44 protein-coding genes and 3 pseudogenes (1 of these 47 running past the window's edge) are annotated in these 57,671 nt (G+C 50.2%); 6 read left to right on the forward strand and 41 right to left on the reverse strand.

Annotation, left to right across the window (positions count from 1 at the left end; all coding sequences use genetic code 11):
* Positions 1 to 240: pseudogene (locus DWX91_RS16930) on the forward strand (hypothetical protein); the annotation flags it as partial.
* Positions 241 to 531: 291 nt separating this feature from the next.
* On the opposite strand, the gene tuf reads toward DWX91_RS16930, so the two are convergent.
* From tuf to DWX91_RS09475, 14 genes are all read right to left on the reverse strand, one after another.
* Entirely contained in the window at positions 532 to 1,725 is a 1,194-nt protein-coding gene (gene tuf, locus DWX91_RS09410) for an elongation factor Tu (protein ID WP_107000672.1), read from the reverse strand.
* A gap of 155 nt (positions 1,726 to 1,880) precedes the next feature.
* Positions 1,881 to 4,001 carry an elongation factor G gene (gene fusA, locus DWX91_RS09415; RefSeq protein ID WP_118471396.1) on the reverse strand — a complete coding sequence of 707 codons (2,121 nt, stop codon included), beginning with the start codon at positions 3,999 to 4,001 and terminating at the stop codon, positions 1,881 to 1,883.
* A gap of 15 nt (positions 4,002 to 4,016) precedes the next feature.
* The gene (gene rpsG, locus DWX91_RS09420; protein WP_022358473.1) at positions 4,017 to 4,487 is read right to left on the reverse strand and encodes a 30S ribosomal protein S7; all 471 of its coding nucleotides are present in this window, start codon (positions 4,485 to 4,487) and stop codon (positions 4,017 to 4,019) included.
* A 305-nt stretch (positions 4,488 to 4,792) separates the two neighbouring features.
* Positions 4,793 to 5,212: a 30S ribosomal protein S12 gene (gene rpsL, locus DWX91_RS09425; RefSeq protein WP_022358472.1), complete on the reverse strand. Its 420-nt coding sequence runs from the start codon at positions 5,210 to 5,212 to the stop codon at positions 4,793 to 4,795.
* 393 nt (positions 5,213 to 5,605) lie between these two features.
* On the reverse strand, positions 5,606 to 6,022 hold the full coding sequence (locus tag DWX91_RS09430) for a DUF5684 domain-containing protein (RefSeq protein WP_022358471.1): 417 nt from the start codon (positions 6,020 to 6,022) through the stop codon (positions 5,606 to 5,608).
* Between the two features lie 21 nt (positions 6,023 to 6,043).
* Positions 6,044 to 7,141, reverse strand: a complete 1,098-nt coding sequence (locus DWX91_RS09435; RefSeq protein ID WP_118471398.1) for an N-acetylmuramoyl-L-alanine amidase — start codon at positions 7,139 to 7,141, stop codon at positions 6,044 to 6,046.
* A 360-nt stretch (positions 7,142 to 7,501) separates the two neighbouring features.
* On the reverse strand, positions 7,502 to 11,152 hold the full coding sequence (gene rpoC, locus DWX91_RS09440) for a DNA-directed RNA polymerase subunit beta' (protein WP_107000676.1): 3,651 nt from the start codon (positions 11,150 to 11,152) through the stop codon (positions 7,502 to 7,504).
* A 22-nt stretch (positions 11,153 to 11,174) separates the two neighbouring features.
* Positions 11,175 to 15,053 carry a DNA-directed RNA polymerase subunit beta gene (locus DWX91_RS09445; RefSeq protein WP_107000677.1) on the reverse strand — a complete coding sequence of 1,293 codons (3,879 nt, stop codon included), beginning with the start codon at positions 15,051 to 15,053 and terminating at the stop codon, positions 11,175 to 11,177.
* Between the two features lie 309 nt (positions 15,054 to 15,362).
* Positions 15,363 to 16,631: a TRAP transporter large permease gene (locus DWX91_RS09450; protein WP_118469150.1), complete on the reverse strand. Its 1,269-nt coding sequence runs from the start codon at positions 16,629 to 16,631 to the stop codon at positions 15,363 to 15,365.
* Between the two features lie 11 nt (positions 16,632 to 16,642).
* Positions 16,643 to 17,101: a TRAP transporter small permease gene (locus DWX91_RS09455; RefSeq protein WP_118469151.1), complete on the reverse strand. Its 459-nt coding sequence runs from the start codon at positions 17,099 to 17,101 to the stop codon at positions 16,643 to 16,645.
* Positions 17,102 to 17,112: 11 nt separating this feature from the next.
* Positions 17,113 to 18,144, reverse strand: a complete 1,032-nt coding sequence (gene dctP / locus DWX91_RS09460; protein WP_118469153.1) for a TRAP transporter substrate-binding protein DctP — start codon at positions 18,142 to 18,144, stop codon at positions 17,113 to 17,115.
* Positions 18,144 to 18,836, reverse strand: coding sequence for a DUF2848 family protein (locus DWX91_RS09465; RefSeq protein WP_118469155.1), 693 nt, complete (start codon positions 18,834 to 18,836; stop codon positions 18,144 to 18,146). The genes dctP and DWX91_RS09465 overlap by 1 nt, the downstream gene beginning before the upstream one ends.
* Positions 18,837 to 18,865: 29 nt before the next feature.
* The gene (locus DWX91_RS09470) at positions 18,866 to 19,651 is read right to left on the reverse strand and encodes a carbon-nitrogen family hydrolase (RefSeq protein ID WP_118469156.1); all 786 of its coding nucleotides are present in this window, start codon (positions 19,649 to 19,651) and stop codon (positions 18,866 to 18,868) included.
* 136 nt (positions 19,652 to 19,787) lie between these two features.
* Positions 19,788 to 20,498: a GntR family transcriptional regulator gene (locus tag DWX91_RS09475; protein ID WP_243027674.1), complete on the reverse strand. Its 711-nt coding sequence runs from the start codon at positions 20,496 to 20,498 to the stop codon at positions 19,788 to 19,790.
* 389 nt (positions 20,499 to 20,887) lie between these two features.
* On the opposite strand from DWX91_RS09475, the gene DWX91_RS09480 reads away from it, so the two are divergent.
* Positions 20,888 to 21,373 carry a hypothetical protein gene (locus DWX91_RS09480; protein WP_022360091.1) on the forward strand — a complete coding sequence of 162 codons (486 nt, stop codon included), beginning with the start codon at positions 20,888 to 20,890 and terminating at the stop codon, positions 21,371 to 21,373.
* A gap of 93 nt (positions 21,374 to 21,466) precedes the next feature.
* On the opposite strand, the gene DWX91_RS09485 is transcribed toward DWX91_RS09480, so the two are convergent.
* From DWX91_RS09485 to DWX91_RS09495, 3 genes are all read right to left on the reverse strand, one after another.
* On the reverse strand, positions 21,467 to 21,916 hold the full coding sequence (locus DWX91_RS09485; RefSeq protein WP_107000678.1) for a DUF1934 domain-containing protein: 450 nt from the start codon (positions 21,914 to 21,916) through the stop codon (positions 21,467 to 21,469).
* Between the two features lie 3 nt (positions 21,917 to 21,919).
* Positions 21,920 to 22,783, reverse strand: coding sequence for a glutamate racemase (murI, locus tag DWX91_RS09490; RefSeq protein WP_118469160.1), 864 nt, complete (start codon positions 22,781 to 22,783; stop codon positions 21,920 to 21,922).
* A gap of 137 nt (positions 22,784 to 22,920) precedes the next feature.
* Positions 22,921 to 23,982 carry a D-alanine--D-alanine ligase family protein gene (locus DWX91_RS09495; protein WP_182431243.1) on the reverse strand — a complete coding sequence of 354 codons (1,062 nt, stop codon included), beginning with the start codon at positions 23,980 to 23,982 and terminating at the stop codon, positions 22,921 to 22,923.
* A gap of 138 nt (positions 23,983 to 24,120) precedes the next feature.
* Here DWX91_RS09495 and DWX91_RS09500 point away from each other — a divergent pair, with 138 nt between their 5' ends.
* Positions 24,121 to 24,816 carry a hypothetical protein gene (locus DWX91_RS09500; protein WP_118471400.1) on the forward strand — a complete coding sequence of 232 codons (696 nt, stop codon included), beginning with the start codon at positions 24,121 to 24,123 and terminating at the stop codon, positions 24,814 to 24,816.
* On the opposite strand, the gene DWX91_RS09505 is transcribed toward DWX91_RS09500, so the two are convergent.
* From DWX91_RS09505 to DWX91_RS09530, 6 genes and pseudogenes are all read right to left on the reverse strand, one after another.
* Positions 24,761 to 25,387 (reverse strand): HD domain-containing protein, encoded by a 627-nt coding sequence (locus tag DWX91_RS09505; protein WP_107000681.1) that lies wholly within the window; start codon positions 25,385 to 25,387, stop codon positions 24,761 to 24,763. The genes DWX91_RS09500 and DWX91_RS09505 overlap by 56 nt on opposite strands.
* Before the next feature lie 97 nt (positions 25,388 to 25,484).
* The gene (locus tag DWX91_RS09510) at positions 25,485 to 26,705 is read right to left on the reverse strand and encodes an aldo/keto reductase (RefSeq protein WP_117796283.1); all 1,221 of its coding nucleotides are present in this window, start codon (positions 26,703 to 26,705) and stop codon (positions 25,485 to 25,487) included.
* A complete protein-coding gene (locus tag DWX91_RS09515) occupies positions 26,702 to 27,382 on the reverse strand; it encodes a GntR family transcriptional regulator (RefSeq protein WP_107000683.1) in 681 nt (226 codons plus the stop codon). The genes DWX91_RS09510 and DWX91_RS09515 overlap by 4 nt, the downstream gene beginning before the upstream one ends.
* Positions 27,366 to 28,277 carry a 4-(cytidine 5'-diphospho)-2-C-methyl-D-erythritol kinase gene (gene ispE / locus DWX91_RS09520; RefSeq protein ID WP_118471402.1) on the reverse strand — a complete coding sequence of 304 codons (912 nt, stop codon included), beginning with the start codon at positions 28,275 to 28,277 and terminating at the stop codon, positions 27,366 to 27,368. The genes DWX91_RS09515 and ispE overlap by 17 nt, the downstream gene beginning before the upstream one ends.
* A 55-nt stretch (positions 28,278 to 28,332) precedes the next feature.
* Complete coding sequence (locus DWX91_RS09525; RefSeq protein ID WP_118471404.1) at positions 28,333 to 29,034, reverse strand: GNAT family N-acetyltransferase; 702 nt, start codon at positions 29,032 to 29,034, stop codon at positions 28,333 to 28,335.
* 3 nt (positions 29,035 to 29,037) lie between these two features.
* Positions 29,038 to 29,564: pseudogene (locus DWX91_RS09530) on the reverse strand (peptidylprolyl isomerase).
* A gap of 283 nt (positions 29,565 to 29,847) precedes the next feature.
* Here DWX91_RS09530 and DWX91_RS09535 point away from each other — a divergent pair.
* Positions 29,848 to 30,192 (forward strand): hypothetical protein, encoded by a 345-nt coding sequence (locus DWX91_RS09535; RefSeq protein WP_118538683.1) that lies wholly within the window; start codon positions 29,848 to 29,850, stop codon positions 30,190 to 30,192.
* 461 nt (positions 30,193 to 30,653) lie between these two features.
* Here DWX91_RS09535 and DWX91_RS09540 read toward each other — a convergent pair whose 3' ends face one another.
* A complete protein-coding gene (locus DWX91_RS09540; RefSeq protein WP_412693872.1) occupies positions 30,654 to 31,607 on the reverse strand; it encodes an alanine:cation symporter family protein in 954 nt (317 codons plus the stop codon).
* Positions 31,493 to 32,011, reverse strand: a complete 519-nt coding sequence (locus DWX91_RS17430; RefSeq protein ID WP_243024527.1) for an alanine:cation symporter family protein — start codon at positions 32,009 to 32,011, stop codon at positions 31,493 to 31,495. Before DWX91_RS17430 ends, DWX91_RS09540 begins: the two co-directional genes overlap by 115 nt.
* A gap of 241 nt (positions 32,012 to 32,252) precedes the next feature.
* Here DWX91_RS17430 and DWX91_RS09545 point away from each other — a divergent pair, with 241 nt between their 5' ends.
* Positions 32,253 to 33,230: a zinc dependent phospholipase C family protein gene (locus tag DWX91_RS09545; RefSeq protein ID WP_117796288.1), complete on the forward strand. Its 978-nt coding sequence runs from the start codon at positions 32,253 to 32,255 to the stop codon at positions 33,228 to 33,230.
* A 136-nt stretch (positions 33,231 to 33,366) separates the two neighbouring features.
* Here the strand turns inward: DWX91_RS09545 and DWX91_RS09550 are convergent, their stop codons facing one another.
* The 15 genes from DWX91_RS09550 to DWX91_RS09620 form a co-directional block, all read right to left on the reverse strand.
* Positions 33,367 to 33,960, reverse strand: a complete 594-nt coding sequence (locus DWX91_RS09550) for a hypothetical protein (RefSeq protein WP_181357194.1) — start codon at positions 33,958 to 33,960, stop codon at positions 33,367 to 33,369.
* Between the two features lie 188 nt (positions 33,961 to 34,148).
* Positions 34,149 to 35,894, reverse strand: coding sequence for a D-alanyl-D-alanine carboxypeptidase family protein (locus DWX91_RS09555; protein ID WP_117796289.1), 1,746 nt, complete (start codon positions 35,892 to 35,894; stop codon positions 34,149 to 34,151).
* Between the two features lie 14 nt (positions 35,895 to 35,908).
* Complete coding sequence (locus DWX91_RS09560) at positions 35,909 to 36,865, reverse strand: glycosyltransferase family 2 protein (RefSeq protein ID WP_118471767.1); 957 nt, start codon at positions 36,863 to 36,865, stop codon at positions 35,909 to 35,911.
* Positions 36,866 to 36,975: 110 nt separating this feature from the next.
* Positions 36,976 to 37,869, reverse strand: a complete 894-nt coding sequence (locus DWX91_RS09565; RefSeq protein WP_118471410.1) for a LicD family protein — start codon at positions 37,867 to 37,869, stop codon at positions 36,976 to 36,978.
* 121 nt (positions 37,870 to 37,990) lie between these two features.
* Entirely contained in the window at positions 37,991 to 39,346 is a 1,356-nt protein-coding gene (rfbH, locus tag DWX91_RS09570; protein ID WP_118471412.1) for a lipopolysaccharide biosynthesis protein RfbH, read from the reverse strand.
* 88 nt (positions 39,347 to 39,434) lie between these two features.
* Positions 39,435 to 40,499, reverse strand: coding sequence for a CDP-glucose 4,6-dehydratase (gene rfbG, locus DWX91_RS09575; protein WP_118538717.1), 1,065 nt, complete (start codon positions 40,497 to 40,499; stop codon positions 39,435 to 39,437).
* Positions 40,500 to 40,794: 295 nt separating this feature from the next.
* Positions 40,795 to 41,568, reverse strand: a complete 774-nt coding sequence (rfbF, locus tag DWX91_RS09580; protein WP_118538685.1) for a glucose-1-phosphate cytidylyltransferase — start codon at positions 41,566 to 41,568, stop codon at positions 40,795 to 40,797.
* 26 nt (positions 41,569 to 41,594) lie between these two features.
* A complete protein-coding gene (locus DWX91_RS09585) occupies positions 41,595 to 43,058 on the reverse strand; it encodes a hypothetical protein (RefSeq protein ID WP_118538687.1) in 1,464 nt (487 codons plus the stop codon).
* Positions 43,055 to 43,990 carry a glycosyltransferase family 2 protein gene (locus tag DWX91_RS09590; RefSeq protein WP_117796293.1) on the reverse strand — a complete coding sequence of 312 codons (936 nt, stop codon included), beginning with the start codon at positions 43,988 to 43,990 and terminating at the stop codon, positions 43,055 to 43,057. Before DWX91_RS09590 ends, DWX91_RS09585 begins: the two co-directional genes overlap by 4 nt.
* A 16-nt stretch (positions 43,991 to 44,006) precedes the next feature.
* Positions 44,007 to 46,196, reverse strand: coding sequence for a hypothetical protein (locus tag DWX91_RS09595; protein WP_118538689.1), 2,190 nt, complete (start codon positions 46,194 to 46,196; stop codon positions 44,007 to 44,009).
* A 78-nt stretch (positions 46,197 to 46,274) separates the two neighbouring features.
* Positions 46,275 to 46,910, reverse strand: a complete 636-nt coding sequence (locus DWX91_RS09600) for an SIS domain-containing protein (RefSeq protein ID WP_117796295.1) — start codon at positions 46,908 to 46,910, stop codon at positions 46,275 to 46,277.
* Between the two features lie 34 nt (positions 46,911 to 46,944).
* Positions 46,945 to 49,335 (reverse strand): potassium transporter KefB, encoded by a 2,391-nt coding sequence (locus DWX91_RS09605; protein WP_118538691.1) that lies wholly within the window; start codon positions 49,333 to 49,335, stop codon positions 46,945 to 46,947.
* 59 nt (positions 49,336 to 49,394) lie between these two features.
* The gene (locus tag DWX91_RS09610; protein ID WP_118538693.1) at positions 49,395 to 50,012 is read right to left on the reverse strand and encodes a D-glycero-alpha-D-manno-heptose-1,7-bisphosphate 7-phosphatase; all 618 of its coding nucleotides are present in this window, start codon (positions 50,010 to 50,012) and stop codon (positions 49,395 to 49,397) included.
* Positions 50,005 to 51,075, reverse strand: a complete 1,071-nt coding sequence (locus DWX91_RS09615; RefSeq protein ID WP_117796297.1) for a GHMP kinase — start codon at positions 51,073 to 51,075, stop codon at positions 50,005 to 50,007. The genes DWX91_RS09610 and DWX91_RS09615 overlap by 8 nt, the downstream gene beginning before the upstream one ends.
* Positions 51,069 to 51,776, reverse strand: a complete 708-nt coding sequence (locus DWX91_RS09620; RefSeq protein WP_107000699.1) for a nucleotidyltransferase family protein — start codon at positions 51,774 to 51,776, stop codon at positions 51,069 to 51,071. Before DWX91_RS09620 ends, DWX91_RS09615 begins: the two co-directional genes overlap by 7 nt.
* A gap of 489 nt (positions 51,777 to 52,265) precedes the next feature.
* Here DWX91_RS09620 and DWX91_RS09630 point away from each other — a divergent pair, with 489 nt between their 5' ends.
* Positions 52,266 to 53,609, forward strand: a complete 1,344-nt coding sequence (locus DWX91_RS09630; protein WP_118538695.1) for an MATE family efflux transporter — start codon at positions 52,266 to 52,268, stop codon at positions 53,607 to 53,609.
* 170 nt (positions 53,610 to 53,779) lie between these two features.
* Here the strand turns inward: DWX91_RS09630 and DWX91_RS09635 are convergent.
* Positions 53,780 to 57,671, reverse strand: a pseudogene (locus DWX91_RS09635) (glycosyltransferase); it runs 100 nt beyond the window's last position.

The following is a 57,671-nucleotide window of genomic DNA, read 5'->3' on the forward strand; positions in this document are numbered from 1 at the left end:
CGGCGCTGCGGGGCCGACTGGCGCAACCGGTCCTACCGGCGCTGCGGGTCCTACCGGCGCTACAGGAGCTACCGCGCACAGGGTCCTACCGGCGCAACGGGTCCTACCGGTCCCGCCGCCATCGTCACCGCCGCTGCTCCCGTCGCAGATGCAACAAGTGCTGAAGATGTCGTTGAACGCTTCAATGAACTTCTTGCCAACCTGCGTGCCGCCGGACTTCTGGCAACCGACAATGCGTAAAAGGCTGAAATTCTGTGAAAAAGAATGTACCTTGACACATTCGGGCGTCTCGCGCGGTCGCTTGCGACATGTTTCTGCTTCGCGCGAGTACGCATCCTCGCGGAGCGTTTGTTGTTTCATAGAACGCAATTTCCTATGAAACAACAGAAAAACCCCGGAAACCTTACGGTTCCGGGGTATCTCTTACGTCTGGACACAATGCGCTTCCTGGAAGCGACTTTATATTATATATATACGGTACATCTTCTTGCCTGCTGCGCATACAAGAAGCACCTTTGTTTAATTCATTGATTACTCAATGATAGTAGCAACTCTACCAGATCCTACTGTACGGCCGCCCTCACGGATAGCGAAACGAAGACCCTGCTCCATAGCTACCGGATGAATCAGCTCTACAGTCATCTCTACGTTGTCGCCCGGCATACACATCTCGGTACCAGCCGGTAACTCACAAACGCCTGTTACGTCAGTGGTTCTGAAGTAGAACTGCGGACGATAGTTGTTGAAGAACGGAGTATGACGACCACCCTCGTCTTTTGTCAGAACGTAAACCTGAGCAGTAAATTTCTTATGGCATTTTACAGAGCCCGGTTTAACCAGACACTGACCACGCTGGATGTCAGTTCTCTGAACACCACGAAGCAGAGCACCGATGTTATCACCAGCCTCAGCCTGATCAAGCAGCTTACGGAACATCTCGATACCAGTTACAACAGTCTTACGAGTCTCCTCGTGAATACCAACGATCTCAACCTCATCGTTCAGTTTCAGAGTACCACGCTCAACACGGCCGGTAGCAACAGTACCACGACCTGTGATGGTGAATACGTCCTCGATTGGCATCAGGAACGGCTTATCAGTAGCACGTACCGGATCCGGAATGTAGGAATCTACAGCGTCCATGAGCTCCATGATCTTGTCGCCCCACTCGCCGTTCGGATCTTCAAGAGCCTTCAGAGCAGAACCCTGGATGATCGGTGTGTCATCGCCCGGGAACTCGTACTCGTTCAGCAGGTCTCTGATCTCCATCTCAACCAGCTCAAGCAGCTCCGGATCGTCTACCATATCGCACTTGTTCATGAATACTACGATGTACGGTACGCCTACCTGACGGGAAAGCAGGATGTGCTCTCTTGTCTGAGCCATAACACCATCGGTAGCAGCTACAACCAGAATAGCGCCATCCATCTGAGCAGCACCAGTGATCATGTTCTTAACGTAGTCAGCATGTCCTGGGCAGTCAACGTGTGCGTAATGTCTCTTCTCTGTCTGATACTCAACGTGTGCAGTAGAGATAGTAATACCACGCTCTCTCTCTTCCGGAGCTTTATCGATATCCTCGAAGTTCTCAGCTGTGTTACCAGCTACTCTTGCAGCCAGAACTTTTGTGATAGCTGCTGTCAGGGTTGTTTTACCATGGTCTACGTGTCCGATAGTACCAATGTTACAATGCGGTTTAGTTCTTTCAAACTTTGCTTTTGCCATTTTAAGACGTCCTCCTTAATTTACACCCAATACGGGTATCTCAATTTATGTTAGGCTGACTCTAATTATATTCGATTAGAGCCGTTTTTTCAAGCCTAATATTGCTTTTCCGGGCAGTTATCTGCCCGGAAAAGGCAATATAGTTACATTTTTAATTATTTCTCAGCTTTTCCAGCAAGAACTTTCTCCTGAACGCTCTTCGGAACCTGCTCATATTTCTCAAAGAACATGGAGTAGTTACCACGTCCCTGAGTTCTGGAACGAAGGTCGGTAGAATAACCGAACATCTCTGCCAGCGGAACATAAGCCTTAACCAGCTTGCCGCCGCCGATGTCTTCCATACCCTCGATACGACCACGACGAGAGTTGATATCACCGATGATATCACCCATATACTCTTCCGGCATGGTTACCTCAACCTTCATGATCGGCTCAAGCAGTACCGGGTTACCTTTACGCATAGCATCCTTGAATGCCATGGAACCTGCGATATGGAAAGCCATCTCAGAAGAGTCGACCTCATGGTAGGAACCATCGTATACGTCAGCGTGAACGCCGAGTACCGGGAATCCGCCAAGGATACCTGCCTTAGCAGCCTCTTCAATACCTTCGCCTACAGCCGGGATGTACTCTTTCGGGATAGCACCGCCGACAACGCTGGACTCAAACTTGAAGGTCTCTTCGCCGTTCGGATCCATCGGAGTGAAGTGTACCTTACAGTGACCGTACTGACCACGACCACCAGACTGTTTTGCATACTTGCTGTCTACATCTACAGCCTTTGTGAAGGTCTCTTTGTAAGCTACCTGCGGAGCACCTACGTTAGCTTCAACGTGGAACTCACGAAGCAGACGGTCTACGATAATCTCCAGATGGAGCTCGCCCATACCAGCGATGATTGTCTGACCAGTCTCTTTGTTTGTATAAGCACGGAAGGTCGGATCCTCCTCTGCCAGTTTTGCAAGAGCCTCGCCCATCTTGTCCTGACCAGCTTTGGTCTTCGGCTCGATAGCGATGTCGATAACCGGCTCCGGGAACTCCATGGACTCCAGGATTACCGGATGCTGCTCATCACAGATAGTATCACCTGTGGTGGAGAACTTAAATCCGATCGCTGCTGCGATATCACCGGAGTAAACCTTTTCCAGCTCGTGACGCTTGTTGGCATGCATCTGAAGGATACGTCCAACACGCTCTTTTTTGTCCTTTGTTGCATTCAGTACGTATGAACCGGAGTTCATAACACCTGAGTACACACGGAAGTAAGCCAGCTTACCTACGAACGGGTCGGTCATGATCTTGAATACAAGAGCAGAGAACGGCTCTTCGTCGGAAGAATGTCTTACAGTCTCGTTGCCATCCAGGTCAACACCCTTGATCGGCGGGATGTCAAGCGGAGACGGCATGAACTCAATGATAGCATCCAGGAGCTTCTGAATACCCTTATTTCTGTATGCGGTACCACAGCATACCGGGATAGCCTGACACTCACAGGTTGCTTTTCTTAATACTTTCTTTAATTCATCTACAGACGGCTCTTCACCCTCAAGGTATGCCATCATCAGATCATCATCCAGCTCGCAGATCTTCTCTACCAGCTCGGTGTGGTAAAGCTCAGCGTCATCCTTCATATCCTCCGGGATATCAAGGATGCTGATGTCCTCACCCTTATCATCATTGTAGATGTATGCTTTCATCTCGAACAGGTCGATAATTCCCTTGAAATCATCTTCCTTGCCGATCGGAAGCTGTAAACAGATAGCATTCTTACCAAGTCTGGTCTTGATCTGCTCTACACAGCCATAGAAGTTTGCACCCAGGATATCCATCTTGTTGATGAATGCCATACGCGGTACATTGTAGGTATCAGCCTGACGCCATACGTTCTCAGACTGCGGCTCTACACCACCCTTAGCACAGAATACACCTACAGCACCGTCCAGTACACGCAGGGAACGCTCAACCTCAACCGTGAAGTCAACGTGTCCTGGAGTATCGATGATGTTGATACGATGCTCCAGAGCGCCTGGTTTCGGTTTGCAGTTTTCCTGCAGAGTCCAGTGACAGGTTGTCGCTGCAGAAGTGATGGTAATACCTCTCTCCTGCTCCTGAGCCATCCAGTCCATGGTAGCAGTACCTTCATGAGTATCACCGATCTTATAGTTAACACCAGTATAATACAGAATACGCTCAGTAGTGGTAGTCTTACCAGCATCGATATGAGCCATAATACCAATATTTCTGGTTCTCTCTAACGGATATTCTCTTCCAGCCAAAGCTTTTTCCTCCTATTAGAATCTGTAATGAGCAAATGCCTTGTTAGCCTCTGCCATCTTATGCATATCTTCTTTCTTCTTCACAGATGCACCAGTGTTGTTAGCTGCATCCAGAATCTCTTTTGCCAGTCTCTCTTCCTGAGTCTTCTCGCCTCTCTTACGGGAGTACAGAGTGATCCAGCGAAGTGCAAGAGCCTGTCTTCTTTCCGGCTTAACCTCGATCGGTACCTGATAGGTAGCACCACCGATACGTTTTGCCTTAACTTCCAGAACCGGCATGATGTTGTTCATTGCCTCTTCGAAAACCTCTACAGCTTCCTTACCGGATTCTGCAGCGACACGATCAAACGCGCCGTATACGATCTTCTGAGCAACGCCCTTTTTGCCGTCCAGCATGATGTTGTTGATTAATTTAGTAACAACCTTGTTGTTGTACAGCGGATCCGCTAATACGTCTCTTTTCTGAGTATGTCCTTTACGTGGCACGTTACTTCCCTCCTTAATATCTGCTCCGGCGGGGAGCCGCGGGAGCCATTCATTAGATCTTAGGTACTCGCATTGAACACTTAGCGAGGTTCCTCACGAGCTTAGTGTGAAAGCGCACCTGCGAAACGAGCGCGTCTTTCAGCGCGACATTGAGCATGGTGCTTCCTCTCTTCCTACTCGGCAGGTTCTCTCTAAGTTCAACCTGCGTCTCGTGCGCGGTTCTATGATTCCCTGCAACCTACAGGATCAATATCAAAGTCCGGCACATTCATTCTAAATCTAATAGAACTTCTACCTAATTAAAATTATTTCTTGTCTTTCGGTCTCTTAGCGCCGTATTTGGAACGCGCCTGTTTTCTGTTGGCTACGCCTGCAGTATCAAGAGTACCTCTGATGATGTGGTATCTGGTACCTGGTAAGTCTTTTACACGACCACCACGAATCAGAACAACGCTGTGCTCCTGTAAGTTGTGTCCCTCACCCGGGATGTAGCTTGTTACTTCGATACCGTTGGAAAGACGAACTCTGGCGATTTTTCTAAGAGCAGAGTTAGGCTTTTTAGGTGTTGCAGTCTTAACGGCTGTACACACGCCTCTCTTCTGCGGTGCAGAAACGTTGATAGCTTTCTTCTGTAAAGAGTTGTATCCCTTCTGCAGAGCCGGAGCTGTTGATTTCTTTTCAGATGTCTGTCTTCCCTTTCTTACTAACTGGTTAAATGTAGGCATCCTTTTCACCTCCTGTGATATTGTCTGTGGTTGCTTTTTTAAGCTTGTATTTCCGCGCAGAAATTCCTTGAATTTTGCACGCTTACTTATTATAGCTAGTTTGAGTTGCACTGTCAAGGTATAAAATGCAAATTTTTCCCGTAAAATAAAGGGTTTGTTACTGTTCACGCATACGTGCCCAGTAACGGAATTTGCCGTGGCTTCGCATTTAAATACGGCAAATTCCTGCTGCCACCACGTTTTCTTACGGCATTTTCGGTTCCAAAAGTGCCTACCTGTGAGCAGTAACAAGGGTTTTGTGCTGTAGCCAGGTACAGTGCAAAACCCTCTATTGTCTCATCTGACTCTTTTTTTTCTGGAAAATATCTTAAATATCCCGGAACTTCATTTCCGCTACTCCTGCGGTCCCATGTACTCCGAATCACCAAAACCAAGAATCAGCATAAAAAGCGGATTCAGGAAAAATAAACCAATCGTAAATCCTATCCCGTGACCATAGGCACACGCCAGCTTATAGAGTGCCACCACATTCATGAGTGCTGTTCCCAGAAGCGCAAGCGAACCGATAACTCCCACGATTCCGCCGAAGGAATTTAAAATACCTCCGCCGACCGCCAGTCCCAGTGCCACCCAGAAATACTGCACATCCCATGTCAGCCGGTACTGTACATAGCCATTGTAAATTGGAATGATGGATTTCCATCCTTCTTCCCCGGCTTTTGTAAAAATCTTCCAGTATGCAATTACCTGCAGAATATAAAAGATAAACGCAAATAATGCATATGCCATAATAAACGCCACCAATCCCATATGCTTTCCTCCTTTCAGTTTTTACTGTCCGAAGAACGTATTCACGCCAGCCAGCAGTCCGTTCGCCAGCGTCTCAAGCGTCGCACCCGAATGATCGGACGCCTTATCTCCCAGCTCAATATCCACACTCGGAATCGTTGAATAGGAAGTCTGGGTCAAATCCATCTCCATGCTGCCTTTGGAATAAATCTTCACACCCGCGCTCTTTAAGCCGCTGATCAGCGACTCGCCCAGTTGCTTGTGCTGCTTCCAATGAGAGGCAACCGGCTCCATCGCACGGTAGGTTGCATTGCTTGGAACGCTCATGAAAAAGGCACCCTTGTTGCTGCTGGTTGAATCCCAGTGCAAGGCTATATGACAGTCCGCGTTGTTATTCGCAATGACCGTACGGGCTATATTATCCAGCTGTACATCATCTGATTCACGGATCATCAGTACATCATAGCCTGCATTCAGAAGTTTTGTCTTAAGCACCTTTGCCATAGCAAGTGTTACCTTGCTCTCTGCTGTTCCATCTGCAAAGGTCATACCGCTGGAAACTGCCACTGCTGAGGTAGCACCGGCTCCGGTTGTGCCGCCGGTTACTTTCGCACTTCCATCCGGATGACACTGGGTCTTGACGCTTCCGCCACCGTTTGTTCCATGTCCGGCATTGACGCAGACCACTTTATTTTTCTTGTTGGAAGCAGTCGAGCGGTACAGGGTCGCAGTTCCGCTGTTGATCTTTGAATAATTTGCGTATTTATAATTAGAAGAAAGTGCGATCTCCGTGCCGCCGGATGTCTGCGCTCCCGCTGCTGTCTGGCTGGTTGTCTGGACAGCACCTGCGGATGCCGGTTTTTTGCTTGTCACATAGGCGGATGAAACGTAATACTTCTTTCCATTCAAAAGAATCATCGTCCACTGCCCGCTGGTTCCCACGCGCTCCAGCTTCTGACCGTAGGACAGATTGCCCGCGATATTATTGTCCTTGATCTGCGCCGATGTCCGGTAGCGCAGGGAAGACGTATTGACATACACCGAGTCACCTGCCAGCGCGATCTGCGACATACCGGCTGTCACCAGCAGAGCCGCCGCCAGTCCCAGTGTATGTTTTTTGAGCCGATTGTGTCTCTTCATCTATATAATCTCCTTCCAATGTCTCTATTTTTTAAATAATTGTTTCTGTTTTGAAAGTCTAAAATCGTTAAATTTGTTTTTTAAATTCATACAATTCAATCACATTACTTTGGATTTTAAACATTTCCTTTATAAGTATAACGGATTTTCCCCTTCGATTCAACCAATCCCGCGCTTCTATTTCTTACGGTTTTCTGTCTATGATATGGCAGGAATGAATGTGCCTTGGCACATTCGGGCGTCTCGCTCGGTCGCTTGCGACAACCTACAGCTTCGCGCGAGTGCGCATCATTGGCACAAAAAAAGACCGCCGCATCTCTGCGGCGATCTCCAAAAAACGATTCCGTTTTTCATTTTTAATTATTCTTCACTCAGCTCATCCTCGTTGAGTACAATCTTGTCTGCCTCGTCCAGTTCAGCCGGCTCGTTGAAGTCGTCCTCTGCCAGATCGATATCATCCTCTTCCTCAACATCAGTGTTCAGCTTGATGGAGCGGTAACGCTTCATACCGGTACCAGCCGGAATCAGCTTACCAATCAGAACGTTCTCCTTCAGACCAATCAGCTTATCTACCTTTCCGTTGATGGCAGCCTCGGTCAGAACCTTGGTTGTCTCCTGGAAGGATGCAGCGGATAAGAAGGAGTCGGTTGCCAGAGATGCCTTGGTGATACCCAGCATAACCTGACGTCCGATCGCCGGCTCTTTGCCCTCGGCTTCCAGCGCCTCGTTCATCTCGTTGAAATCGAGTACATCCATGGATACGCCCGGCAGTACGTCGGAATCTCCACTTTCCTCAATCTTAATCTTCTTTAACATCTGGTGTACGATCATCTCGATATGCTTATCGTTGATTTCTACACCCTGTAAGCGGTATACACGCTGTACTTCCTGGATCATGTAATCCTGTACGGCGCGGACGCCCTTGATCTTCAGAATATCGTGCGGGTTCACGCTACCTTCGGTCAGCTCGTCACCAGCCTCCAGAACCGCGCCGTCCTGAATCTTGATACGGGAGCCGTAAGGAATCAGGTATGTCTTGGAATTGCCCGTCTCATTATCCGTGATAATGATCTCACGTTTCTTCTTGGTATCTTTGATGGTTGCCACACCGCCGAACTCAGCGATGATAGCAAGTCCCTTCGGCTTACGTGCCTCGAAAAGCTCCTCGACACGCGGAAGACCCTGTGTGATATCGCCACCGGCAACGCCGCCCGAGTGGAACGTACGCATGGTCAGCTGTGTACCAGGCTCACCGATGGACTGTGCCGCGATGATGCCGACTGCCTCACCGACCTGAACCGGCTGACCGGTTGCCATGTTGGCACCGTAGCACTTCGCACACACACCGATATGGGATTTACAGGTCAGGACGGTACGGATCTTGATGGAATCTCTGCCCTGTTTCTTCAATGCTGCCATAACAGCCGCTGCACGCTTCGGCGTACACATATGATTCTTCTCAATCACCACTTCACCTGTATCCGGGTCTGTGATTGTCTCAGCGATGAAACGTCCTGTGATACGCTCCTGCAATGTCTCGATGGTCTCCTGACCATCCATGAATGCCTTGATCTCCATATACGGAATCTCCGGCTTATCCCAGCAGCAGTCCTCCTCGCGGACGATCAGATCCTGGGATACGTCTACCAGACGTCTGGTCAGGTAACCAGAGTCGGCAGTACGCAGAGCCGTATCGGACATACCTTTTCGAGCTCCGTGTGCGGAGATGAAGTACTCCAGTACGTCCAGACCCTCACGGAAGTTGGACTTGATAGGAAGTTCAATCGTATGACCGGTCGTATCTGCCATCAGTCCTCGCATACCAGCAAGCTGTTTAATCTGCTTATCCGATCCTCGCGCACCGGAGTCAGCCATCATGAAGATGTTGTTATATTTGTCAAGTCCTGTCAGCAGGTCGTGAGTCAGCTGATCATCGGTTGCCTTCCAGGTCTCGATAACTTCTTTGTAACGCTCTTCCTCTGTGATAAGACCACGGCGGAAGTTCTTTGCGATATGGTCAACCGTTGCCTGCGCGTCAGCAATCAGCTTCGGCTTGCTTGCCGGTACGGTCATATCGGAAATCGATACGGTCATGGCTGCACGTGTAGAGAACTTGTAGCCAATCGCCTTGATATCATCCAGGGTGATCGCTGTCTGGGTTGCACCATGGACATTGATAACCTTCTCCAGAATCTGCTTTAACTGCTTCTTGCCTACGTGGAAATCAACTTCCAGTTTCAGCTCGTTCTCTTTCTGGGAACGGTCTACGAAGCCCAGATCCTGCGGAATGATCTCGTTGAAGATGAAACGTCCAACGGTAGACTCGATGATACCAGTCTTCGTTGTGCCATCCGGCATCGTGCGGGTTACTCTTACTTTGACACGGGAATGCAGGGTAACAACCTTGTTCTCGTATGCAAGAATCGCCTCGTTGATGCTCTTGAATGCCATACCCTCGCCCTTGGCGCCCGGACGTTCCTGGGTCAGATAGTAAATACCAAGTACCATATCCTGGGAAGGAACGGCTACCGGACCACCATCGGACGGTTTTAACAGGTTGTTCGGAGAAAGCAGCAGGAAACGGCACTCTGCCTGTGCCTCCACGGAAAGCGGAAGATGTACCGCCATCTGGTCGCCATCGAAATCGGCGTTGAATGCGGTACAAACAAGCGGATGCAGCTTGATTGCCTTACCTTCTACCAGAATCGGCTCGAATGCCTGGATACCCAGACGATGCAGTGTAGGAGCACGGTTTAACATAACCGGATGCTCTTTGATTACATCCTCGAGAACGTCCCAAACCTCCGGCTGAAGGCGCTCTACCATCTTCTTTGCATTTTTAATGTTATGAGCGGTTCCGTTGGAAACCAGCTCTTTCATAACGAACGGTTTAAACAGCTCGATCGCCATCTCTTTCGGCAGACCGCACTGGTAAATCTTTAACTCCGGTCCTACGACGATAACGGAACGTCCAGAATAGTCAACTCGCTTACCCAGAAGGTTCTGACGGAAACGTCCCTGTTTACCCTTTAACATATCAGAAAGGGACTTGAGGGCACGGTTGCCAGGACCGGTAACTGGACGGCCACGGCGGCCATTATCAATTAATGCGTCAACTGCCTCCTGAAGCATACGTTTCTCGTTGCGCACGATGATATCCGGTGCGCCGAGCTCCAGAAGTCTTGCAAGACGGTTGTTACGGTTGATAATACGACGATACAGATCGTTTAAGTCGGAAGTTGCGAAACGTCCGCCATCCAGCTGTACCATCGGACGGATATCCGGCGGGATAACCGGGACAACGGTCATGATCATCCACTCCGGTTTGTTGCCGGAATTTCTGAATGCCTCTACGACTTCCAGACGCTTGATGATACGAGCACGCTTCTGTCCGGTTGCATCCTGTAACTGGTTTCTCAGATCCTCAGAATCCTTCTCCAGGTCGATCGCCTTTAAAAGCTCCTGAATCGCCTCGGCACCCATGCCGACACGGAAAGAACCGTAACCGTATTTCTCGATCTCGTCACGGTACTCCTTCTCAGACAGAACCTGCTTCATCTGCAGTCCGGTCTGTCCCGGATCCAGCACGATATAGGAAGCGAAGTACAGAACCTTCTCCAGAGTTCTCGGAGAAATGTCCAGAATCAGACCCATGCGGCTCGGAATTCCCTTGAAATACCAGATGTGGGAAACCGGAGCTGCAAGCTCGATATGACCCATGCGCTCACGGCGGACGCTGGCTTTTGTAACCTCAACGCCGCAGCGGTCACAGATAACACCTTTATATCTGATTTTTTTATATTTACCACAGTGGCACTCCCAGTCCTTGCTCGGTCCAAAGATTCTCTCACAGAACAGGCCGTCTTTCTCCGGCTTTAATGTTCTGTAGTTGATGGTCTCCGGCTTTTTAACCTCGCCGTGAGACCACTCCAGAATCTTTTCAGGGGATGCCAAACCGATCTTGATTGCGTCAAATGTCAATGGTTGATATGTTTCATTTGTCTCTGGCATGAGCGGTACTCCCTCCTATCGATTATTCTTCGTCGTCAGATCCATTATCATCGGAAACGTCTGCATAGTCATCGTCCGTATAGCCGTCTGCCTCTGCTGTATACTCATCGTGCTCTACATCGGTCAGCTCACCATCTTTAAATTCCTGCTCCTGGTAACCGTAGTTGCCGAAGGACTCATTCTGAGAGTAACGCTTGCTGTCACCCTCGATGACGGAACGAAGATCGGTATCGCCTTCGTCGATGTTCTCCTTGAGCTCGATCTCGGAACCGTCTTCTGCCAGAACTCTGACATCCAGACCCAGGGACTGAAGCTCTTTTAAGAGTACCTTGAAGGACTCCGGAATACCCGGCTCCGGAATATTCTCGCCCTTGATGATTGCCTCGTATGTCTTCACACGACCTACCACATCATCGGACTTCACGGTCAGGATCTCCTGCAGCGTGTAGGATGCGCCATACGCCTCCAGAGCCCAAACCTCCATCTCTCCGAAACGCTGGCCACCGAACTGAGCTTTACCACCCAGCGGCTGCTGTGTAACGAGGGAGTAAGGACCTGTGGAACGTGCATGAATCTTATCATCAACCAGATGATGCAGTTTCAGGTAATGCATGTGTCCGATTGTAACCGGGCTGTCGAAGTATTCGCCGGTACGTCCATCTCTCAGGCGGACTTTACCGTCACGTCCGATCGGAACGCCCTTCCAGAGTTTTCTGTGCTCCAGATGGGTACCCAGATACTCCATAACTTCCGGATCTACAATATCTTTATATTTTGCTTCGAACTCTTCCCAGGAGGTGTTGACATAGTCATTTGCCATCTCCAGAGTGTTCTGAATATCTTTCTCGTCTGCTCCGTCGAAAATCGGGGTGGATACATCAAAACCAAGTGCTTTGGCAGCAAGGCTTAAATGAATCTCCAGGACCTGTCCGATATTCATACGGGACGGTACGCCCAATGGGTTCAGTACGATGTCGAGCGGACGGCCATTCGGAAGGAACGGCATATCCTCAACCGGAAGTACACGGGAAACGACACCCTTGTTACCATGACGACCAGCCATCTTATCGCCGACGGAAATCTTTCTCTTCTGTGCAATGTAGATACGAACGGTCTTATTTACACCCGGAGCCAGCTCGTCGCCGTTCTCTCTTGTAAATACCTTCGCATCAATGATGATACCGTATGCACCATGCGGTACTTTCAGGGAAGTATCACGAACCTCTCTTGCCTTCTCACCGAAGATCGCACGTAACAGGCGCTCTTCTGCGGTCAGCTCGGTCTCTCCCTTCGGAGTAACCTTACCTACCAGGATATCACCGGCACGAACCTCTGCACCAATGCGGATGATACCGCGCTCGTCCAGATCTTTCAGTGCATCCTCGCCGACACCCGGAACATCTCTTGTGATCTCTTCCGGTCCCAGCTTGGTATCACGTGCTTCTGCCTCGTATTCCTCGATATGGACGGAGGTATATACATCCTCCTGAACCAGACGCTCAGACAGAAGAACGGCATCCTCGTAGTTGTAGCCTTCCCAGGTCATGAAGCCGATCAGCGGGTTTTTGCCCAGACCGATCTCACCGTTGCAGGTGGACGGACCATCTGCGATAACCTCGCCAGCTTCGACATGGTCATTCTTGTATACAATCGGTTTCTGATTGTAGCAGTTGGACTGGTTACTTCTCTTGAATTTTGTCAGATGGTATACATCGCGGTTTCCATCGGAATCTCTCTTGATGATGATCTCGTTGGAAGCGGAGCGCTCAACCACACCGGCATTCTTTGCAACGACACACACACCGGAGTCAACAGCTGCCTTCGCGGAAATACCGGTATCGACAACGGCTCTCTCGGTGGTCAGAAGCGGTACCGCCTGACGCTGCATGTTCGATCCCATCAGAGCACGGTTCGCATCGTCGTTCTGCAGGAACGGAATCATGGAAGTAGCTACGGAGAATACCATCTTCGGGGATACGTCCATCAGGTCGATTTTCTTCTTCTGGAACTCGGAGGTCTCCTCACGGAATCGACCAGATACGTTATTGTGGACGAAGTGTCCTTCTTCGTCTAACTGCTCGTTTGCCTGTGCAACAACGAAGTTATCTTCCTCGTCTGCTGTCAGGTATACAACCTCATCCGTAACAACCGGGTTGGACGGATCGGTTTTATCTACTACACGGTACGGAGCTTCGATGAAACCGTACTCATTGACACGTGCGTAAGATGCCAGGGAGTTGATCAGACCGATGTTCGGTCCCTCAGGTGTCTCGATCGGGCACATACGGCCATAGTGTGTGTAGTGTACATCTCGTACCTCGAATCCGGCACGGTCTCTTGACAGACCGCCAGGACCCAGGGCGGAAAGACGTCTCTTATGGGTCAGCTCGGACAGCGGGTTGTTCTGATCCATGAACTGGGACAGCTGGGAACTTCCGAAGAACTCCTTGACTGCTGCTGTAACCGGCTTAATATTGATCAGGGACTGGGCAGAAACACCTTCCATGTCCTGTGTTGTCATACGCTCACGTACCACACGCTCCATACGGGACAGACCGATACGGTACTGGTTCTGAAGCAGCTCGCCGACCGCACGGATACGACGGTTGCCCAGATGGTCGATATCATCTGGATTGCCGATGCCGCCTTCCAGATGCATGTTGTAGTTGATGGAAGCGATGATATCTTCCTTCGTAATGTGCTTCGGAATCAGGTCATGGATATCTCTGCGGATAATCTCTTTTAACTCCTCATCAGAAGCGCCGGCATTTTCTTCCAGAATACCCTGGAGAACCGGATAGAATACTAACTCTGTGACGCCTACTTCTTCCGGATCGAAATTCACATAAGCGCCCAGATCTACCATCATGTTAGAAAGAACCTTGTGATTCTTCTTCTCACCCTGAATCCATACAAACGGAACGCCTGCGTTCTGGATGTCAGTAGCAAGTTCCTTGGTGACCTTTGTTCCCTGCTCCGCCAGAATCTCTCCGGTAGTTGTATCAACCACATCCTCAGCCAGAACGTGACCTACGATACGGTTCTTAAAGTGAAGCTTTTTATTGAATTTATAACGACCTACCTTTGCCAGATCGTAGCGGCGCGGATCGAAGAACATGCTGTTTAACAGGCTCTCTGCGCTGTCTACGGAAAGCGGCTCACCCGGACGAATCTTCTTATATAATTCCAGAAGACCATCCTGGTAGTTGTTGGACGGATCCTTCTCGAAGCTCTTCTCCAGTTTCAGCTCATCGCCGAACAGGTCAATGATCTCGGCGTTAGTACCGTAACCAAGAGCACGGATCAGAACAGTAACAGGAACTTTTCTGGTCCGGTCTACACGCACGTAGAAAATGTCGTTGGAATCTGTCTCATACTCCAGCCAGGCACCCCGGTTCGGGATAACGGTGCAGCTGTATAACTCTGTACCGATCTTATCGTGCGCGATTCCATAATAAATACCAGGGGAACGAACAAGCTGGCTGACGATAACTCGCTCCGCTCCGTTGATAACGAAGGAGCCGGTGTCGGTCATAAGTGGAAGATCACCCATGAAAATCTCATGTTCATTGATCTCATCTTTATCTTTATTGCAAAGTCTTACCTTTACCTTCAGAGGAGCTGCATAGGTCGCATCGCGCTCTTTGCACTCTTCGATCGTATATTTGATATCGTTTTTACACAGTGTAAAATCCACAAATTCCAGACTCAAGTGACCTGCGAAATCCGTGATCGGGGAGATATCAGCAAACACTTCTTTCAGTCCCTCATCCAGGAACCACTGATACGAGTTTTTCTGAATCTCAATCAAATTCGGCATTTCCAGAACTTCTTTTTGTCTTGAGAAGGTCATCCTTACACCTTTACCGGTTTTTACCGGACGCATCCTGCTTTTCTCCATTCGATGTTTCACCCCTGTTTTCTTTCTATCTCTATGGTTTGCATTTTTCCATCTCCGAACCAGCCTTGTTTCATGCTGACGGAGCTGCACTGTCATTTGGGCATACGAATACCCGGAAAACACAGTTTTCCACAATAGTGCATTCTCCATCTTAGCATGGGATTTGATGGGTGTCAAGTGGTTTTTTTGATAGATTTGGAATAAATTTGGAATGATTATGAAAAAGTTTTCTCAAGAAACGCCAGAATCCGGACAGACAACAGACGCCGCTCCCCAGATGATAGCGGCGTCCGATTTTTTATAGAAATTTTATGCAAATAAATTCGGTAAAAATGTAACGGTCTGTGGAATATAGGTAATCACCAAAAGGACAATCAGAAGGACTGCTAACATAGGGAGCAAATCCCGCATCTGGTCTTTCAGGCTTACCTTGGCAATCGATCCCGATACAAACAGGCACACGCCCAGCGGAGGCGTACACATACCAATTGTCAGGTTGACTGCCATGACCAGGCCAAAATGGATCAGGTCAATTCCCATTGCCTTAACAAGCGGCAGGAAGAGTGGGGTAAAGATAACCAGCGCGCTTGTCGTATCGATGAAGGTGCCTGCAATTAACAGAATCACATTGATGATCATCAACAATACATATTTGTTGCTGACCGTGCTGGACAGCAGGGCGCTGACGGTCTGCGGAACCTGTGCAACCGTGATAACCCAGGTAAACAGGCTCGCACAGGACACAACGATTAAAACCTGTCCCGTTGATTTTGCACAGTCCACAAAGAGGTCAAACATCTTGGACGGCTTTAACTCCCGGTAAACAAAACCGCCGATGATAATCGCATATGCACACGCGATAGCGCCGGACTCGGTTGCCGTAAAAATACCAGATAAGATACCTCCAATGATGATAATCGGCATAATCAGGGCAAGAAGGGCATCTTTTCCGGTACGGATTCTCTCCTCACGGCTCGCCTTTTTCTCACGTCCTACATAATGTCTCTTTTTTCCTACATAATAACTGTAAATCATCAGTCCGAGTCCCATGATAATGCCCGGGATAAATCCACCGATAAACAATTTACCAACGCTCACACCTGCCATCGTTCCGTATAGCAGAAGTGGAATACTCGGAGGAATGATCGGTCCAATCGAACCGCCGCAGGCGATTAACGGAGCCGAAAACGTATCTTCATAGTTTTTCTCACGCATGATCGGAATCATAATGCCACCGATCGCTGCGGTTGCCGCGATCGCAGAACCTGTGATCGCCGCAAAGAACATACACGCCAGAATACTTACCAGTGCCAGACCACTTGGAAAATGTCCGATCAGCGCATCGGCAAAATCGACGATTCTTCTGGAAATACCGCCCTGAACCATCAGACCTCCGGCAAGGATAAACAGCGGAATCGCAATCAGCGCCGTGCTGTCAGCACCGGTGAACATTCTCTGGATAACAACAATTAACGGGGTTCCTCCCTGGATAATTCCAGCCACCGATACCATTCCGAGTGAAAAGCAGATCGGAATTCCTATTAAAAACAAGACAAATAATAAGACAATATAAATCATACCTTTCCCTCCTAATCATTCTTTTTCAGCTGCTCTGCCATATTTTTAATCATATAGAACAGCATAATCGCTCCGGCACTTGGAATACTTGCATAGTAAACACTCATTGGAATCGGCAGATAGGAAGTCGTCTGCGTCCATCCAAACGCACAGAATTTAATTCCAAATACAATCATAAAAATGAAAAAGAGAGACAATACCAGGTCAATTCCCAGTTCCACCACCTTGCGGATTTTAACTGGAAACGACATCAGCAGAACATCCACGTTCAGGTGTTCCTTTTCCCGCACACACCACGCAGCGCCCCAGAATACCAGATAGGTAAATGCCAAACGCAGGATATCCGTACTCCACGGAAGCGGAGATTTTAAAACAAAGCGGCATAAAACCTGTAAAAAGGTAATGACAAATACCACAATCGCGCTGATTCCCATGACAGCTTTTGTAATCTTATCGACCAGACCAGACATTTCCCATCCCCCTATTCTTTCCCATGCGTATTTCTATACTCTTCAACCGCCTGTTTTACCTTTTCCGTCAATTCCGGCGGAACCAGTGCCGTTACAGCCGGTTCCTGATACAGGCTGGCCGTTGCATCCTGGAAGGACTGTAAATCTGGATCCTTGCATACCTTTACGCCGTTCGCTTCAATCGACGCAAGCATCTCTTCTTCCATGTCCGTTACTTCCTGACGCTGTGTATCTTTTGCGTATTCAGCCGCCTCATCGATCCAAGCGCGCTCTTCATCGGTCAGTTTATTATAAAAGTCAAGGTTCATGATCATGCTTTCCGGCGCATATGTGTGACCATCCAGAACCATATATTTCTGCACTTCATCAAACGCAGAACTGGAAATAGACGCGATCGGGTTTTCCTGACCATCTACGGTTCCCTGCTGAAGAGCAGTATAAAGCTCGTTAAATGCGATCGGCGTCGCAATAAATCCAAGGTGATCTGCCAATGAGAACCAGATCGGAGACTCCTGTACGCGGATCGATAATCCCTTCATGTCGGATGCCTTGGTCACTTCTTTTTTATTATTCGTAAAATGACGGAAGCCTAACTCACAGAAACCCAGGTGTTTAAAGCCCTGTGCCTCAAACTTCGGTTCCAGTTCTTTCTGCAGCGTATTATCCAGGACATAGTATGCTTCCTGCTTATCCGCAAAGAGATACGGGATTGCCAGAACCTGCGTCTCCGGCACGAAGCTTGGAAGCGCGCCATCCGTTGTTACAATCGCAAGCTCTATCGAACCAATCTTGACGCCTTCCGCCATTTCGCGCTCACCGCCCAGCTGCGCGCTCGGGTAAATCGTCACTTCGAACCGATCACCTGCCAGTTCCTCCAGCTTTTCCTGAAATGCCGCTGCCGCCATCGTTGACTGGTGCTTCTCATTTCCAACTGTCGCTATTTTCAACTTGATATGTCCGCTGTCTGATGTACTGCCGCAGCCGGTCAACACCGTTGCTCCCAAGACAAGTGCCGCGAACGTCCCTGCCCAACCTTTTTTCATTACCGTTCCTCCTCGCTGATGACATCCACTTCATACTCCGACGATAACTTCCGGTTCAGCTTTTTATCTTCCATCTCATAGCGGAATTTACTGCCGAAACGGAATCCATCCTTGACCGGCACCGTTCCGGAAAAGATCACACAATTATCAATTCCGCCAACCCGCTCGTCCAGTTCTTTTAAGATGGTTTCCACCGGGAGAATATCTGACAACGTTCCCTCCTGATATAAAACTTCCGTTCCATCCAATGTCTGCCAGGAATGAAGCTCTATCTCATCCCAGTGATCCTTGACATCCTCGTACTCCCAAACGGTATCGCAAATCGGCTTCGCACAAATCTGTTTCGCTTTTGGAACACTGGCTGCCTCAAGCTCCCGGTCTGTGTGGTCGCTTCCCAATCCGATGTAAATCGTCTTATCTTTAATGACAATCACATACTCGACTTCTCCACAGGTCTTTTCGCCCACAAACTCCAGTTTCTTTTCCTGTGTTAAAACGTAATTGCCACACTGGAAAATGGTCGGTATTTTCTTCGGTGCCGGAACGCCTAATTCCCGTTCCAGTTCTTTGATATGCTCCATCGTCTTTTCAATGTTTCTGCCTGCATATCCAATGGCAAACACCCTCTCATAATTCAGCTCCAGCGGCTTTTCTCCGTTCTTTCCCTGAACCGTAAAACACATTGTATCCATCCTGTTTCCTCCTTATTCCATTCCCTCTTTTATATCTTATATACTTCCGGCAGCCGATCCCGATAAACATTGATCGAATCTCTGACCCCATCGACTGCTCCAATCTCCATATCTGCCATCAGTATCTGTTCCGCTTCTCCGCCCAGCACCAAGCACTCTCCCATCGGTCCATAGACGGCAGAATGTCCGCCGCACTTTGTATTTCCAGCCGTTCCGACCGAATTAGTACAGCATAAAAAGCTCTGACTTTCAATTGCCCTCGCCCTGTTCAAGGTATCCCAGTGAAGAAGTCTCGTATCCGGCCACTGTGCTACCACAAACTGGACTTTTGAACCCGCAAGCATCTCGGAACGAATCAGTTCCGGGAACCGGATATCATAACAAATTACCAGACTGCACGGGATTCCATCCAATTCAAAATTGCAGATGTTTTTTCCATGTTCAAAATACTCATGTTCGCCGGACGGGCTGAACAGATGCACCTTGTCATATTCCATCACCACTTCGCCGTCCCGGTTAAAGACAGCGGCTGTATTATAAATCTTCTCATCCCGGCAATTTGCCACGGAACCGGCAATTATATTGACACGGTATTCTTTCGCCAATCTGGAAAACAGCTTTTTGGTCTGTTCCAAATTCACATCCGACACCTCTTTCAGATTTTCTCTCGGAAAAAAACCGGTGTTCCATGTCTCCGGAAGTGTGATCACATCCGGTTTCAGCTCTGCAGCCATCCGGACCAGCTTTTCTGCTTTTTCAAAATTTGCCTCCGGCTTCCCCAACTGCATATCCATCTGAATCATCGCAACTCTCATACCTGACCTCCATTTTACGGTATTTGGTATTCGGTATTTGGTATACCAACAATTAGAATAATAACACTCTCTTTTTTTATCGTCAATCTACTCTTTTCACAAAAACCGAAATCTCTTTTTGGATGATCTTCCAATTTTATCTGACATTTTGCTTCATTGCATGGTTCTGGTTGATATTTTTTTCTGTTTCCTCCATATGGATCTTCATCGCCCGAACTGCCGCTTCCACATTTTTCTGTTTCAAAGCGTCTAAAATTCCCTGGTGTTCATCGATCGTTGTCTGACGCCGTTTATCCGTTCCCCTCACTGCCTGCATTCCCATAAAGCGGAACATATCATAATAATTGCTCAGCAGTTTTAAAAGCTCACGGTTCTGGCTCATCTGGTAGATATAGGTATGAAATTCCCGATCCAGCTGAATAAATCTCGTAATATCATAATGTTCCAGGACTTCCTTCTGTTTCTCCTGAATCTCTTCCAGACATTTCAGATCTTTCTCTGTGACATTTTTCACAGCATCCTCGATCGCAGATAACTCCAGCGCGCTTCTGACACGAGTCAGCTCCCACATATAATGCGGGTCAAATTCACGCACCACCGTTCCCTTGTATGTTTCCATCTGCAGCCAGCCATCTCTGGCAAGCATCTGCATCCCCTCACGGATCGGCGTGCGGCTGATTCCGAGTTCTTCTGACAATTTTCTCTCATTCATCACGAACCCCGGGGGATAAACGCCCGTCATGATCCCCTTTTTTATTTCGTTATATACCTGGTATTTATACCCCAGCTGTTTTTCTACCATACTTCCCTCACATCCATCAACTTCAATGCTAATATATGTTATCATCCCTCATATATCAACTATCATATGCATATCACACAGTCACTCTAATTGTCAAGCTATTTGCAGGTTTTCTGACCCTGCCAGCACTTACAGCCCTGCCTTTTCTGATTAGTGCAAACAAATCTTTTCAATAAATTATGCCCACCTTAATGCACTTATCTTTCTATCAGGATTCCATCATCCACATTATCATTACGATGAAATGGCGGGATAACATGATTTTGGTTTTTTTTATTTTTAAGTCCCCATCGCCATAGTTACCCGTCTATTTTTCTTGCCATTTCCCCTCTCCAATGCTATAATACATAGTAATTGCGCGGCTATTTTCGTTATTTCTGCGAAATGGGATTGGATTTGCGTCCCGCCGCTATCTACAACGGAGGTATATATATATGTCATTTTGGAATGTACTGCTAGTTATTATCGTCATTCTGGCTATCCTTCTTGTCGTACTGTATATTCTGGGTTCCCGGATGCAGAAACGTCAGGCAGAGCAGCAGACTATGATCGACGCTTCGAAACAGACTGTTTCGATTCTGGCGATTGACAAAAAGAAACTGAAAATCGGAGATTCCGGTCTCCCGAAGATGGTTATTGACCAGACTCCATGGTATATGAAGTGGGCGAAGCTCCCGATCGTAAAGGCTAAGATCGGACCGAAGGTTGTGACCATGATCGCGGATGAGAAGGTATTCCTTCAGTTACCGCTCCGCACCGAGGCAAAGGTTGTCATCAGCGGTCTTTATATCACAGAGATTAAGAGCGTGCGCGGAGGCATCCCGCCGCTGCCGAAGAAGAAAAAATTCTTTGACCGTTTCAAGAAAAATACAGAAGAGGCAGCAAAGAAAGAAGCTTCCAAGTCCAAGAAAAATAAATAATGGATCTTAAAATCCCGGAAATGTAACTGATTGCACGTTTCCGGGATTTTTGATTCATCGATTTTATTTCTTTGTTTCTATATTCTTTTATATTTACTGCTCTTTCAGGTTCAATTTCGCCGTCGCCTTCGATTTCACATCAATTTCAATATGGCTCTGGCTGGTCTGCTCATAGTTGAGTTCCAGCGTATAATCAATCTGGATTTTCAGATGATCCGGACCTTCATTGATCTTGATGCGGTCGGTCGTGACACCCACGATCATCTGACCGTATGGAGTCACATAACAGCTGACATTCGGACGGTTCTCCTGAAAAATCATATGCGCCCGCGCATCGCCTCCCTTGATCATATCGACGCTGTCCGCATTGGCTTTGATGGTATTGCGGATGCTTCCTTCCTCGCCCTCCAGTATCTCATCATAGATGATATAATGCTTGCCATTTTTGAAATAATAGCTGCCTGCCATGATAACCTCCAGGTTATTCGTCTCCCCGTCCGCAATATGGGCACCGCGCACGGATACAAGCACATCTTTCGTCATATTTTAATACTCCTCAATGTTAATCTGTTTCGTGTCTTTTACCTCTTTTGGCAGAATCGCCTTGGCAAAACGCGTGAAATTCTCCGCCCGGTCGCTGACAAAGAACTGATACTGGTCAAGAATCGGCTCCCCGGCAGCAGCGCGGCGGCTGTTTTCCTCCGAAAAACGTTCCAGATCCTCCGAACTGCGTGTCAGATCCATGTCCCGCAGTAGAGTTTTAAGTTCAACCGCCGTCTCATATGCCGGATTTACCAAAGTCACCTCGTCACCCATCAGCCGATGCAGTGTCGAACGCAGCAGCGGATAATGCGTACATCCCATAACCAGCGTATCAATGTATTTTTCTTTCAGCGAAGAAAGATACCGGGAGGCAATCTCATCTGTTACCGAATCATGGAAGAGTCCTTCCTCCACCAGCGGCACAAAGAGCGGACACGGTTTTCCAATGACCTCAATATCCGGGCGCAGCTTCTGCATTTCTCTGGTATAAATACCGCTCCGGATGGTCGCCTCGGTTCCAATCACGCCAATCTTTCCATTATGGGTTGCCTCGGCAGCCGTGCGCGCGCCCGCGTAGATAACCCCGATGATCGGGATATCCAATTCCTGTCTGACCGTCTCCAGTGCACACGCCGAGGCCGTGTTGCAGGCAATCACGATCGCCTTGACTCCCTGTGTTTTCAGAAAACGGATGATCTGGCGGGAATAGCGCAGTACCGTCTCCTGCGATTTACTTCCATATGGAACGCGCGCCGTATCTCCAAAGTATACGATGCGCTCCTGCGGCATCTGACGCATGATCTCACGGGCTACCGTCAGACCGCCGATGCCTGAATCAAAAACTCCGATCGGGGCATTTCTATCCATGTTTACCTTCCTTTCGGCAAAATTCTTATGGTCATGTTTCCATTCTTTCCCGAACATCTGTGTATATCGAATCATATAACGTCCAAAAGTAGATTCTCTCACACTGTTTCAGGATTCTGAAACAGTTTTATTTATTTCTAGGCTTCGTAGCGTTTCAGTCCGTGTTCAATCAGCTTTGTCACCATCTCCGACTTCGGGATTCCGGCCGCCTCAAAGAGCATCGGGTACATACTGATCGCGGTAAAGCCCGGCATGGTATTGATCTCATTGAAGATAACCTCGCCGTCCTTCGTCACAAAGAAATCGACACGCGACAGACCATAGCCATCTACCGCCTTGAAAATACGTCTCGCCGCCTGACGCACACGCTCGGTCGCATCGCCCGGAAGCTCTGGATTTACAACGGTTCTGGACTCTGCGTTGTAATATTTCGCATCAAAATCATAGAAATCGGCTGCTGCCAGAATCTCGCCAACACCGGAAGCGATGACCGGTTCTGTGCCATTTCCAAAGACCGCACATTCGATCTCACGGCCGACGATCGTCTCCTCAACCAGAATCTTGCAGTCATGGTGCGCCGCCTCCTTTAAGCCTGCAATCAGCTCTTCGCGATCCGACGCCTTGCTGACACCTCTGGAAGAACCTGCATTGGACGGCTTGATAAATACCGGATATGCGAACCGGTTCTCGATGCGTGCCACAACCTCATCCATCTTTTCAAGTTCTTTGCGGATGACCAGCTCATATGCCGCCTGGCGCACGCCTGTGTGGTCAACGATCTGTTTTGTATACACTTTATCCATCGAAACGCTGGACGCCAGCACACCGCATCCGACATACGGGATTTTTGCCAGCTCAAAGATGCCCTGAATGGTGCCGTCCTCGCCCCAGAGTCCATGCAGAACCGGGAATACCACATCAATGCGGATCATTTCCGCCTTACCATCTTTCAGGACGATCACGGATTTCTCCGTTGCATCCGGGGAAAGGATCGCGGTCGTCGTGTTCTTTCTCCAACTCTCATCCTCGATCTGCTCGACCGAGTCAACCAGCAGCCATTTTCCCTCTTCGGTAATGCCGATCAGGGTTACATCATAGCGCTCTGTATCTATATTTTTAATGACATTGATTGCCGACATACATGAAACAATATGTTCCGAAGACCGTCCGCCAAATACCACAAGTACACTCTTTTTCATAATATCCGCCTTTCTGCCGGGTGTGGGAAGCTTCACCACACGCCGGAATGCTATTCCAAAATATAGTTTAGATTATACCATAACTGTCAATACTTGCGACAAGAAGATTCGATTTCTTTCAGTAAAAGGAGAGCCATTATGTTAAATCAAGTGATTTCGTTCCAGTCTGAAAATTCTCTGTCATCCGCATCCAGGATTCATCCACCTGTTACCAATAAATGCCGCCATTTTTCCACCGGTTCCTGCAAGTTTTCCCATATCTACGATGGAATACTCCCGCTTCTCGCATTATGTTCCATGCTCTTATTTCTGCTTTTCTGCCTGCCTCTTCTTACTTTTACCAGAAACCAGATTCAGCAGAAAGTCCTGGCGTACGCGATCGCCCCGCCGATCCTGCAGACTCATGTGATCGACAACTGGTGGGGTGTTCTCTATCCGCCGCCCGCCCTGTCCGGAGGTGTCATGCCGGAAGAAAACTCAAAAAATCAGAGCGCCGATTCCGTCTCTGACGCTCTGATTTTTGATAACGATATGAACTGGCTGTCGCAAAAGAAACATATCGTTTTTGATGTAAACAAGAAAGCTGCTGCTCTGATTTCCTCTAAAGCTGACCCGATGACTTGCTCCAATCACTCGGAACGTTCTGGAACAGCTTCAGCTTCCAAAATAACCACCGAACCGACAGAATCTTCTTCGAACTCAAAAATAGCAGCCACGCACGCCGTTTCCGCTGACAGCAGTCTGCCGGATAAAGCTCATGCTTCCTCCGACAATTCGATTACTCTTCGGGTAACGTGTCGTTTTTTATCTTTCCTTCCCGGAGGCTCGGAGTGATGAAATTCTCATAGGAATAGTTCCACAGCGTCTCCGAGCCCTTGGCGGTATTCTTATTTCTTCCAAGAATCTGGCTCAGGTGCACGCCGCGCGTCGCCCACGCCTTTCCCTTGGAAGCATCATTGAGCATCGTCGGCTGGATGTTGTCCATCGTATGTGCAAACCGCGCTTCCGGCGTCTCCCCGGCTTCAAATTCATCCCAGAGAGCGCGCAGTTTTTCGCCCTGATCCGGCGGCAGCATTCCGAAAATGCGCTCTGCACCCTTTAATTCTCTCTCCCGCTGGGTTTTCTTCGCCTCCTCATCATAGGCATACGTGTCGCCGGCGTCGATCTCGACCAGATCATGAATCAGAAGCATGGTAACCGTTTTCAGCACATCGATCGGCTCATTGGAATACTCCGCCAGAAGCACCGTCATGATCGCCATATGCCATGCGTGCTCCGCGTCATTTTCCTTCCGCTCGCCGTCTGTCAGATACGTCTGGCGACCAATAAATTTCTCCTTGTCTATCTCCCGGATAAATGCAAACTGCTGCTCCAGACGTTCTTTCTGTTTCTGATTTATATCCATTGTTTCCGCCTCCCTGGTCTATTTCACCACATTTCTAGTTACTGTTCACGCATACGTGCCCAGTAACGGAAAAATGCCTCTTGCATTTATCCTCTCTTTACAGTCTCTTCCCTGCAAGAACCTCTTTATAATCCTTATAATTCTCCTCCAAAAGCTTCGGCGTATCCAGACCATACGGGCACATCGACTTGCAGTGTCCGCAATGCAGGCAGTCCTCTATCTTCTTCATCTTCGCCTGTCCCTCCGGGGAGAGGTATCTCGCTGACGGAGAACGGCGCAGAAGCAGGGACATACGCGCACAGTTGTTGATCTCGATTCCTGCCGGACACGGCATACAGTAGCCGCAGCCTCGACAGAATTCACCTGCCAGCTCTTTCTGGTCTTTTTCAATAACAGCTTTCAGCTCGTCCGTCAGTTCCGGTGGATTGCCGATGTAGCTTAAAAATTCGTCCAGCTCGCTTTCCTTCTGTACACCCCAGATCGGCAGTACATTCTCAAACTGTGCCATATAGGCATAGATCGCAGCCGAATTGGTCAGCAGACCGCCCGACAGACCCTTCATTGCGATAAATCCCATTTCGTGCTCCGCACAGGCCTTCGCCAACGCGATCTCCCGCTCGGTGGAAAGATAATTAAATGGGAACTGCAGGGTATCGTAAAGCCCCGACTCGATCGCCTCCTCCGCAATGCTCATGCGGTGGTTCGTGATGCCGATGAAACGGATTTTCCCCTGCTCTTTTGCCTCGAGCATCGCCTCATAAAGACCGCTTCCGTCTCCCGGCTTCGGACAGACTGCCGGATTGTGGAACTGGTAAATGTCCACGTAGTCTGTTTTTAAATTATGTAAACTCGTCTCCAGATCCTTCCAGAAGCCTTCCGCCGTCGTTGCCGCTGTCTTGGTCGCAATATAGATATGCTCGCGCACGTCGCTCAGCGCATAGCCGATCTTCTCCTCACTGTCCGTATAAAAGCGCGCCGTATCAAAGAAACGGACACCCGCATCATACGCCTTGCGAAGCAGTACCTTCGCATCATCAAAAGAAATACGCTGGATTGGCAGCGCGCCAAATCCATTTTTATTGACGATAATATCCGTCTTTCCAAGGGTAACCGGCGTACCGGCTACCCTTTCTCTTGCGTCCAGCATCTCTTTCAGTGCCTCGTCGCTGTCATCGATCCAGACATCCTCCTCATCGGCGTTGAGACCGAGATATTTTGCCAGTGTCCGCTCATCATCCGACCGGTTCCAACGAGAAATATAGCGATCGATTTCCTCAAATGGAACCTGTCCGGACAGGTACAATTCTTTAAATGTCATACTTCCTTCCGCTCCTTTAAATTCTTAAGTACCGTGATTTCCTGGTTATCTATGTGCCCCCTGGCTACCGCCTTTGCCTCCGCCATATGGCGCAGACGCAGTGCCGCCAATATTTTTTCATGCTCTAACTGCAGAATCTGCCGTTTATCCTCGTCCTTGATGTATTCCAGACGGAACCGGTACATCTGCTCACGCAGGTTGTTCAAAATCTGCACCAGACGCTTGTTGCGGGTCGAATGGTAGATCACGTCATGGTATGCCTCATCCGTCTCCGCGATCTTCATCGCATCGCCCTGATCAATCGCCGCTTTAAATGCTTTCTGTGCTTCTTCCAATGCCTGCATATCTTCTTCCGTCATGCGCTGGCACGCCAGCTCAATCGCCAGTTCCTCCAGCGAACGGCGCACTTCCAGCACATCTTTCAGGCTTTTTTCCGAAATCCGCGCCACCTCCGCGCCGCGCCGCGGAATCATCAGAACGAGTCCTTCCAGCTCCAGCTTGCGGATCGCCTCACGGATCGGGGTGCGGCTGACGCCCAGCTTCTGTGCCAGCTGGATCTCCATCAGGCGCTCGCCCGGTGCCAGCTCTCCCTTTAAGATTGCCTGCCGGAGTGTGTTGAATACCACATCCCTGAGTGGGAGATATTCATTCATTTTAACCTCAAAATTGTTCCCCATCTGCGTGCCCCTTCCTGTTGTAAAAACTAGTCAGGTATACCTGTTTCGCCAGATCCTGGCTGCTGCCATAGCGGAGTTCCTCATACGCCGCCTGCGCCGCCGTCTGGTTCGTAAACAAGCCAAATACGGTTGGACCACTTCCGCTCATCAAAGAGCCGTCCGCGCCCATCTCCATCATCTTATCTTTGAGTGTCTGAATCACCGGATTTTCCGGGATCGTCACCGTTTCCAGCACGTTTCCAAGCTGTGAAACGACGCCGGAGAGGTCTTTTTTCTCGATCGCCGCCCGCATCGCATCAATATCCGGATGCGCCTCTGCGCCCAGAGATGGCAGGTTTAAGTTCTCGTACACATGCTTCGTCGAAACGCTGACCGACGGTTTGGCAATCAGCACGCGGCACTGCGGCATCGGTGGAAGCGGTGTCAGGATCTCCCCGATTCCCTCCGAAAGAGCCGTTCCCCGCATGATACAGTACGGCACATCCGCCCCCAGACGGACGCCGCGCTCCATCAGCTCCTGTTTCGAAAGCCCCAGTCCGAACATCTTGTTGACACCAAACAGGACTGCGGCCGCATCGCTGCTGCCGCCTGCCATCCCGGCTGCCACCGGGATAAATTTCTTCATCTTGATCTCCACACCGTCGCGGATTCCAAACTCATCCATCAGAAGCTTCGCCGCGCGGTAACCCAAGTTATTTTCATTGTCCGGCAGATAATAAAGGTTCGTTGAAAGACGGATTCCCTCTTCCTCCGTCCGGTTCAGTTCGATCGCGTCGTACACGCGCACCGTCTGCATGATCATCCGCACTTCGTGGTAGCCGTCTTCTCTCCGGCGGACTACATCCAGACCGAGATTGATCTTTCCATATGCTTTCAGCTCCAGATGCCTGATCATCGGTCATTCCTCCCATCGTTCCCTTAGTGTAATCACACTAGATTGTATTTTTTCATTATTTTGTATACAAGTTATTATATCCTCTTTGCATACAAAATACAATAGAATCCTTACAGAATGAAGGTACCTGAACGAATCCCATTTTTTCCGCCAATATCCGTGAAGCCGTGTTGGAACGCTTCGTGCAAATCCGGATCTTATCCAGCTCCAGCGTTTCAAACCCATATTTCACAATCGCCCGGCAGGCTTCCAGCGCATATCCCTGACGGCGGAACGGTTCATAAATATGATATCCCAGCTCTCCGTCCGTCAGCCCCGCCTTTCCAACCAGCACACCGTCCGCGCGGCGTTCCAGCGCCCACAAACCGCACTCGGCAAAGCGGTACTGGTGTTTCCGGTATTCCTCGCGCTTGTTCCAATCAGAAAAAGTTCCGTCGGCATCCTCAGCGGATGCCGGTTCCAACGGATCGTCCTGGGAAAATTCACGGATGATGAGGCGGTCAGTTTCAGCAATGAGCCACGGGAGAGCCAGGTGGCGGCGGACGACGCGTTCCAGGAATGTTTCATCGGCGTCTTCAGGGTCTGTAATAAGGTAAAGGCAAGATGAATAGTCGGCCGGCTGTTTTTCCTCGTTTTCCCTCCATAAGCCAACAATAGCTCTCCCGGCTGCTTTCGCAGCCTGAAGAGCTTCGTTTTCATCGGAGAGAATCACCGGGTATGTCTGTCCCGCAATGGTTACTTCTCGTTCGATTGTCATAGATTATCTTTCTTTTCCTTTTTCCGGCTCCGGGTACTCCTCGCCGAAGGTGTCAACGGTCATCTTTTTGATCTTCTGCTCTTTCAGCGGACGATCGCCCCAGTCGGTGCGGACGCCGGCAATCTTGTCCACGATATCCAGACCTTCAACTATCTTCCCGAGGATGCATACTGACCATCCAGATGCGGGGAAGTCTCATGCATGATGAAGAACTGGGAACCTGCGGAGTTCGGGTCCATCGCACGCGCCATAGAGAGAACGCCCTTGGTGTGCTTGAAATTGTTCGTAAAACCATTCTGGCTGAACTCACCCTTGATGGTATACCCTGGACCGCCCATACCATTTCCATTCGGGCATCCGCCCTGAATCATAAAGCCCTTGATGACACGGTGGAAGATCAGACCATCATAAAAGCCCTTCTTGATCAGGCTGATAAAGTTGTTGACTGTGTTCGGCGCAATCTCTGGGTAGAGCTCTGCCTTCATGATATCACCATTTTCCATCTCAATGGTAACAACTGGATTTTTCATGTATGTTTCCTCCTGAATTTTAAAAAATACCTCATTAAGTGGTCACATTATACCATAAGAACGTTCGAAAATCGACTGTTTTTCGTTCCATATTTGTCCATTTTCTTTACATTTCGTAAGTTTCTCCTCACAATTCGTTCACATTTATGGCTTAAGATGTATAGCACAATGTCGAAATGGACATTCTATGCGAAAAGATGAATGTTGCGCTCAGGAATCATCATCTGTCCTGCATCATACATCTGTGAGCAAACTAAGTCAAAAGAAAGGTTGGTAATGTACTATGAAAAAAACATATTTTGCTATCCTGGGCGCGGCTGCGATCCTCTCGCTCGCAACCGCCTGCTCTTCCAAAAACGTGAATGAACCGACTGCTAATGAATCGTCCCAGTCCGCCTCCTCCGAGTCCAGCTCGAATGGCATGGACGAAAGCAGCCCGATGGATGATTTAAAAGAAGACGCCAAAGACGCCGTTCTTCCATCCGAAGGAACTGCCGATGCAAAACAGTCCACATTGACTGGTACGATCAGCGACATCAAAGACTTTATGTTTACGATCACCGCCGACGGAACCGATTATGAATTCAGCTCGAGCAGGATCAGAAACCGGACGGGCTTTCTGATGTAAAAGATGGGGATAAAGTTACCGTAACGTATACGGGAACCGTCAGTGAAGTGGATGCATTCAGCGGAACCGTTTTATCAGTTAAAAAAGCGGAATAAGGATTGTTGACACACTTTATACCCGTATTTTTTATGGCAGTCTTGACAGACGAAGCACGCAAAATATCTGCGCTTCCTGCCCAGGTTGCCATTTTCGATCCTCTGAACATAAAACATACTTACCAGGATCATGGAATCCATGTTCCGCGTTCATATTTCGTTCACACTTCATTAAAAAACCTTTTACACAATTAACATGGTTTCTTCACGATTTTTCCCTATACTATAACCATAGCAACAAGCAATGCTTACAAATTTTTTTCATAATACCGAGCTGAGTTTATATCAGCTCTCCTCCCTTTTTCAATACCAAAAGACTCTCACTGCTGGAGAGGTCTTTTGTTGTATCTGAATCCCTCAATTCTCTCACTGTTCCGGTCTTCGTACCTTCCTGCCAAGCACCACCAGCGCTGCAAGGTTTGGCACCGCCATCAGCCCATTGAAAATATCAGATACCGCCCAGACGGCCTCCATCCGGATGACGCAGCCGAGAAAGACCGAAACAAGATAACCCCCGTGATACAAAATACATATTTTGTCGGCGCGCTTCTGTGGGACATCCCGCATCAGCCATCCAAGGGCCTGATCGCCGATGTAAAACCAAGCAAGGATCGTGGCAAAGGCAAACAGCACCATGCACGCCGCCGTCACCATGCCGCCTGCATTCCCAAAACGGGCTGCCAGAGCCGCCGCCACCGCGCCGCTGCCGCCCAGGGAACCGATCTTCTCGGTCAGATTGTGTGGAAATACACAGAGCAGTAAAAAAGCGGTCAGGCTGCACCCTATGATCGTATCGAAAAACACCTCGAAAATCGCCCACATTCCCTGTTTCTGCGCTTCCTGCCTCTGTCTTAGCCTCCCCTTTCCCTCACTCATCCCATGCAGCACCGCCAGACTCCCCAGGCCCGCCTCATTGGAAAACACACCGCGCGATACCCCGCTCCGGATCGCCGCTGCCATTCCGTACCCGGTCATCCCGCCCGAAATTCCTGAAAAATTCAAAATACTGCTTCCATCCGTCTGTCCTGCATTATCTGCCAGTCCAAATGCCCCGCCCACAATGTTCCCCAATATTTCTGGTATCTGATCATAAAAGCTGAACACGGCGATTCCACCTGCCAGCAGATACAGCCCCGCCGATACCGGTACCAGCACCGAAGCCGTCCATCCGATGCGTTTTGCCCCGCCAAAGAGCACCACGGCAGTCAAAACTGCCAGTATGATACCGGTTCCAAGCGGCGGCAGGGACGCTGCATAGCGCAGACTATCCGCCAGAGCCCCCGCCTGTACCATACATCCCATTCCAAGCGACGCCAGCACGCAAAACAGGGCATAGCATTTTCCAGCGAAACAGCTCCAACCCCATTTTCCAGATAGACATAAGGTCCGCCCCCATACAAAATTCCCAGATAAACCTCCGTATATGCCAGCGCCATCCCCAGAAATGCCGCCGCCCACATCCAGAACACAGCACCCGGACCACCGATCGCCAACGCGGCTGCCACGCCCGTGATATTTCCCGTTCCGACCGTCGCCGCCAGCGCGGTGCAGGTCGTCAAAAGCTGTCCTTTCCCGCCGCTCCCAACCGTCTCTCCCCACCAGACTCTGATATGACGGATCGGAAATCCCCGCAGACGCACCATGCAGAGGACTCCAACCGCCAGAAACAGTCCCAGAAGCCACGGTCCCCACACCATTTTCTGTACGATTCTGAGCGCTTCCATCCGAGCACCTTTCTATATCTATTTTCACTCTATCAAACCAATCTTATGATTTACTATGATATTTCATTCTCCAAGCCGTGATATTGCCTTCCGAGAACTCTCTTTCCATTCACGTTTTCTTACACTTTCTGTAAACATCCGCAAACCCCATGACAAACCAGACCGGCAGTGCTACAATAAGCATATCGGACAGGCGGACAAATTTCCAAATCTCTGTCCTTCTGGAAAGGATGAAAACAATATGCCAGGTTTTACCACGCACTATATATTCGGCATGAAAGCATACAACGATATGCCGTTCACACCCTTAAAACACACGATCGCCAAATACCGCTGGCTCTACCAGCTCGGTCTGCAGGGACCGGATATGTTTTTCTATAATATCCCGATCCTGCGCCACCGCGATTACCGCAACGTCGGTTCCTATATGCACGAACACAAGGTAAACGCCTTTTTTGAGTGCTGTCTGCGCCGTATTGGAACCATCCGCTCGCGCCAGCAGCAGGAGGAAGCCATCTCCTATCTGGCCGGATTTATAAACCATTACATTGCCGATTCGATCTGTCATCCTTACGTGTACGGGCGTATCGGCTATCCAGTGGATGCCCCGACCTCCATGCATCACGGGATGCACGCACATCTGGAAAACGAGCTCGACGCGATCCTGCTCTGGAAATATAAAAAAAAGAAGCCGTCCGAATTTAACCAGACCGCCACGATCTGTCTAAATGGACAGGAAATCCAGTTTATTTCCCATTTCCTGGCTTCCTGCATCAACGAAACCTATTATCCGATCACCTACCGCAACAACTTCCAGGTTACTCCGGCGATGGTGCACCGCTCCATCTGGGCGCTGCGCTTCGGCTGTCGGACACTCTCGGACAAGAACGGCAAGAAAAAATTCGGCATTGCACAGGTCGAATCCATCTTCGTCAACCACCCAGTTGCTTCCGCGAAAATGGTAACGGACTCCGTAACCGACTACCGGAGCAGCTGTAACCTAAACCACGAAGCATGGGGCAACCCGTGGGATCCGACCCGCGTCTCAACCGCCTCGTTTGTTGATCTCTTCCATGAAACATTGGACAAATGCAGCCGTGTCTATGCGCTTTTAAACAGCGCCGTCACAGACAACATGCCGTTAGATAAACAGGATTTATCGCCGCTTCTGGCTGAACTGGGGAATGAGTCTTATCACAGCGGACTACCTGTTGAGTGAAAACACGTACTTCGGTTCCTGGTAAATAAAAGCTGTCATATGAAGAACACTCATCTGTTTCTCATATGACAGCTTTTTTGATCACTTTTCTCTTAATTATACACAGAAAATATCCCGTGTCTGTGCAGACAACCTCTTATTCTGCGTTCTCTGTCTCTTCCTCCGCCTCAGTCGTATCGTACTCGCCTGCTGCTTCTTTCTCTTTCACCTTGGAAATCAGCTCTTTGGTATCCGGAAGTTTGAAATCTGCGCCAGCCTCATAGGAACCACTGATAAACCATGCGTCCTCGTTATCCTGGTCGCTCTCCGGAACGATGCTGTAGGACAGTGCATACTGTTTCCACAGTCCGCCGTAGGAATCTTCACCGGACATCTCAATCGAGAAGTCCTGGGTGTGGACAATGTCGTTGAATCCCTTGATTAAATCTTCCGCATAGGTTCCTATCTGATCATCCGGCAGATCATCTGCCACTACCCAGATCAGCATGATCTGTTTCTTGTTCGGCTCCATATAGAAATGGAAATCGCGGCCGTACTCGTAGGTACTTGTATCCTTGAACATGTCTTCCGCGTCCGTGCTGACCTGTGTCCAGTCGATCTCAACATTTTCCTGGGTCTCAAAATTCGGATCTCCGACTACCGTCTCAGAAGTCGGTTTTACAATCGTACTCTCCGTGCATCCGCTGAGCAGCGCCATACACGCAACCATCATTATCAGAAGTTTTTTCATCGTGTTCTTCTATCCCTTCATTCACTCATTCACAGCCGGAACCAGCCCGAACCGCATGGCTATTATATAATATCGCCTTTTGTTTTTGTAGTCATTTTAGAAAAATTCAAAAAATCTTCATACTTTCCAAAATTTCCCGTAAACAATCCATCTGGACCATTTTACCGCCATTTAGCGCATCCAGGTTGTCAATCCAAATCCTCAACCGTAAGCTCTGTGTCATCCTCCTGCACACCCTGCTGTGTTTTAGCATCCTCTGCCTCTTTCTGTGCAGGTTTTTCTTTCAGCGGCTTCTTTTCCGTGGAACCAGTTCTTACTTTTCCACTCTCTGCCAGCCGGGACGCGGCTGCATCTGCCGCCGGAACCTGTCCTGAACCAGATCGCACATCCATGTCAGACTCCGCCTGCTCTGTGCTCTCATCTGCCTCCGCTGTGCCAGGCGCCCTGTAGGACGCGCCCATCCGCTTTTCAAGCAGTTTTTCAAACTCTTCCCGCGAACAGCCGATCTCCTGCAGACGCTGTCTTCTCCGTTTTCTCCGCTCCTCCTGGCGTCTCTTTTCTTCCTGATGACGCTGGTAGAACAACCATACAAGCGCCGCACACGCCGCTGCCAGAAGCACACTGACGACCACAATCAGCACCGTTCTCACCGATACTTTCGGAAGTTTCGGCAGGGTCAGGTGGAACGAAGATTTCGCCTGCTTCGGTTTTCCGGACGCGCCTGTATTGGATGCTGCCGGATCCGATGCCGTATTTCCGTCATCCGGAGCCGTCTCCCCGTTTGCTGCCGCTTCTGCCGCCGATGCGCTGATCAGATACACCTGTCCGATCTTGCGGTCGTTGTATTTGTAAGAAAGCAGTGCCACCGCGCCCAGCGGTGCATCCTCTGGCAGATCCGTTACCACCGTCTTCTCCGCATCCGCAAACGAAGCATCCTTCGGGATCGTGATGACTGCCGACGTATCCATCGATAAATCGGACGGCTGATAGCTATTGTCTCCGATCTGCACCGGCTGATCGCCGCTTGTGTATGCCGTCTCATTTTCCGAAATATTTACATTTTCAAACCGTAGAAAGCCGAAATCCAGCAATGCAATCGTATCCTGATAATGGGTCGCCTGCGTACTCTTCATCGTGACCGCAATCTGGCGTCTGTCATCCTTGATCGCATAGGTAACAAGCGTCTGCCCCGCAACGGATGTGTAACCGGTCTTTCCGGCCACCGCATATGGATAATAGTTCGGACTCTCTGTGTCAGTCGTGATAAGAAGCTTGTGCTCCGGCTGGATGGTCACACCGTCCGGATTGTTCTTCGTCGCCGGTAATCGGTAGCTCTTATCCTTACTGATCGTTAAAAGCGTGTCATTTTTATACGCCGCCGATGCGATCAGCGCCATATCATACACCGAAGTGAGCTGTGTGTCGTCATTCAGACCGGACGGATTCGCAAAATGGCTGTTCTCACAGCCAAGCTCCGCCGTCTTCTCGTTCATCATCTTCACAAAACCGTCGCGGCTTCCGCCCACATGCTCCGCCAGCGCATTCGCCGCCTGGTTGGAAGAACGCATCAGCAGCAGGTAGAGACAATCGCGCACCGAAAGCGTGTCGCCCTCCTCGATGGCGTTCTTGTTTCCGCTGCCATCTTCCACGTTGTAAACGGCATCGTGGGAAAATGTGACCGTATCATCCAGACTGCTGTTCTCAATGACTACGAGCGCCGTCAATATTTTCGTGATACTTGCCGGCGCCTTCTGCACATGGATGTTCTGCCCAAATAAAACCGCCCCGGAGTCCGCATCCATGACAATGCCTGCCTCCGACTCGATCCCCGTATCCGAGGGCCAGTCCGGCTTTGCAAATGCCGTCATCGGCATTCCGGCAGCCATCAGTGCCGTGATCATCAAACTTATCAGTAAACGTCTTAATCTCTTCATACGATTCCTTCCTGTCAGCTTTCCTTTTCCGGAAATCCTTTTGTATCATGAACGATATAAATTGGACGATCCTTCAATTCTGTAAACAGGATCGCGATATACTCCCCGATAATTCCCACAATCACGAACAGCATCGCGAACATAAAGCATAAAAGCACTACGATCGTCGCGTAACCATTGGGCGTTCCTTTGACCGCCCACTCATAAATCGTTTCCAGCATCACGAGCAGCCCCAGAAAGCCCACGATAATTCCCGAGTAAATGCCGAGCTTTAGCGGCAGATCCGAAAAGCAGAGAATCGTATTGATCGAAAATTTAAATAATTTACGAATACTGTACTTGCTCTCGCCCGCCACCCTGGCTCTCGCCTCATACTCGATGGTCGTCCGGTTAAATCCGATATTCTGCACATAGCCGCGCAGGAAACGCACTTTTTCCCGGTAATTGGTCTTTAACACCTGCGCCGCATTGGCAGTCAGCGCAAAGAAATCGGATGCGTTATTTTCCAGCTTCACATCTGAAATCTTGTTCAAAAATTTATAAAAAGCAGAAGACGTCAGGTTTTTGATGAATCCAGCCGATTTATTTTTCGTCCGGACCATGTTGATAACCTCATAGCCCTCTTCGAATCTTTCGATTATCTGCGCCACACATTCCGGCGGATGCTGCAGATCGGCATCCATACACACGATGCCCTCCCCGATGCTGTGATCCAGCCCCGCAAGCATCGCCGCCTCATGGCCAAAGTTGCGGGAAAAGTTGATCACACGTACCCGCGGATCCGCTGCCGCCAGTTCTGCCAGAATCTGCCCCGAGGCGTCCGCACTTCCGTCGTTGACAAAAATCAGTTCGTAATTCCACGGCAGCGCCTCAAAAATCGGAGTTGCCTCCCGATAGAACTCATGCAGCGCCTTTTCCTCGTTGTAAACAGAAATCACGATCGAGATCGTCTTTGGTTTCTGTCCGTTCATATTTTCCATCCTGTTCTGCATGGTCGACTGTCTGGTTTCATTTTTCTTCTTATCTTCCATGCTGTCTGTCCGTTTTTTCTTATCTTTCTTACTCATATTTCATCTTTCAATTAAGCATCCGGGTCATCCAAAATTTCGATCGCTATCGAAGAATGTGCCGGAACCCGTTTTTCCACCGGCGGCAGCGTCATATAGTCGCCGTAAATCCACTCCAGCACATGCTCATAGCCCGCCGGCACCATCAGCTTTGTGTCCTCAAACGGCAGATCCACCGCGTGCTCGCACCATGCGCCCTCCAGCGTTACATAGAGATAATCCGGCTGGTAATTGCTGTAATACCAGTGTTTCGTTTTCTTTTTGCGATCCTTCGCCGCTGCAAGTCTCTGCAGCTTAAATAAAACCGGCATCGGGACAAGGTGTCCCACACCTGCCAGCACACCAACCCGCAGCTTATCCATCAGGCTGTATTTGCTGAAATCAATCTGATCACGGTGTGCGATCGCCATTCCATAAATAACCTTCTGAAGAAATTTTGCGTTCCACGCGCCCACCTTACTATCCGGCAGGCGGTCAAGGACGAACAGATCCACCCAGAGATGGTTTAATTTTCCCTCATAAAACTGCATCTGCTCATTGTCCTCATGGACGCGGCTGTTGTCATAGATGACGCGCGTTGTAAAATCATAAAACACCTTGCCACCCCGGATCTCCTCCGGGCGCAGCAGGGACATTCCCTCCGGCAGCTCCCGCGGCGCTACCTTCAAAAACATCTCATAATTGGCACGTGTAAATGCCAGATCGACATCATCATCCCACGGGATAAATCCCTCATGACGCACTGCGCCCAAAAGTGTCCCGGAATCCAGCATATAGGAAATCTTGTATTTCCGGCAGATCCGGTCTATCTCCTTCAAAAGGCGCAGATTCGCCCGGTGAACCTTCTCAAGCCCCGGATACGGCGGCAGTTTGACCGCCCTGCGGCTCTCTGATTTTTCCTCATTCATGATGGTTGTCCCCTCATTTTCTTCTGCAACTGCTCATTCTCTGTCACAGCTGCTCATTTTCACAGGCATTTTCTTACAGGCAGAGTATCTCCCCGCCTGTGAATTGCCGCGGTCCCCGTCCCTACTGACGGCATGCCTCACGAAGTGTCTTTGCCATATAATCAATCATTTCATCTGTCATGCCCGGATAAACGCCGACCCAGAAGGTATCGCGCATGATACGGTCGGTATTTTCCAGAGTTCCGGCTACGCGGTAGCCGCAGTTTTCTTTCCGCATCTCATCAAAGCACGGATGCTTGATCAGGTTTCCGGCAAAGAGCATACGCGTCTGCACGCCCTTTTCCTCGACATATTTGACTACCTTGTTCCGATCCACGCCCTCTTGGCAGGTCAGAAGGAAACCAAACCAGCTCGGATCGGAATGCTCACAGGCAACCGGCAGGATATATGCGTCCTCGGTTCCGGCAAGTCCCGCTTTCAGACGGGCGAAATTGTGTTTTCTGCGCTCCACGAAGGATGGAAACTTTTCAAGCTGCGCGCAGCCGATCGACGCCTGCAGGTCGGTCGCCTTTAAATTATATCCAAAATGGGAGTATACATATTTATGGTCGTAGCCAAGCGGCAGCTCACCATACTGGCGGTCAAATCGGTGACCGCAGAGGTTATCGCAGCCGGACGGGCAGACACAGTCGCGTCCCCAGTCGCGGAAGGAACGGATAATCTTGTTTAAAAGCGGATTGTCCGTGTACACGGCGCCGCCCTCTCCCATCGTCATGTGGTGCGGCGGATAAAAGCTGGACGTTCCGATATCTCCGATCGTACCGGTAAAATGCCACTCGCCGTTCAGCTCATAGCGGCTTCCGAGGGCATCACAGTTATCCTCCACCAGCCACAAGTCATGACGGTCACAGAATTCTTTTACCTTCTGTAAATCAAACGGATTTCCCAGCGTGTGGGCAATCATAACCGCTTTCGTCTTTTCTGAAAGCGCCGCCTCCAGTTTGTCGGCGTCGATATTGTACTGTGGAATCGTCACATCCACAAATACCGGAACTGCGCCATACTGGATCGCCGGGGTTACCGTCGTCGGGAAACCTGCCGCAACCGTGATGATCTCATCGCCGCGGCGCACCCGGCGTTCTCCCAACAATGGGGAAGTCAGCGCCATAAATGCGATCAGGTTCGCAGAGGATCCGGAGTTTACAAGGGAACAGTATTTGACGCCCAGGTACTTCGCAAGCCCCGCCTCAAACTGATCGGTGTAACGTCCGGAGGTCAGCCAGAACTCCAGCGCACTGTCTACCAGATTGACCATCTCATGGTTATCGTAAACGCGGGACGCATACGGAATCCGCTGTCCCTCGGTAAATTCTTTTTTCTGATTATGATATTTATCGCAATACTCTGCCACCAGATCGAGAATCTGCTGACGCGCAGCCTCTTTTCCGTCCGACAGGGTTACTTTTTCTTCTGACATGTTTCTCCTCCTGCTTTTGCTACTGCTCTCTGCCGCACCCGTTCTGCCTGCTGCCAGACACACCTTTCGTGCAGCCGCCTGCATCTATTTATTTTTCTTCAAACCGAGCCGCATACGCCCGGATCTGCTCATCCGTCACCTCGCGCATATCCGCTCCGGCAAGCCACTTCTTCGACCATTCCACCGTCGCAGCCATCGCTTCTTCTACATGGAAGTGCGGCTTCCAGCCAAATACCTTTTTCACTTTGGAACAATCCAGTTTCAGAAAATTCGCCTCATGCGGACCTCCGTCATAGCGGTTGATCCAATGCATCCCGCCGCCCCATGTTTCACAGAACAGATCCGCCAGACGTCCTGTATTGACGCAGTCACAGTCATCCGGTCCGACGTTGTAGCAGCCCGCCAGCTCCGCATTTTCCCACTGCGCCTTTGCCACCGTCAGATACAAAAACAGCGGCTCTAACACATGCTGGAACGGGCGCGTCGAATGCGGATTCCGCACGATAATCGGCTCTTTCTTTTCCGCTGCACGCACGCAATCCGGCACGATCCGGTCCGCCGCAAAATCACCGCCGCCGATCACATTGCCAGCACGACAGGTTGAGACGGCGCAGCGGCCGTCCGTGAAGAACGACTGCTTATAGCTGTGTGTCACCAGCTCCGAACAGGATTTGCTATTGGAATACGGATCATAGCCGTCCAGCGGGTCATTTTCGCGGTAACCGTACTCCCATTCCTTATTTTCATAAACCTTGTCCGTCGTCACATTGACGAGAGAGCGGACGGATTCACACTGTCTGGCGCATTCCAGCACATGAACCGTACCCATGACATTCGCCGCATACGTGCCGACCGGATCCCGGTACGACTCGCGCACGATCGGCTGCGCTGCCAGGTGGAGTACAATCTCCGGCTTCGCCTCATCAAACACCTGTTTTAAATGGGCAAAATCGCGCACATCCCCATCCACATGGTGAATCGTATCCCCCAGATGCAGGATCTCAAACATCGACGGCTCGGTCGGAGCTTTCAGCGCATAGCCGGTCACCTCCGCCCCCGCCAGATGGAGAATGCGGACCAGCCAGCTTCCCTTAAAGCCTGTGTCACCGGTCACAAGAACCCGTTTTCCTTTATAAAAATCAAAAAGTTCCATGGTTTTCCTCTTTTTAATTATTTCGTGTTCGTTCGTTAATGGCGCAAGAAAAGAATATGTCTGCTTCGCAGCCGCATTCTTTTCTTCTGCGCTCATTATATCATACTTTCTTACAGGATTTGTGTATATTCCTTGAATTTTCCCTTACAGTATATTATTGTTACTGTTCACGGGTAGGCACTTTTGAAACCGAAAGTGCCGTAAGAAAACGTGGTGGCAGCAGGAATTTGCCGTATTTAAATGCGAAGCCACGGCAAATTCCGTTACTGGGCACGTATGCGTGTACAGTAACATATTATTTCCACAGCTTCCAGGGCGCATTGCCTTCCTGCCACATCTGTTCCAGCTGCATCTTGTCACGCTGGGTATCCATACATTTCCAGAAACCGTCGTGGCGGTATACCATCAGCTGTCCGTCCTTGGCAAGCTGCTCCAACGGCGCTTTCTCAAAGACGGTATCATCGTCCTCGATATAGTCAAAGACGCCCGGTTCGAGTACCATGAAGCCGCCGTTGACGATCTTGCCGTCATCATCGTTCTTCTCACGGAACTCGCGGATGTGTCCGTCGCTGTCAACATCCATGACACCGAAACGCTGTCCGATGTTGACTCCGGTCAGGGTCGCGATCTTGCCGTGCTGCTTGTGGAATGCCACCAGCGCGTCCAGATCCACGTTGGAAACGCCGTCGCCGTAGGTCAGCATGAACGTCTCATCCCCAATGTAATCGCGGATACGTTTGATACGACCGCCCGTCATCGTGTGCAGTCCGGTATCGACCAGCGTCACGCGCCACGGCTCGGAATAGTTGTTATGCACCTGCATCTCGTTCTTCGCCAGATCGAAGGTCACATCCGACGTATGCAGGAAATAATCGGCAAAATACTCTTTTACTACATACTGTTTGTAGCCCAGACAGATCACAAAATCATTGAATCCATACTGGGAATAGTGCTTCATGATATGCCAGAGAATCGGCTGTTCTCCGATCTCGATCATTGGCTTTGGTTTTAAATGGCTTTCCTCGCTGATTCGTGTGCCGAATCCACCCGCTAATATTACAACTTTCATTGCACTTCTCCTTCCGTCCATCGTTTTTATCGAAATATGTTCAAATGGTTTTCTTCCAAAATTCTCATCGCATCCCGCACTGCATCCGGGTCGTTATGCAGGTAGGTTTCCAGATCCTCATCGCTCGCCGTCCGGTAATTCCGTCCCAGCTCCCTTGATACCTGTAAATATGCTTTCCGGTACGGCGCTGTCCGGATTTCTGCCCGGGTTGTCCATGCATTTCCAAAGACCGTCAGCACGGTAAATGCCAGCATACAGACCTTTAAAAGTGTGCGGGCTGCCCGTTTCTCCGGCACGCGTGTTTTCGCCTTATCTGCCTCTGTTTCCTGCGCCTTTTCCCGGCACATACTCCAGACGAGTGCAAACGTAAGCAGAATTCCTACAATTCCCATCTGATACTGTATCTCGTACCGCGAGGACATCCCGTACTCGTCCTTCAGGAAAATCCACCGCGCCGCCAGCACCAGCAGATGGTTACAGCCGCCGCTGAGAACCAGCAGAAGCGGAAAAATAGTCTTTTTATAAAGCTGAAACCGCACATTCAGATACAGTGCCAGCAGATACGAAACAAACACTGCCAGCCCCAGCAGATACACCAGATGCAGCCGGACAAACCAGGGGCTTCCTGCCTCCAGCTCCTGAATCTGCGCCACGCCGATCACCGACGATGCCACCGCTTTCAGCAGAAACCGCAGGAAAAAGAGCGGCTGGGCCGCAAATTCCTGAGCGATTGAAACATCAGTCACTGCTCCACGGTGTACGTAAACTGCCTGTGAATTGCTCCAAAGATATAATACCATCGCAAGAACCGTTGTCAATGCCCCGATGCACCAGGTTCTCCGGCACTTTCGGCTCCAGGAGCGGCTGCTTGTTTCAGCACCCCCGCGCCGATCCGCCAGCCACAGTGCGCCGTATGCCAGCACCAGAATCACCGCATAGCCGCCGCTGTACGGTCCTGCCACCAGCACGACCAGCAGGATCGGCAGAATTGCCAGAAGCACCCGGTCAGACATATTCCGGCACCGGGTCGCCGCTGCATGGTCGAGGACTGCAAAATGGAATAAAAATCCGGAGATCGACAGAGTGCAGACCCAGCCGGTCCCGTTCGTCATCATTTCCCATTTATTCAGGCTGAAATATACAAACTGAATCAACAGGAAGGAAAGATAGCCGACCGAGCGGTTCCGCTCTGCGTAGAGCGCCAGCACCGCCGCGCCCGCACCCAGGCTCAAAACACCCAGAATCATGTCAAAATACGTATTATAGCCAAATAGTTTCACATTGATGATGCGCCCCAGATACGTGATCGGAACGCGCGTCAGGATATCCGGTACAAAGAATTTCGCCGGATTTGTCACATCCGGCAGATATGAATTGATCAGCCGGATATAATCCGAATACGCCACATTGTCTGAGGCATGAAATATATACCAGATATAAAATAAAATCCCCAAAATAACCGGAAGCCCTAAAAATACACGGCGTTTCATCCGTCTCTCCTCTTTAAAATGCTCAGCTGGTTCAAGTAAAGTTCAAATAACTGACGGTGTTTCTTCGTGATAACCTCCAGAATCACACCGCTGATCCACAGCAGGAACGAAATCACATAAAGCCCGGAACACGCGATCAGGGTCGGGAACTTCGGCACCATGCCGGTTGCCAGATAGCCGCTGAGCACCGGCGCGAAAAATGCCGTTGCAATCGCAAAACAAATGAGTCCCAGCCATCCAAAGAACGCAAATGGCTTGTAATCCCGGAAGAGTCTCGCGATCGTGCGTAGCACCTTAAATCCATCCGAAAATGTATTTAACTTTGACACACTTCCCTCCGGGCGGTCACGGTATCCAACCGGGATCTCCACCAGCTTAAAGTTCTTGTCCAGCGCATGGATGCTCATCTCCGTCTCAATCTCAAATCCGGTCGAAAGAATCGGGAAGCTCTTGACAAATTCATAGTTAAATGCGCGCGCGCCTGTCATGATATCCTTGATATTACTCTTGAAAATCAGGTTGATAAGCCCACGCACCAGACGATTTCCCGTATTGTGGAACGGACGCTTATTTTCGGTAAAATACGTCGAAGAAAGGCGGTCGCCGATGACCATATCCGCTTTTCCCTGTAAAATCTGGTCTGCCAGCTTTCTCGCGTCCTCCGCCGGGTAGGTGTCATCGCCGTCCGTCATGACATAGCACTCCGCGTCAATGTCGCGGAACATGCTGCGGATGACATTTCCCTTGCCCTGCTGGTATTCATAGCGCACAACCGCGCCTGCCTCCCTGGCAATCTCATCCGTGTGATCCGATGAATTATTGTCATATACATAGATCGTTGCCTCCGGCAATGCCTCGCGGTAGTCCTTGACCACCTTGGCAATCGTCTGACCTTCATTATAACACGGAATTAATACCGCTATCTTGTCCATTTTTCTCCTCCCGTTTTCACTCTTCCACCGTTTTGGCGGACCATTCCGGATTGATCACAACAGCCCGTTTTGTCTCAGCTGTACTTACCAATTCCAATTTTATCTCTCTCTGAAGCCCTGTCAGATCAAGCTGTACTTCCATCGGTTCATATTCCTTCTGTCCCGCCTGGATCACAGCAGCCGTCCGGCTGTTTGTCCCATCCGAGGCGATGATTTCCACTTCAAATGGCTGCTTCAGCACCCAGTAGTCCGGATCACACAGAACCGCCCGGATAGTCGGATGATCGTCCCCGCTGGTATTCTCCCAGCGCCATTCTGGTACTTCTTTTTCCGTTTCCTGTGCATCCATGAAAATCTCCTGTGTGCGGTACCAGCAGTTTTCGCGTCCATGCGCCATCTCAAGCCCTGCCAGTGTAAAGGACTGGCTGCCCTGCAGGATTGTTTCCTGATACTCCATATCATGCACGTACCATCCCGCCTCATTCATCCATTCCAGATAGCTTTCCAACGTCTCAAGTCCCTGCGGGATCATGTCATAGACGCCCTCGCCTGCCTCCATCGCCTCCTCGATTTCATCGATATAGGCGTCTTTCTGCTCCGAAAGCTCATTGACGATCGAATACCGGTTCCAGACCGGCACATCTTCGCCCGCAAGCCGCGCATAACTTCCCACATCCGACCAGGTCAGGAAAATGCGGTCAATCTTGGAACGTTCTTCCGGTGTAAACAGCTGATGATCGTGAAATACGTAAGGCAGGTTGCTGCGGATACTCTCACGGCTCACCGCCCGCATCGCCCATTCCCCGCCGTTCCAGACACAGGTATAAGCATCGTAAGCGCGCCCGGCGTAAACAACTATAAACATAATTGCAAATACAACGCCGCCTGTCAGCCTGGGAGAAATGGAAGCCATTCCCTGCAGCACCAGGCACCCGCAAAGCATTCCGGCAAATAAGATTCCGCCCATAAAATAGCGGCTGTGTCCCGTCGTTGCCGCCCAGAGGACAAAGGATGCGGCATACAGCAGAAATAGGGTTCCCGTCCTGCTGCTGACCCGCTTCCAAATCCAGCAGAGCCCGGCTCCCGCCGCTCCCAGATACATCAGCGCCAGATCCAGGTTGTATTTCGCCGGGATCTCACTCAGGCGGTAATCTGGATGCCGGATCATCGAATATGCCCACAAAAGAAACTCTTTTATATTGCTGGGTCCCCATCTCGGGTCCTTAAAGTCCGTTTCCCCAAAATACGGCGAATGAAACAGGCTGTTATAATAAGGATAAACTGGATTTTTCATCGCTATCCCATTGTAAATCAGGTACACGCTGACGGGAATCACCCCCGTCACCAGACACCCCAGAAACAGCTTCGGTGTCAGATACTTCCGGATTTTCCACAGATACAGAAGCACCAGCGGCACCAGATACACGATATTCGTCATCTTGAGGCAGAACAGGATTCCACCAAACAGGCAGAATAAAACCGCCTCGTGCTCCCGCTTCGCCTCATCCAGCCCGCGCAGAAGCAGAAATACCATTTCCAGCAGAAATGGCAGCGCCAGAAGCTCGACCATGTAGCTGCCGCTCTCCTGAATCAACTCCAGGCGGCTGACAATCAGAAATGCCAGTACCGGCGCAAGATGCCTCGACCAGCTGCATTTTTTTTCCAGCCGGTCTGCCTCCATGCTCAGGAACACCGTTACCTGACGATAAATCACAAGCATCGCCAGTGCGTTTAACATTGTCCCCATCCGAAGCCCAAAAAGCGCCCTGAATGGATAAAACATCCGGTCGCCCAGCCGGAAACCGAACATCTGGAACCGTCCCGGTATCACATGATAATGAAGGTTGTCCACAAATCCGGGTATCTGCGACAGCAGGTGATAGTTCTGCGTATCATAGCTCTGATCCGGGGCAAATCCCTTGACCGAAAAGAACGCCAGGATGAACAAGCTCCCCACTATAAAAAGCGGACTCACTCCCGCATGGTCCCATTCAAATCTTCCGATTGCCACCATGACAGCGCCACATAAAACGAGCGCTGCCGCCCGCGACAAAATCGTTCCCTGTGGTACATGTAAAAGCCATGCCAGAAGATCCAGCACTTCCAGCCACCAGATAAAAAGCGTATAGGCAAGCAGCACTGCAAAACTGCGGGTACTGACTCTCCATTTTGCCGTTTTGTCTGCCGGCCTGTTTCCAAATAACATACTTTTCCCTTGTAATCATCCAGTTTTCTTCATGAACCTGCTGAATCATTACTTCCTTTCCATGAAACAAAATATATCTTAAAAGAAATATTCTTCCAGCATCAGGCACAGTGCATGGTACACCGGAAGATGCAGCTCCTGAATCTTAAATGTCTCCTGCTCCGGCACGACAATCGCAGTGTCGCTGTACCCACGGATCCGCCCGCCGTCGCGTCCCAGAAGCCCGATAACCTTAAGCCCCTTTGCCTTTGCCGTCACGGCTGCATACAGGACATTTTTTGAATTGCCCGAGGTTGAGATTCCGAGGAACACATCCCCCTCTTTTCCATATCCAAGCACCTGTTCCGCATAAGTCATGCTGCCATCCACATCATTCATAAATGCGGTGGTCAGTCCTGCATGCCCAGTCAGCGCGATCGCCGGAAGTCCCTGCTGCAGCTTTTCGGAAAGTTCCGCTCCCATCTGAGGGTCTACCGTTTTAAGCGCCGCCTCTATCTCCGCCGAAACCAGGCGTTTCTTCACAAACCCCTTCATCAGCTCGCCCACGATGTGCTCCGAATCCGCACAGCTTCCGCCATTTCCGGCAATCAGAAGTTTTCCGCCGCGCTCATAGCACTCCTTCATCGTCTCATACGCAGTGCGAATATCCGCTTTCACCGGTGCAAGAACCGGATAGCGGCTGATCAGTTCGTCCAGGTACTCGTATTCCTTCATGATTTCTATTTCCTCCTGTCAGGTTTTTCGATGTCTATTGAGCTTCTGCATCATAAAATAAATACTCCCGCTCAAACATTTCCAGATTGTTCTGCGCTTCCTCCTCCGGCACCGCTGTGTCGGATACACGCGCAAGCATATTTCCATTTTCAAAAAACAGATCGGTCAGGCTGCCGCTGTGGATCAGCTCCCGCAGGAGATCCAGACTCCACTCCCAGCTTCCCGGTCCCAGATAGCCCGCTTCCACGTAGACGTAATCCGTCTTCGCATACGCCATATAGGTTTCAAACGCCTCCGGCGAGTTGACGAGTTCGACGTTGCCCCACGGTGATGTAATGTCCTTATACGACTCCACATTGCACGGGAACTGCAAACAGTACGGATGCGTTCCAAATGCGATCACCCGGTTTTCCGGATCCTGCGACACTTCCTGCCAGATCAGCGTGTTTCCCTTTTCCTCCATCCGCGCCTGTTCCTGCGCCCGGTGATTGACACGCCCTTTATTCAGAAGATGAATCTCCGAAAATCCAGCCGTCCACGCCCAGCTGCTGATCGCCGTGACAATCAGATTTAATACCAGCAACGGCGTCAGGCACTTCGACGCGAGCGGATAAAAGCCGATTTTCTTAAAATACACCATCGCCCGGCATGCCCCCAGAATCAGCATAGAATACAGAAGCATGAAATAATTTCCGTCGATCTGGTAAAGCATCGACAGGCTGATCAGGCTGACGATCACAAATGGGAAGAAAATCACCAATGCCGCGTTCCAGATATGGGACTGCTCATCTCCCTTTTTGGAGAAAATCCCATAAAGCACCAGCATCACAATCAGCACCGCCATCAGCGAGGTTCCCCACGCCAGAATTACATGCCCCATATCTTCACCCTGCGGCTGCATCAGCATCTGCCAGATGCGCCGCGCCAGCACATGAAGCGTTGATTCCTCCTGATAATTCTGCGGCAGCTCCGAGGTAGCAAATGGGTATTTCATTTTAAAACCAAACAATGCAAAAATCGAAGTAAACACCGAAGTGACCGGCATTCCCGTGATCTTCATCGTCCGCGCCCAGATACCAACCAATGCCCCAAACGGCAGGCATAAGGAGCCAATCAGGCGGACCAGATGGTGAAACAGGTCAGCCGCCGCCCCGCGCTCATGAAACCAGAACCACAGAAGGTACAGCCCCATCATGCCAAATACGGCAGTGGAAAAGACCAGGGAGGTCGGCTTCATCGTGAGGGTCAGGAAATAGGAACCGGCTGCCCCGGAGAGGAATATCCAATGATTTTCATACACATGAATATACTGAAAGAAACATCCCAGCATAATAAGCTGCAGCAGCCACGTAATCAAATCCGCCTTGGCTGTGAGCGCCATATTCATGATGCCCGGCACCGAAACCGTCAAAACAGCTGCCATAATTCCCGGCAAGACGCTGTGATACGTTAGTTTCTTTTCTGTCTCCTGCTTTCGATTGCCCGTCAGCAGCACCGCATTCCAGACCATCGCCCCAATTCCCAGAACTGCCAGCCAGAGGTTAAAGAACGTCAAGTAGCTGTGACTCGCCAGATCGCAGAGCGGCAGAGTCAGCACCTCAAAGCCCTTCGAATACACATAGACCATGCCGACCAGCCCCGGATTCTCATACAGCCCGGTTCCGCCTGCCACAATGTACTGGGAACGCACACCATACCAGAGTGTATCAAAGTCGAGTGCGATATTCAGGCGTCCCACCTGAATCAGGAACATCAGGACACACCAGCCAGCCGCCAGCGTCCATGCCCGGCGCACCCGGCGCGGTATTTCCCTCGATCCCCCGCTGCCATCCAGCATCCAGGAAAGCGTCTGCCATCCCATGATGCACTGGCAGGAAATCGAGGAAAAATCAAAGCCCAGCGCCGCCACACCCAGAGCATAGACGCTCAGGCGCATCCAGGCGATTTTTCCAACGCCAAGGGCAGAAAGGATGCAATACACAACGATTGCAAAGGAGACACCAAAAAGAAAATCCATATAAAAAGAAAAATAAGGCCGCTCCCAAATCGTTTCCCTGAAAAACACCTGTTTTCTCAGAAACCGCCCGATCGCCAACAGGCTAAGCATATATGCCGCCGATACCACCATTGGCAGAAATACCACGTGAATCCAGGAAAACACCAGCACCACCGCCAGAAGCCAGTACATCCGGCTGCGTCCGCGCTTCAAAAGCGCCAGCCCCCCAAAGATCAAGACTGCCAGAATCGCGATCTCCACATACATTCTCTTCGATTCCGTGAAATGAATGTAATCTGCAAAAAAACCATTTCCCGTAAACAGTGTTTTCGCCGGAATCAGAACCGCCGCCACACAGAACAGCACCAGAAAAAGACCAGCCATGCGCACGGCTGCGTTTGGTCGTCCGTTTTGTCTCTGATTCTGCATGTCGATAGTTCCTCTCTTTCTAGCTTATGTACTCCCGGAATCTTTTTGTGAGCAACATTCTATATACGCCCGCCTAAAATCCCGCGCACCGCATCCAGCAGCGTATCTGCATACGCGTCATAACCGCCCGCCGGGCAGCTTCCGTCCTCTTTTATAAGTCCAGCCGCCCTATCTTCCGCGTGTTCTTTTGCCCCATAGCCAGTTCCGACAAGGACTCCGGTCACGCCAAAGTTTTTTCCTGCCTGCGCGTCGATGCGCTTGTCCCCGATCATATAGGAATGCACCTTATCAATGCCCTCCGGCAGATCGCGCTCTGCCATCTCAAACATTCCCGTCTCCGGCTTGCGGCAATGGCATTTTTTCTTATAAAGTCCAATCCCATGCTCCGGGTGGTGCGGGCAATAGTAGAACGCATCTACGTGTGCTCCGTCACGCTCCAGCACCCCATTCATATAATCATGAAGGATTTTTACATCCGCCTCGGTATAGTAACCTCTCGCCACGCCCGCCTGATTGGTAATGACGATCACCTTATATCCGGCCTCGTTCAGGAGACGGACTGCCTCTGCGGTACCGTCAATCAGCTTCAAATCTTCTTTTCGGTGAAGATAATTGACCTCCACGTTCATCGTGCCATCACGGTCGAGGAATACTACTTTACAGCTATTTTTACACATGGAATGTATACTCCTTATCCGGCATCTGCACCTGAATATCGCGGTAGTCCCAGCGGTCCTCATCGCAGATCCAGCTCTGAGCGCCGCGCAGTTCGAAATTCCAATCCATCAGCTGTCCGCCTGCCGCTTCCAGACGGCGCGCCACCTGATGTTTAACGTTGTATGGGCAGTACACAAGAAGGAAGCCGCCGCCGCCAGCACCTAAAAGCTTTCCGCCGAGGGCGCCCGCTTTTTTCGCCTCGTCATAGAGCATATCAATCTGCGGATTTGTGATCTTGCTGCTCATCCGCTTCTTGCTCTCCCAGCCGTAATCCAGGAGGCGGCCAAAATTGTGGAGATTTCCCTTTAAAAGCTCGTCCTTCATCGCATAGGAAAGCGCCTTTACCTCGCACATCGCCTGAAATGCGTCTGGTTTCTTATAGTTGCTTACCTGATCCTTGATAATATTCGCGGATACATGGATATTGCCCGTGTAGCATAACAACAGGTTATACTGCAGCTCATTGATAATATCGCGGCGGATGCGGAGCGGGTTTACCACGACGTTGTTGCGTCCGTGAAATTCGATAAAGTTAAAGCCACCGAAGGTCGCCGCATACTGATCCTGATAACCGCCGGAAATTCCCAGATCGATCCGCTCCACGCCGTAAGCCAGATCCGCCATCGCATAATTATCCATCGTAATTCCTTTCCAGCGCGCCATCGCGGTCAGAAGACTTACCATGACAGTCGAGGAGGTTCCAAGTCCCGAACCAGCCGGAGCATCACACTGTAAATAAACCTCGCATCCCTGCTTGATATCCATCGCCCGCAGCGCTGCCGTGACAAGATCCAGCCGTCCATCGCAGACGTAATTTTCCTTCGCATTGTACTTGACTGTCATATCAAAATCCAGGGAATGAACCGTGATCTGGTCATCATTCCTCGGAATGATCGAACAATATGCATATTTATTGATAGTACTTCCGATAATGGCACCGCCCTGTTCTACACAGAATGGTTCTACATCCGTACCGCCGCCGCCAAAGCTCACGCGCAGCGGCGCTCTTCCTCTGATTACCATGTAATGTCTCCTTTTCTTACGTCCTCCTGAAACCGGAAATAATCCTCCGGCACACCGATATCAATAAAATAGCCGTCATTTACGATGCCGCCGAGACGTCTTCCCTCCTGCATCCACCTGGGGATGCACTCATTTTCCAGCGAAACTTTTCCCTCCGGAATCTCATCCAGCAGCGCCCGCTTCATCAGGTACACACCGCCGTTGATCGTGCCCGCCCCAGTATTGCCGTTTTTCTCATTAAAAGCGGTCAGCAGCCCGTCGGTCAGGCGCGCCGCCCCATAACGGGAAATATCCGGCACACCGCGCAGAACCAGCGCCATCTCCAGATTTTTTTCCTGCTGAATCCGGCTCAAATCACCGAAATCCATCTGATAAAATGTATCACCATTCAGGACAAAAAACTGCTCGTCCGTCACATATTTCCCGGCATTCTTGATCGCGCCCGCCGTGCCGAGCAGCTCTTCCTCATACGCATACCGCGCCCGGATGCCAAACCGCGATCCGTCTCCAAAATATTCTTCCACCATGCCGCCCTTATAACCGACGGCAAAAATAATATCATCAATTCCGCTTTTTTTCAGCCCCTGAAGCACATACTCCAGAAACGGCTTACCTTCAACCAGCGCCATCGGTTTCGGACGATCGCTTACCACACTGCGAAGCCGCGTCCCCAGTCCGCCAGCCAGAATGATTGCCTGCATACTGTACTTCCTTTCTGTCTGTTGTTTCCAACTCAATTTTTACTTTTTTTATACTGAAAGATACAATTTTTACTTTTGTCAATCTGTCAACCGCTATTAAGTCCAGTTTAACTTATATATCTTACCACATTTCCCTAGTGATTTCCACTAGATAGGGCGGTTTTATGCTGTTACCACTTTCCCATCGGATTCGCAGCGCTTCCTTGCGGAAATTGCAACAATTTGTTGATTTTTTTGCATGATTCGACAGATTTTTTTATTTGGCAGACACTCCGTTCCGTGCTACAATCTTAGTTATAAATTGATGTACTCTCAGAGTCTTTCTGCACTTGCTTTTGTGGCTGATTTTCCGCCAGCCGCACCCGAATTTCATCAACGTACGCACCGCGTACGCCTCAGAAATTTGGGCACAACTGACAAAAAAACATCTCACAAAATCAAGCACAGAAAGATTCCGAGAGTACATATTGGGATTTGGAGGAAATGCTTATGGCACGTGATATGACAAAAGGGAATATAACCGGGCACCTGATTGCCTACGCGGTTCCGCTGGTGTTCGGCAACCTCTTCCAGCAGCTCTACCACACGGTCGATTCGGTAGTCGTCGGACAGTTCTACGGAAAAGAGGCGCTGGCGGCAGTCGGTGCGGCGGGTCCGATCATGAATATTCTGACCTTTCTGATTGTCGGGCTGTCGCTCGGCGCATCAATCCTGATGGCAAGCTATTTTGGTGCGAAAGATTATCAGAATTTAAAGGATGAATTTGCAACCTCGGTGCTCTCCGGGCTGCTTTTAACCATTGTCCTCTCCGGTATTTCACTGGCAGGAAGCCGCCTGTTTATCCGCCTCACCCAGACACCGGAAGAGATATCGTCACAGGCGTCCTTGTATTTGCAGATTATCTCGCTGGGTCTTACTTTTACCTTTTTTTACAATATTTTCTCCGCCGCCCTGCGCGCGATCGGAGATTCCAGAGCGCCGCTCTATGTCCTGATCCTGACGACCGTTGTCAATGTATTCCTGGATGTATTCCTGGTTGGCATCTGCCGCCTCGGTGTTTCCGGTGCGGCAATCGCTACGATCATCTCGCAAGCGGTCTCTGCGCTCGCCCTCTTCGTCTATATCTGGGCGAAAGTGCCCCTCTTACGCCTCGGCATCCGGGATCTGAAACTGAAAACCTCGATGCTCAAAAAAACGATCGATTTCAGCTCCATTTCCGCCGTCCAGCAGACGATTCTCTACGTCGGCCGCCTGCTCGTCCAGTCCGGCGTCAATGCACTCGGCGTCGATGCAGTTGCCGCTTTTAATGCCGTCTCCATCATCGACAGCTATGTGCTCGCCCCGGGCGACAGCCTTGCAGCATCTATCACGACGTTCTCCGCACAGAACCTCGGCGCAAAAGAGTATGACCGAATTCCGAAAGGGCTTCGGAAAATGCTGGTGATTGCAGAAATTTATATTATTTTGACAGCGGTGGTCGTGCTGTTCTGCCGTCACCCGCTGCTCGGTATTTTCTTAAAACCAAACGAAACGGAGGCGCTGCGTCAGGGCATGTCCTATCTGGTGCCGATGGCTGGTTTTTACTTCATCAGTGGTATCACCAATACCTTTCAGGGATATTACCGTGGAATCGGGCACCTGATGATCACCCTGTTCGCGACTCTGGTGCAGATTCCAATCCGCGTTGTGATCAGTTATGCGCTGTTTGGACGGCTGGGGATTCAGGCTGTGGCGATTGGTACGACGATTGGATGGGCTTGTATGGTAATATTTGAGCTTTTAATGTATCGGAGATATGGACGGGTGGAGGCGCTGCGGAAGAACGATCGGTAATATAGAGTGCTCTATCCGGTAGTACAGGAAAGAGCCTGCAGCATACCGGCGTAGCTGACTCTTTCCTTCCTTAGATAACTTTAAATTATCCTTACGCAAGAAAACGATCAGAAGCACATTCCCCTGATCGTTTTCTTTATTATATATAATTTTCTATCTTTTACTATTTTTTATTCAAAATCTTCCTTAATCACATCCCAAGCCGCATCAATACTGAAATGCTCGCGGATATAAACCTGCGTTTTCTCTGCCAGGTCTTCCAGGCGTTTTTCGTCTTTGTAGAGTTCTACGACTGTCTCGGCAAATTCGTCCGGCTGATCCTTGACGAGGAGAACTTTTTCTACATCCGGGATTCCCTCGCTGCCGACGGAGGTGGTGACGATGGGGGCACCGTTATAGATAGCTTCTACCACCTTGCCCTTAACCCCTGCGCCGTAGCGGAGCGGTACCACTACAATCCGGCAGTTCCGGTACAGGTCTGCCAGTTCTTCTTCACTTACAAAGCCTTTGACGATGATGCCATTTCCAGGCTGTTCCAGCGCTTTGATCTCGTCGGTCACTTTGGAACCGACGATGTAGAAGTTGACCTTGATCTGTTCCCGGATCTTCGGGAATACTTCTTTCGCGAACCAGAGCACCGCGTCTGCGTTCGGCGGATGCGCAAAGCCGCCGACAAACAGAAGTCCTTCCCGTTTGGCGAAGTCTTTGTTCAGATTCTGTAAAAACTCCTCATAGACATATGCCGTGATCGCCTTGACCGGAATCGTCTCATCAACGGCGTGGATCGCCTCTTCCTCAACGTAGGACGGATAGTAGGACACCGCCACTTTGTGGAAGAGTGAAAACTCGATCGATTTCCAATATTCGGATTCCTGACGCTTCTTCACATCGCCGGTCAGCTCATACTCGCGGAACTCACGCATAAAATGAAGGTCGTGACCGTAATAAATCATCTTGATATCCGTGTGTTCTTTGATAAAATCCACATATTTTGTCGCGATATGCGGACGGTTCAGATATGCCACGTGGATATCTTTTCCATTTTTCACCAGCCAGTCCCAGATACCGGTCAGGTATTCCTGTCCGTAGAGGACCTCGATTCCCATCTGCTGCAGCGTAGACGTATACGGTTCCTCATGGAGGTAATTATCTCCGATAAATTTAACAACATACCCCTTTTTCAGGAACATTTTCAGGTACTGGAACGTTGTCTTGGAACCGGCGTCTTTGTCAAAGGTCGGCACATAGTGATCGATCACGACAATGATCTTTTTGCCCATGCTGCGCTCGCGTGCGCGGAATGGATTCGGATTGCCGTTGTTGACGCACTGATTCTTGAACTCTTCTTTCCATTTTTCTTTGAGTTTCTCGCTGTTTTCCACCTGATACCGTTTCAGACCGGTTCCGTTGACATCCGTTCCGTTGGAAATGCCTTCGAAATGGATGACCTTGGATTTTGGCTGGTAAACGACGCGGTAGCCCGCTTTCCGCACCTCAAATGCCAGATCCGAATCTTCGCAGTACGCCGGGGCAAACCGCTCGTCGAAACCGCCGATCTGCTTCCAGAGTGCGGTGGATAAAAGGATCGCTGCGCCGGAAATATAGTCTACATCCTTGACGTAGTTATATTCTGCCTTGTCCGGATCGTCGAGGCGGCCGTAATTCCAGCCGGAACCATCGCTCCAGATGATGCCGCCTGCCTCCTGTAAACGTCCATCCGGATATACCAGCTTAGATCCTACCATACCGATGGTGGAGTCAGATTCAATGAGATTTACCAGGGAGCTGAGCCAGCCTTCTGTTACCTGGGTATCGTTGTTTAAAAACATCACATATTTGCCGCGCGCCGCCTTCGCCGCCTGGTTGCAGTTGCGCAAGATCCCTGATTGGTCTGATTGCGGCAGATCACCAGGTTATCGGCAAACTCCGCCAGATGCTCGGTGGCATCGGTTGAAACGTCATCTGCGATGATAACCTCATAACTCACATCCTTCGTATGCTCCAGAATCGACTGCAGGCACAGATAGGTATAGTGAATCTGGTTGTATACCGGAATTACGATGGAAACCGTCGGATTTTCTTCCTTCGGAAGGTGGATTTTTCCGTAGGTCAGATACTCCTCACCGATCTCAAAATCACCTTTGATAAGGTTCTTTCCTTCCTCTGTGGTGTACATCTTCATCATTTTACCCGGATGGAGAATCGTCCGTTTCCAGTAGCCGAGCTTCTTGCGGCGTACCGTGCCCTTTGGATAGCACCGGTTAAATGCCTGTCCGAGCTTGCGGCGCACCTTGAAAATGACCGCCTCATGACCATTTAAGTAGGTCAGCGTCTTGCCAAGCTCTGCATTTTCATGGCGCAGATCAGAAATGATAACGTCCAGATTCGCCACGTGGTTATTCGTCAGGCGCTGTACCTCCTGCACTTTGCGGAGTGCCGTATCTTTTTCCGAATTTTCTGCCCGGAGCGCATCCAGACGTTCGTTTGCCCTTGCAAGTTCTCCGTCCACATGGGAAAGATCGGCTAATGTCTTCGTCTTTACCATGTAATCTTCCTGGTAGGTGCGCTGGTTTTCCCCGTGCACGTACTCCTGGAAGCCGCGTTCCATCGCCTCGTAAAGCGAAAGCAGCTTCTCATCCGCCTTCACATACTCCGGGAACTGTCCGATAAATTCCCGCTCGGCCTGACCGCCCAACAGACTCTTATAACGGCGGTAGAAATAAACCAGTGTCCTGTATTTCACAAAACCAGCCGGAACCGGGAATAAGAAGACCCACTCATAGTCGATCGCATAAGTTCCGTCCGCCGTCACCAGCATATTTTCAAAAAGGGCGTCAATGTTGGAGGCGCTGTAGCTCTCGTCCGCAAGAACTGCCCCTAAAGAAGCCCATCCGCCGCCATTTTCTGTCTCTTTATCCCGATAGGAATCCAGCTCGCCCAGCGCATTAAATACCTTGATAAATTCCGGTGTCACCGCAAATGGTTTGCGTTCCTCCGGGCGGATGCTGTAGATCTCATCCATCGCAGCCCGGATCGCGGAAACCTCCGCATCCGCGCCCTGGGCAGTCAGAATTTCTCCCAGAAGTTCCGCCCGCGTTTTTCCCTCTAAATACGGAAATACCGCTGTCATTCCCTCGTCCTGAAGCTCCGGTTTTGCCAGTTTCAGGGACGGATTCTGACGGTCAAGCACCTGATATTTTTCTTCGAAGGACTGGATGTGCGCCTTTCCCTCCGGATAGAGCGCCGTCTTCCAGACCTCGCGGGTTCCATTCTTTTCACGGATCTCTGTCCGGATCTGGAAGCAGTCTTCGCGGGTGCGGTTGTATTTCACATAGATAACGTCCTGTGAAGCATTCTCAGCTTCCGGCGCAGCCTGTCTCTGCCAAAAAACTAGAAATGCATTCGCAAATTCCGGAAACCGTCCGTCCTCGCAGGCTGCATCGAGCGCCGCCCCCATATCCATCAGCATATACTGCGGACAGTCATAGACCGGTAACACACCAGTCAGATCGCCTTTTTTCGGCAGATAGGCATCTGAAAAAATCTCTCCCGCCGTCCGGTAATCCGGCATCGGATAGTAAAATTCCCCGCCCGGAAGCAGCTGCTTCATTTCGTTCCAGGAAAGTGCGCCCGTCTCCCGCTCTGCGCCTGCCATGTATTTCACGCCAAACCAGTTGGAAGCCGCCGCAATCAAGGTTCCATGAGCAGAAAGAAGCTGTTTTGCGGCTGTCATCTGCGCCGCGCGTCCAGCCCTATCTGCCGCCGTCAAATTCCCGATCAGCACTACATATCCATATGTCCCGCCGCGCTTTTCCGCTTCCCTCGCATATGTCTCCACATCCGCACAGACATAGCGGATCTTCGCCGCCAGCTCCGGCTCTGTCTTGAAACGACGGCGTACTACCTCCAGATTTTCTTCGGAAACATCCAGCACCGTTACCGATGATAAACGTCTGGCAAGCAGCCCTGTCAGCGCGCCCGCGTCCGCCCCGATCTGCAGCGCCTGCTGTTCCGGGTCAAATTGGCACCAGTCCAACAGGTTTTCCCGCAAATCTGCCAGTG

It is taken from the genome of Clostridium sp. AF22-10 (assembly GCF_003478725.1).
GTDB lineage: Bacteria > Bacillota > Clostridia > Lachnospirales > Lachnospiraceae > Otoolea > Otoolea fessa.

Excerpts from the sequence above, each read along its gene's own strand:
- tuf (WP_107000672.1), bottom strand. The coding sequence starts at position 1,725 with ATGGCAAAAGCAAAGTTTGAAAGAACTAAACCGCATTGTAACATTGGT.
- rpsL (WP_022358472.1), bottom strand. The coding sequence starts at position 5,212 with ATGCCTACATTTAACCAGTTAGTAAGAAAGGGAAGACAGACATCTGAA.
- DWX91_RS09430 (WP_022358471.1), bottom strand. The coding sequence starts at position 6,022 with ATGGGATTGGTGGCGTTTATTATGGCATATGCATTATTTGCGTTTATC.
- DWX91_RS09435 (WP_118471398.1), bottom strand. The coding sequence starts at position 7,141 with ATGAAGAGACACAATCGGCTCAAAAAACATACACTGGGACTGGCGGCG.
- rpoC (WP_107000676.1), bottom strand. The coding sequence starts at position 11,152 with ATGCCAGAGACAAATGAAACATATCAACCATTGACATTTGACGCAATC.
- DWX91_RS09445 (WP_107000677.1), bottom strand. The coding sequence starts at position 15,053 with ATGGAGAAAAGCAGGATGCGTCCGGTAAAAACCGGTAAAGGTGTAAGG.
- DWX91_RS09450 (WP_118469150.1), bottom strand. The coding sequence starts at position 16,631 with ATGATTTATATTGTCTTATTATTTGTCTTGTTTTTAATAGGAATTCCG.
- DWX91_RS09455 (WP_118469151.1), bottom strand. The coding sequence starts at position 17,101 with ATGTCTGGTCTGGTCGATAAGATTACAAAAGCTGTCATGGGAATCAGC.
- dctP (WP_118469153.1), bottom strand. The coding sequence starts at position 18,144 with ATGAAAAAAGGTTGGGCAGGGACGTTCGCGGCACTTGTCTTGGGAGCA.
- DWX91_RS09465 (WP_118469155.1), bottom strand. The coding sequence starts at position 18,836 with ATGGATACAATGTGTTTTACGGTTCAGGGAAAGAACGGAGAAAAGCCG.
- DWX91_RS09470 (WP_118469156.1), bottom strand. The coding sequence starts at position 19,651 with ATGAGAGTTGCGATGATTCAGATGGATATGCAGTTGGGGAAGCCGGAG.
- DWX91_RS09475 (WP_243027674.1), bottom strand. The coding sequence starts at position 20,498 with ATGATAACATATATTAGCATTGAAGTTGATGGATGTGAGGGAAGTATG.
- DWX91_RS09480 (WP_022360091.1), top strand. The coding sequence starts at position 20,888 with ATGTCATTTTGGAATGTACTGCTAGTTATTATCGTCATTCTGGCTATC.
- DWX91_RS09485 (WP_107000678.1), bottom strand. The coding sequence starts at position 21,916 with ATGACGAAAGATGTGCTTGTATCCGTGCGCGGTGCCCATATTGCGGAC.
- murI (WP_118469160.1), bottom strand. The coding sequence starts at position 22,783 with ATGGATAGAAATGCCCCGATCGGAGTTTTTGATTCAGGCATCGGCGGT.
- DWX91_RS09495 (WP_182431243.1), bottom strand. The coding sequence starts at position 23,982 with ATGAAAAAGAGTGTACTTGTGGTATTTGGCGGACGGTCTTCGGAACAT.
- DWX91_RS09500 (WP_118471400.1), top strand. The coding sequence starts at position 24,121 with ATGTTAAATCAAGTGATTTCGTTCCAGTCTGAAAATTCTCTGTCATCC.
- DWX91_RS09505 (WP_107000681.1), bottom strand. The coding sequence starts at position 25,387 with ATGGATATAAATCAGAAACAGAAAGAACGTCTGGAGCAGCAGTTTGCA.
- DWX91_RS09510 (WP_117796283.1), bottom strand. The coding sequence starts at position 26,705 with ATGACATTTAAAGAATTGTACCTGTCCGGACAGGTTCCATTTGAGGAA.
- DWX91_RS09515 (WP_107000683.1), bottom strand. The coding sequence starts at position 27,382 with ATGGGGAACAATTTTGAGGTTAAAATGAATGAATATCTCCCACTCAGG.
- ispE (WP_118471402.1), bottom strand. The coding sequence starts at position 28,277 with ATGATCAGGCATCTGGAGCTGAAAGCATATGGAAAGATCAATCTCGGT.
- DWX91_RS09525 (WP_118471404.1), bottom strand. The coding sequence starts at position 29,034 with ATGACAATCGAACGAGAAGTAACCATTGCGGGACAGACATACCCGGTG.
- DWX91_RS09535 (WP_118538683.1), top strand. The coding sequence starts at position 29,848 with ATGAAAAAAACATATTTTGCTATCCTGGGCGCGGCTGCGATCCTCTCG.
- DWX91_RS17430 (WP_243024527.1), bottom strand. The coding sequence starts at position 32,011 with ATGGAAGCGCTCAGAATCGTACAGAAAATGGTGTGGGGACCGTGGCTT.
- DWX91_RS09545 (WP_117796288.1), top strand. The coding sequence starts at position 32,253 with ATGCCAGGTTTTACCACGCACTATATATTCGGCATGAAAGCATACAAC.
- DWX91_RS09550 (WP_181357194.1), bottom strand. The coding sequence starts at position 33,960 with ATGAAAAAACTTCTGATAATGATGGTTGCGTGTATGGCGCTGCTCAGC.
- DWX91_RS09555 (WP_117796289.1), bottom strand. The coding sequence starts at position 35,894 with ATGAAGAGATTAAGACGTTTACTGATAAGTTTGATGATCACGGCACTG.
- DWX91_RS09560 (WP_118471767.1), bottom strand. The coding sequence starts at position 36,865 with ATGAACGGACAGAAACCAAAGACGATCTCGATCGTGATTTCTGTTTAC.
- DWX91_RS09565 (WP_118471410.1), bottom strand. The coding sequence starts at position 37,869 with ATGAATGAGGAAAAATCAGAGAGCCGCAGGGCGGTCAAACTGCCGCCG.
- rfbH (WP_118471412.1), bottom strand. The coding sequence starts at position 39,346 with ATGTCAGAAGAAAAAGTAACCCTGTCGGACGGAAAAGAGGCTGCGCGT.
- rfbG (WP_118538717.1), bottom strand. The coding sequence starts at position 40,499 with ATGGAACTTTTTGATTTTTATAAAGGAAAACGGGTTCTTGTGACCGGT.
- rfbF (WP_118538685.1), bottom strand. The coding sequence starts at position 41,568 with ATGAAAGTTGTAATATTAGCGGGTGGATTCGGCACACGAATCAGCGAG.
- DWX91_RS09585 (WP_118538687.1), bottom strand. The coding sequence starts at position 43,058 with ATGAAACGCCGTGTATTTTTAGGGCTTCCGGTTATTTTGGGGATTTTA.
- DWX91_RS09590 (WP_117796293.1), bottom strand. The coding sequence starts at position 43,990 with ATGGACAAGATAGCGGTATTAATTCCGTGTTATAATGAAGGTCAGACG.
- DWX91_RS09595 (WP_118538689.1), bottom strand. The coding sequence starts at position 46,196 with ATGTTATTTGGAAACAGGCCGGCAGACAAAACGGCAAAATGGAGAGTC.
- DWX91_RS09600 (WP_117796295.1), bottom strand. The coding sequence starts at position 46,910 with ATGAAGGAATACGAGTACCTGGACGAACTGATCAGCCGCTATCCGGTT.
- DWX91_RS09605 (WP_118538691.1), bottom strand. The coding sequence starts at position 49,335 with ATGCAGAATCAGAGACAAAACGGACGACCAAACGCAGCCGTGCGCATG.
- DWX91_RS09610 (WP_118538693.1), bottom strand. The coding sequence starts at position 50,012 with ATGTGTAAAAATAGCTGTAAAGTAGTATTCCTCGACCGTGATGGCACG.
- DWX91_RS09615 (WP_117796297.1), bottom strand. The coding sequence starts at position 51,075 with ATGGTAATCAGAGGAAGAGCGCCGCTGCGCGTGAGCTTTGGCGGCGGC.
- DWX91_RS09620 (WP_107000699.1), bottom strand. The coding sequence starts at position 51,776 with ATGCAGGCAATCATTCTGGCTGGCGGACTGGGGACGCGGCTTCGCAGT.
- DWX91_RS09630 (WP_118538695.1), top strand. The coding sequence starts at position 52,266 with ATGGCACGTGATATGACAAAAGGGAATATAACCGGGCACCTGATTGCC.